Raw genomic sequence first — 57,671 nt, forward strand, 5'->3', positions numbered from 1 at the left:
GTCCCCGCAACCAATTCTATCATAAATCAATAACCGTCCCGGTCTAACCGGGGCGGTTTTTGCGTTTAAGGGCGAGTCTGCATTCAGGATGGCTGAGTTACCGCTCCGACTACCCCCGGCCTTGGCGTGATCCCGCGGCTCTATACGTTTGGTGAGCCTGTCGCGAGTAACAGGTTCGGGTGTGCCGGTCGCTTGAGCTGGGTCCGGTGCGTCAGCCGTCACATCACTCTCATGAGGAATTTCGGAATCGATCTTATCGAAAAGATCTTTGCTCTCAATCGCCCGGATCCCGTTCGCAACCACTTCCTATTTCTTGCTGTGATGGGAAAGGAAAGTGGAACTGGCCCCGTTCTCAACGCTGCGTCCTTGCGCATCAACTTCGGTGTCGCCGCGCGCCCACGGCATGAGATATCCAGTGGCTGAGATTATCCCGGATGTATTCATAAACGGTGACGCCGTCGCTAAACGGGGGGTCGTAGGTCTGGGCGTCCATGGCAGTGCCTTCGATCGAAAGCGCATCGAAGGGGCTCGCCCCCTTTTCTGAGGACCGCCCGTTCCGGTCCTTGAGATTGTGAACGTGGATCGCGAGGATGCCGAGGCCGGTGCGCCATGCCCTTTCTATCTCGTACCTCACCCACTTTCGGTCAGCGGTCTGGGCACCGACCAACACGATCAGACACTCTTTCCCACGCATGTTGTCGTCAACCCAGGCAGTGATGGCCTTGTCGCCACGCCTGAGAACCTTGTCCCATGCCTCCCGATCCAGTATCGGCTGCGTTTCGATTCGACCCATGTTCCGGATTTGCTGAACCCGCCACATGTCATGCGCGGCGTCGAAGCTGATGTAGCACTTCCGCCCGGGACGGGGCCCAGGCACCAGTTGTGCTGGCCTAAGCATCTTTACGATTTGTCTCGCAGCGGAATCGAAGTCGAGGCTAACGGTGACATACTGCATGTGACGCAGAAGGTCTGGTATTGCCGAGGTGGGCGTGCCATCCAGCAAGACCGGCACGATGAATCTAGAGTGCCCGTCGGTCGCGGCTTGCCGTTGGAAAGCGCGAATCTCGAATTCCTGCCAACGACGCTCGCGCGTGCCGTCCCCGACTAATACTAGCATGTGGTCCGACGCCTCAATCGCGGATCGCAGCGCCGTCTCAGACGGCTCTCCGGCTTGAAGCTCATAACGGTCCATGAAGACCGAAAGCCCCCGCTTCGAAAGCGCCTCCCGCATTTCTTCGGCCGCGAACGTGTTAACATGGTCGTAGCTCAGGAACACGTCTGACCTAGAACGCCTACTGCCGGCAGCGATGCGCCTCGCGGCGGCCACGTAATCATCGCGGCTCTCCAGCATAAGGCTCGTCTGGCCCAGCCTGTGAGCGAGCAACGCGGCAAGGGTCTCAAGGCTGTAGTTGATGCCGAGGGGGTCCGCGGTCTCGTCCTCGACGACGGACAGCCGTTCCCCGAAGGTCCAATAGGGCACATAAGGGATGGTGGTGGCTTGGATAAGCCGAGCGGTCGAGTCCGTGGGCCCGGCCCAACCCCGATAGAACTCAGCAAGCTCGGTGGCAAACCGGTCCCGCCACGCCATCGAAATCCGATGCTCGAACTGGGTTTCGAAGCGCGCAGGTATCGGAAGGAGCAGGAGCCGCGAACGGTCCAGGGCGAGACCGTTGCGGGCTTTGGCCGCACGCCGTGCGACGTCGATCGAGCCCTCGAGGCTCTGCTGATTTGCGGTGAACAAAAATGCGAGCACGTCGGGGAGTTGCGCAGCGATAATGCCAGAAAAGTCTGTGACGCCCGTGCGGGCGTCGATCAGGACGTAGTCGAACTCATCCCGCAACTCGCCGAACATTCGCTCCAACGCGCTTCCGAGACCCGAGCGGTAGAGGCTCTTCCAATTCAGACGGCGCAGGCGCTGGGAATATGTCCGATCGGCTTGGCCCGCTTTCATCAGCGAGATTCCCGCAAGCGAAGGGGAGCTTAAGCGGTGGATGTGGTCACGCCAAGCAAGCGGTGCCCCGGGTTCTCTTCTATAGCGGGCAACGAGCTCAACCAGCCCGGGCCCCTCGCCAAGCCAGTCGCGCGTCTGGTCGTCCTGTGCCACAGAGCCGAAGAAGTGCGACAGGCCTGGTGCCTCAAGGTCGAAGTCAATACAGAGAACCCGGAAGCCCCATCGGGACAGCAGCACGCCGACATTAGCGAGGGCAAAAGATCTGCCGACGCCGCCCTTATATGAGTAGAACGTTACGACGCTACCAGCCAACGTCAAAGCTCCAGTAACGCAACGGGGGGTGGTGCCTCAACCGGGGGGTCCACGATTGGCCAATCCGCCTGCCAAGGCGGGACCGTCTGGAGATGCGTCTCGATATCCGCCGCAATGGCCATCATCGCGTCGTGAAAAGCGAGGTAGGCGGCCGAGTCTCTAAAGCCGGGATAGGGGTAGGTGAACGCTGTCAGGTCGCGCCTGAACTGGGTCTGCTTTGCCTTCTGCGCGAAGTGATTCCCATCGGAGTAGACCACGGGGTAGACAAGTCCGCGCGGTGGCCGCCCGCCGGCTAGAAAGGCCTCGCGCGCAAGCATGCTTTCCCACTCGGACATGCACCAGTGTGAACGGAAAAACGGCGGGGTCCAGATGGCAACCAGAAGACGGCTGCGGAGCAAGGCCTGCTTTAGCACGTCGGACCAGATAACGCCGGTCTCAATTCCGTTGTCGATGAACACCCGTGGTTGCTGAGGGAGCACTGAGTCTAAGCATTCCCGCAGTACAGGAGCGAAGTGATTGCTAACCCATGTTCCAACCTGACCGTGGCGGGGATAGCTGATGAAGACGTCCCACTCGTAAGCCAAGTCAGCGCGCTCCCTATATAGCACCTTCGGGCAACTCAACTTATCAGCCGACTGAAGCCATGAGCAAGCAGACAACTCGCCAAAGAGGCTTTTGGACATCCGCGCGTGTAAGCCATCCAAGGGCAACGGACTTCGCTCCAGGGACTTGCCAATTGACTTGTGACCCGGTCCGCCAGCCATGGCTCCCAGCCTGTCGGGATTTGCCTATCAGGCCTTGAAGGCCGGCCTTTGATCAGCCGGAGCGCGCGCCGGAGCCATCGCAACGTGCAATAACGACCATCGGTTAAAATGTTCCGGACGAAATGATTTCGGTTGTGGTAACGGCAGATTTCGGGTGAACTTACTCCTTTGATTTGCGAGGTGAATTCATGGCAAGGAAATGCTTCTACAGTTTCTACTACGACGAAGACAATTGGCGGGTTAGCACCGTCAAGAACATCGGCGCAATCGAGGGACAGGCGCTGGTGTCTGCCAATGAGTTTGAGGAAATCAAGCGCAAGGGCGACAAGGCCGTGGCGGATTGGATAGCCGGGAACATGGTCGGTCGGAGCACCGTCATTGTCCTCATCGGCGCCAACACAGCGTCGCGGAAGTGGGTAAGGCACGAAATTAAGTATGCGTTCGATAATGGCAAGGCGCTGGTGGGCATCCACGTTCATCGTCTGCTGGATAGAAATGGCAATGCAAGTGCAAAAGGCGCCAATCCATTCAGCACATTTACCGTTGGTGCCGACGAAAAGCCCTTGACCAATTGGGCCAAAACCTACGATCCTGGCGGGATAGACAGTAAGGGTGTGTACGATACGATCAAAAACAACATTGAATCCTGGGTAGAAGAAGCTATTCGTCTGAGGGCTTAGGTAGCAGGCTGCGACGGAAAAGGCTGGCGAATGAGATTTCGTTCGCCAAATGCGGTGGGTAGTCGCCTCAATTTACTCGATCGCTGCAGCTGCTCCGGTTGCTGGAACGGGTAACACCTGGGTGTTTGGGTTATGCCTTCTAGCCGGAAGAAGATCGCTCTGGGACTGTCCAAGCGGAAGGTGTATTGCACGACGCCCACTTCTGCCAGCGCTTGGTTTCCACGTGGCGCACACCATGTGCGAGGTGCGTTTAAGAAGCGGTTTCTCACGTGAAGCTTGGTTCCCAGAGCGAGCACAAGCGAAGAATTGGGATACATGCAGAATGAACGCAGCGTGTCACGCCTGCTCACCACGAGTGGCCGCAAGGACTTCGGACTTGGGAGCCGAACGGCTAAAATGGGTCGGCTGCAGAACGGCAGCTATCTGCGTGACTGCCGCCAACAACCGACAGCCCGGTTTCGGCCCCAAGGCTGCCAGGCAGCAATGGCCCAATCCCGCACTTTTAACAGTCGGCTAGCTTGTCTCGAAGCATACGTTCGCGGCCTGGAATTATAGCCCTTCCGTAACAGGCTGTTGAACTGCTCTCAGCCAAGCCGATTTTTGATCAATCGTCCTATTCGATGCAAATTGCAATAGAGTAGATTGTGTCAGATCCGAAAAAGAGGCGTGGAGATATTTAGCCAAAACATTTTCATGAATTCAAACCTGGTTCCGCATTGAATAACACTGTGCTTCTGACTGTTTGGCTTGATTCACTTTTGGGGTCGCAGATGAGAATTTCGCTTTAAGATCGAGGCAGGGAACTCGCCTGAGGCTTCCGAATCAGGCAAGAATCCTTGCTCAAGCGAGGGGATTACATGGCCATTTACCAAAGCGACATTCGTGCCTCGGCGAGCTACTCGACGGTAAGGAAATCAGCAAGCGAAGGGCGGGCGCAGAACAAACGTACGGCGTTTTTGTGTCACAGCCACCTTGACGCCGAACTCGCCAAGGGATTGCAAGGTTACCTCCACAGAAATGGATGGGAAGTCTACATCGACTGGGAAGACGGGTCGATGCCGGAGCAGCCGGATCGTCGGACAGCGGAAAAGATCCAGGCGAAGATCCGCGACCTCGAGATGTTCTTCTTCCTCGCGACCCAGAATTCTATGGGCAGCCGTTGGTGTCCTTGGGAGATAGGGTATGCGGACGGAGTCAAAAGCCTGAATCGCATCCTTGTCATTCCCACACGCGACGGCCGTGGCGTCACGCACGGCAATGAATATCTGGAGCTCTACCGACATCTCGATGAGGCCTCTACTGGCGGGATTGGGAGCTTCGACGCGGCGGGGAAAGGGATCCACCTCTCTGGCAATCAGACGCTCTGACGAGGAAGCGGCCAGTGGCGCGTAGAACGTTCTTCTCCTTCCATTATTCATCCGACGTCTGGCGCGCGTGGAATGTTCGAAACTCATGGGTGGCGAAGCCTGACCATGTCGACGTCGGATTTTTCGACAGAAGCGTATTCGAGGCTTCCAAACGCGAAAATGACGATACGCTGAAGGCCTTTCTCCGCAAAGGACTGGAGAACACATCGGTGACTTGCGTGCTCACTGGGACGAACACCTGGCGGAGGCGCTGGGTGCGCTACGAGATCGCCCGCAGCATCATTAAGGGCAACGGCCTACTGACGGTCTACATCCATGGTGTTAGAGACAGGAACGGATACACTTCCGCCAGGGGGTACGATCCACTCGCACAGATGGGTGTCTACCGGAGCTATGGCTCGATCTATCTCGCCGAGTGGAACGGCGCAAAGTGGGTGTCCTATTCTGACTACACGAGAGCCATCCCAGAGAGTGACTTGTGGTTCGTTGGTCCCAAAACTGACGCCGTCGTCCAGATATCCAGTCGCTGCATGGCGTATGACTATGCGCAGCAGCACGGACATAAGAACATAGGCGGATGGATTGAAACCGCCGCGGGGCTCGCAGGTCGATGAGTTTTTACGAACTAGCGGTACTTGGATCGCCGACAGAAAAAGAGCGCATCGCGCTTGCGGCGACGATCGGAGAGATGATCGCCGATTTTGGTTTGTCGGTCGGTACCGACGTTGTGATTCATGACGGCCAGTCCGCTCGGGCGCGAGATCCTCGAAACGCCTTTGCGGCCGTTTATTTCGGTGGCGACAAGGAAGTTGATGTCGAAGTCGCAAACGAACTCAAAGACGCAAGCTTGCCAATCATCCCGACGGTTGATCACTTGGGTGATTTTGGCGCCGCGATCCCGCCCTCGCTGCAATTCGCGAACGGATTGAGACGCCGGTCCGACGATCCGGATTTGACAGAGCTTTCGGGAGCTGCCTTGGAATGCGTCGGCCTTCTGCGCGCGCAACGCCGGGTTTTCGTTAGCTACAGACGAACGGAGTCACGGGCGGCAGCGTTGCAGCTTCATGACCTCCTTAACTCTCGGGGATTCGACGTTTTCCTCGACACGCATGACATTCGTCCCGGCGAGCCCTTCCAGGATGTCCTGTGGCATCGGCTGGTCGACTCCGACGTTGTCGTAATGCTTGATACTCCCAGCTACTTCGCGAGCCGATGGACGCGGCAGGAGATTGGCCGTGCCCGGGCGAAAGAGATCCAAGTCATTCGCGTAATCTGGCCGGAGCATACGCCGAGTCGTCTAATGGATATGGCTGAGACCGTATATCTCGATCCTGAAGAACTCCTCGGTCCTGACGGCCCGATCGCCGATACAACGGCAGATTCGATCGTACTCCGCGTCGAGCGGCTCCGGAGCATGAGTATCGCCGCGCGGTACATGTCGATCACAGGAAAGCTCAGGGCGGACGTCGAGAAAATCGGCGCCGCGGTCGAGGCCGTGGGCGCCCACCGGGCAATTGCCGTGCGGCTGCTGAACGAGCGCCTTATCTGGGCTTATCCGATCGTCGGTATCCCATCAGCCGAGACATTGAACGACGTCGCCACAAAAGCAAAGAAGGCCGAGCAGGGCGAGGTGCCCATACTTGTTTACGATCACATTGGAATTCGCGATAGTTGGATCGCCCATCTCGCGTGGCTCGACGAGCAAATAAAGGCAGTGAAGACTATCCGAGTGTCAGAGGCAGGATGGGCCCTGGCAGGTATGGACGACTAATGGCTGAAGCGATCTTCTTATCGGCGGGGGTTCCCGATCCGCGGCGTGGTCCGGAATTCGCGGCGACAGCAGACACCGTTGCCATAACCGCCGCGGTGTCCGCGCTCGCATACGTGGCGCTGGGGCGCAGACGCCTTATCTGGGGTGGCCATCCGGCCATCACTCCGATGATCGTCGTCATGTCCGAGGGCATGAGCATCGACTACGCGGAATGGGTGACGCTTTATCAGTCCGAGTTCTTCAAAGACGAGTTCCCCGAAGACAACAAGCGTTTCCGGAATGTCGTCTTCACAGAGAGGCTTGATAATGATCGTGAGGCGAGTTTGAGGCTCATGCGGCAACGCATGTTCCAAGAGCACGAGTTCAGGGCGGCGGTCTTCATCGGCGGCATGGGCGGAATCATCGCGGAATACGAAATGTTCAGGCAACTTCAGCCGGATGCGAAAGTCATCCCAGTGACCTCTACCGGAGGAGCGTCCCTCGACGTAGCCGCCAAGCTAGGCGAGGTGCCGTCCGACTTCCAGGATCAACGCGATTACGTCGCGCTGTTCCACGATCACCTCGGCATTTCGGTGAGGGAGGAGCGCTTCAGGGTCCCCGCAGATCAACCAGCCGCCGTCGAGGAGCGATTCTGGCGACCTGCGAACTAGATCGCGACTGGCCGCGGATCGCCAACGGTGAAAAGCGGACAAACCGCTAACGGCCCCTAAGCGGCGAGTCCGCTGATTTGCAACATTTCTCATTCGGCCCGTCTAACCAAGTTGGTATGTTGGGCTCCGCAATCTTTTTGTAAAGGGCGACCTAGCGCAGACGGTTGAAATTCCGCCGTTTTTTGTCTCGCGGAGAAGAACGCAGGGCCTAGCCGATTTTACATCCCGGATTCGGTTCGAGCGCAAGCCAGCCCAAATGATAGTCACTTTGCCAATTTGGAATCCCCAAGTGGATCAAGGAAGCTTTTCCCTAGACCATAGAACCAATCGTCTAAAAGCATGTGAGTGCCGTCGGTAATGCCGGTAATGGCAGACAAGAACATCTTGTCCCCGACGTGTTCACCCAGGGCGCGATAGGCCTCGAACTGGACCTCGGTAAAGAACTGATTTGCGGTCGGGTGATGAGGAAAGGCCGGCTCATCGAACTTATAGCGCCGAATGAACTCGCCTTCGTTGCCTGTAAGCGAGAGCTTGAGATAGAGAAGATATCCGATTTGTTCGTCGCGATCGCCGGCGCCCGAAGGATACCGGATACGGCAGAACCGGAAATGGGATCGGCTAAGCCCATTGTCACCAAGTCGGAGATCTTCGAGGTCGGCGTCAATCAAAATACCATGATCGATATAGGCCAGACGTTGCAAATTGGTCAGCGCATGAAATGTCATTTTACCATCGTTTTCGCCATCGACAGCAACAATGAAACGACACCGTCGGCGCAACAGTTCGTACACTCCAAGATTTTCAATATGGCCGCCGTCCGAGATGTTAACAAATGCGCCTTCTTCGTCTGCAGAAGCCAATAATTCCTTCTGAAGGTTCCAGAGGTTGGGAAAGAGGCGAAGGCGTCTCTTTGAAGAAGGGTTCTTTAGCCATAGATTGAGCCGCAAGTTTAGGAGCGTCAGCCAAAAACTGCCATAACGACTCGTCCTAAGACCCATTTGAGGGGATACCGCGGCACCGGATAGAGCCATCGCCGTCGCTAGATCTAGTTGCGGGTTTTTACCTTCCCATTCCGAAATAGGGGAATGCCCTATCAAATTTGCCCCGGCAGACACCGGGGTGAACGCAAATAAATCCGCATGACGGCCGCGCATTTCGGGCATTTTTGAGCCCGGAACGTTCAAGGCACAGTTGATGATCGGAAACATCGCGCGCTCTGAAGAAAACTCGCTGAGTTTAATGGGCCTCGCTGGCTGAGCGTTTCCGCCAAGAAGGAACGCGTGCGAGAGTTTGGTTCGATAGTAATGGTGCAGTGACGTTGCGTTGATGTTCAGGGTCACGAACAGAGCGAAGCCCACCGCAATCAACGAGGCCAGGACACACAAAGCTGTAAGGCTGCCCAAGCCGTTCAGAATCTGAAAAAGAAATCCTTCGAAAAGAATGACGAAAATCGCTGTCAGCGCTGTCATCAAAAGAGGGCGAATTCGAATAAAACCGATAAATAGGGCGCTGCCAATGGAGAAGGCTGCACCAAAGATTGTCAAGAAAACGAGCGCGTACCCTGTTACAGCGCTTCTGTCTGGTGCCAACATCTCCCGAATGCCCGTTGCCATGCCGCTTGCTGCCTGCAAAACGGCCCAAAGTGGCGGAACGAGCAGAAAGGCGCATACCAATGCGTTGAGCCTGTTCAAGAGATCTAGTCGTTTTCTGACAGCTCGTCGCGCGATTGGCAGGATCAATGCCCAAACAAAGAATGCGGCGATAAACAGCGAAGCCAGTAGCGCCGTGCGATCTGGCGCCAAGAGGTGGCTCAAGAAGATCTGCAGGTTTGCCAGAAGTGAGATCACGAGCATCAACATCAAAATGTTTATGAAGATGCCCTGGGCCTGCGCCATTGCGACGGCGAACCGTTCCCAGGCGCCTGACGATAGGAAGCTGGCGCCATGGCGAATGCGCTGCAGTAGCAAGGATTCCCCTTCCTCTCGCTTGAAGGGAAGGTCAGTCGAACTAAGGGTAAGGTCAGGGCTGTTATCGGGCGACCCAAGCAACTGCGTCAAGAACGATCCGGTGTAGCCGCCACCAGAGACTGTCGACAAATAGTCAAATTGGCTAAGGAGGTTTCTTTTCGACATCGAGACGAGAACGCCCATGCCGAAGGTTGCGCTTCTGATGCCCCCGCCGGAAAGCGCAATCCCGGAGGCCCAGTCTTCGTCTTTGACAGCGTAGAACTGCCGCCGCTGCTTGATTCGAGCCATTTCATCGAACCTCAGAGCTTCAAGCTTTGCAGTCTCCTCTGGCGAACGAGACCTGGTTGCCGAAACAGCCGAGGGTTCCCCCATAGGCTTCCACACAACCTTTGCGGCCATTTCCTGCAAGATGGCAGTTTCAGCAGGCCGAGCGAACGCTTCTGCCGAGTACCATTGAGCGGCACCGATCCTGGTCAGAACGCCGTCCAGCAATATTAGTCGCCTTTGTACCTCCGCTAGCTCGGCGCGAAATAAGTCGGTGCTGTCGAGCGCGCGAAGCTGGCCCGCCTTCGCTTTTAGGTGCCATTTTGCGGTAAAGGGCCGTACGAACGAGTTTAGAACATGCCAAACAACCGTCTCAAACGTATGCGCGTTTGCTGCACCTTTGGTAAGCTCTCGGGCTACTTCGAAGAGGCTGTATACACTCTTAAGGGCGCTCTCCTCGCTACCCTCGTTGTAGCCCAAAGGTTGTGTAGTAACCCTAGAAATGAGCTCTACATGGAGGGAGTGCGCAGCGGCACGTTCGGATGCCTCTATTACACCCCACTCGCGATCGCCGTATTCACTCAGAAAACGCTCATCAAACAGTGAGTCGTCTGATGCCCAGGCGTGCAATGCACTCCGCCAAAGGATTTTCACGTCTTCGTTTTCTGTCATCATTCCTACCGGGAAACAAAAGCGGTTTGTCGTTAATGAGCTGTACACAAAGTCGAGGCGCCGTCGTTCCGTTCTCGGCATTGTGCCGCCTTGCGGAACCGAAAGCCACCTCCATCAAACTAACGAGCCATATCTGCCAAACCATGCCTTATGAAGCTTCCAAATCTGCCCGCTAATTGTTTGTCGAAGCGAGTAGCTCAGCAACCTATTTGATAGGATGGGCGGGTGCGGCCCGTTCAGCAATTCTTCGCTCCGAACACCTCGACGGCCCGCCGATGAGTCAGGAAAAGCTGCGGGGCACGGTAAGGTGTCTACACTACAGAGACGCGGCCGATATTGCATCAAGGAGTTCCTCAGCGGCGAGGCTCACTCCTGGCGAGGGCTGGGACAACTCCCTTCCCATTGCGCGGACGGTCCCCCCGTCCATATTGTTCAAGTAAGGATTTTCGATTGGCAGGTGATCTCGGGGTAGCTCCCTAAGCCTTCGTTTCTCTGCTGCCGCCCGCTGCGCCGACTGCTAAGAAATCAACTGTCACAGGCGGCTGATGGAATACTTTTGCGGACTGGATGTTGCAGTGGACGAGATGGCGGTGTGCGTCGTCGACGAGCACGGTGAGGTGCATCTGACGGTCAAGGTGGAGACCGATCCCGATGCCTTGTTTGTGGTGTTGGGCCGTTCGTCGCGCGGCTGCGGCGTGTCGGCCATTAGGCGGAATCTCTGTCGCCATGGCTGCATCCGGAGCTTCTGAAACGCGTACTTCCAGTGACTTGCCTGGAGACCCAGCACGTGCGCGCCGCGATGTCGGCGCAGCGCAATAAGAGGACGCTGCCGACGCGCTCGGCATCGCCCACATCACGCGCGCGGGCTGGTTCCGTCAGGCTCATATCAAGACGCAGGACTGCTATCGGATGCGGCTTTTGAGGACCCACCGGCGCAACCTGACGCGCAAGTTCCTCGATCTCGAAAACGCCATCCGCCACTCGCTGAAAGCGTTCGGCATCAAGCTTGGCGGCACATCGCGCGGCGGTTTCGACCAGGCGGTACGCACGGCTGTTACAGACGATCCGCTGTCGGCCGAGCTGATGGACGCCATGCTGTCAGCACGCGCCGCGCTGTGGCGAGAGTACTGTCGGCTGCACGACCTGGTCGTGAAGATCGTCGCGAGAGCGAGCTCTGCCGGCGCTCCATGCGATCCCCGGCGTCGGTCCAGTGACGGCGCTCTCGTTTATGACGGCAATCGACGATCCGTCGCGCTTTCGCCGCTCGCGCGACGTCGCGGCCTACTTCGGGCTGACGTCGCGGCGCTGGCAATCGGGCACGTCGATCGACGTTCAGGGAAGCATCTCCAAGGCTGGCGACGCCGATGTGCGGCGCGCGCTGTACGAGGCAGTCGGCTCTGATGACGCGCTTTCGCGGCCGGGACAAGGTCAAGAGTTGGGGCCAGCAACTCGCCAAGGGCTCTTGTCATCGCAAAGCCTGTGTCGCGGTCGCGCGCAAACTGGCGGTGATCATGCACGCCATGTGGAACGACGGCACGTTCTATGTCGGCGATGTGACGGCGACCGAAACCGAGGCCGCGCAACGCTGCCACACCAAGGACCGGGTCTGCTGGGAGCGCATCGATGAGCGGCGGGACGGAACTTGAAACGCAGGCGGCGGCACGCTGACTCGCGCCATCTGACACATTGGAATCCGCCACGGCGGGATGAGAACCGATGCAGACCAACAACGACGGAACGCACGTTATCTTGCCTGCGGCCGCGCCGATCGGAAGACGGCCGGACCGCGCTCGATTGCCTGTGACGCTGCTCCGTCAGTGCGATGGAAAAGTGCGCCGCGACGGCTCGAGCGCTGCAACGCTGCAGCCCAAACATCCCGTCCCAGAGCGCGGAGGACTGCTCGTCGCATCGGAACTCGACGCCAGACCGCGGGATCGTAGCCTAGAGAACAAACTCGTATATTATCGTGGCATTGAGGAGAATCGACGATGCATGCCAACTCTCATCAAGCACAACCGATTAGGACGGCAAGATAAAAGAGCGCACATTGCGCGCTCTGGCGGTCGTTTGTTTTCAACGTGTTATGCGGCAATTTAACAATGTTAGAATACTTGGTGCACATTGCGGCGATGAGGAATCCCGAGTGGTTTGGCGATCTAACGCAATGTGCCGTGCTTCAGGTAAGGTCGGTCAAGGCCTGGAGCCGGGGAGGATTTTTGAAGCGCCGTCGCCTGACTCGACAAGCAAGCAGCTTGCCTGAAGCTGTTCGAAGGTGGGCTTCGGTCGCGAGATCAGAGAGATAGAACTCATTGTCGGAGCCGTTCAGGCCTGACTGCTCGAAGCTGGACATGCTGGGGCCATGACGCGGACGACGGAGTCTTCTTGCGACGATGTCGTTTGAGGCTGACCGTCGGCGGTCAATTGGCCTCAAATGGTCGCCCGGCCGGTCGTCGCATTTCGAAGGCCATGGTGCGAACATCGTCCCGGTAGCCACCAGACCGACTCCGAGGGTCGGGCACAAGTCCACAGCGCGAGATAGTTTTAGGAACCTTGGCAGGCGACGATGTAAAGCCGAGGAAGTGCGGCTCGGCCATATCGTTGCCGGAGTCGGTCTCGGCAAAGCCTGAACCGCGCCAGAGCCGAGCTCAACGATTCACGAGAACGTGGAGGGCTCCGAGGGCATTTAGCGGCCGAGCAGACATCGAAGCTGGCCGATTTCATATCGAGGGCGTCAACGGCGATCCCGACACGTCATCCGATCGCATACTCGTCGTCAGGAACCGCCGCGGCGCGCTGCCATCGTCGAGCGCGTCATGCTGACCACTGGAAAAATCCCCGAGACATCGCCGAACGCGGTGCGGCCTACGACACGACGCCGGCAAAGCCCCGGCAGTGATTTTTCAGTGCGTGCGCTTTCCCCCCCCCGACCTTGATGGGCAGGTTACAAATGATGGCGCGCCTTGGCTGGACCGAGAACTGTCCTCACCAGATCGGACGCCGCACGCATCGTGAAGCTTCGGGCAGGAGATCGCCGCATACCTCGACTGGCGCGGGGCAAAGCCTCAATCGACACGGGCTAAGCCACCGGTTTAGGATCGCGGGGTCCGGGAGTTGCGAGACCTACTTCAGCCCTTTGAACAGACTGCGATCGCCCACGTCGGCCGTAGGATGGCGGCCGAGCGTGGGCTCAGCATCATCCAGCGCCAACCCTAGCGACTTTGTCACTGGCCGCCTTGCCGGTGCCGCCAACCTGGCCTCTGGCCGCTTTGCAACGATCGGCGGCGGACTGGCTTCTAGTTGGTACCTTAGCAGCTACTATTCGCTAGGTGCATCGGATAGTACCTCAAAGGGCTCGCTCGTGGCCGACGCGCATCGACTGGAGCCTCGGCAGATGCCGCGGGTTGGAAGTTTGCGACCTTGTGCGACCGCCGTATCTGGTTGCCGAAAAATCTGCTCACTTCCTCAACCTGCGGCGGTAGTCCGCATCGGCTTAAAAATGGTGGCTGACGTGCGCTATGCTCGGTTGAACTCGTCACCTGACCGCATCACAACAATGTGAAGTGCCGATTCAAGCTCTCTCGGCTGGACGGGAAGTATGAAGGTATGTATCGATATTTCTACTGGGCGTTGTGACAAGTTCACAAAAATATGGGGAGGGTGATGCCGTCTCGGTTGCGTGAAAAGCGAGTCGAAAGACCCGGTTGATATAAGACGGCAAAGTTGATTTTGTTCCAAAGAGGCGCTTATCGAGGAACAGTTGAGACGTGTTCCTAGTCGCGCATAGGATACGGACTGCGTAGACGGATGTCACTGAGTCACGACAGCTTGGATTCACTCTGGCTAATTGACGACGAAGCTTTTGATCTATCTATTCATGAAGACTAAGCGCTGCGAGTGCATTCGCCGTCTCGGGATTGGCAGAAAGAGGATGCCACCAAAGATGAGTCCGTCGTCTACAAAGAGAGTTGCATGCTGACTTTGGATGAGATCCTTAAAAGGGACCCAAAGTCGGTTCCTCTCGAAGAATATGAGAGGGCTTTCAAGTTCCTTAAGGTATCCAGGCTCCCTGACGCTGCAGAGGACAGGAAGCACCGATATCTGACGATATACAGGTTTCGCGTATTCGTGAGATCCTCAATTATTCCTGTCGTGTCTACGGCCATTGCTGTTGCTATCTATTATTTCCTCTGCTATGTCGTGCAACTTAGCAATTTTATTGTTAACTCTAAGTATATTTCCATCTTTTGGCCGCCGGCGCTCTACAGCATCTCTGCATCCAAGGTCACGCCTTTGGTCTCATCGATGCCATTGGGATCAAGTCCAGACGATATCTTGTTTTACGCCAATTCGTGCGGTCTTGCTAGTATAGTGTGGTTATCTTGGCTGCTTTGGCGTATCTACCGAGATGTCACTGACATCGGAAATTACGCACCGAGTGATAATGAAAGTGGTGTTACTAATTTAACTGCAAAGGTTATTGGCCTGTCGACATTCTATCTGATTGTTGCACTGTGTCTATTTTATGTGTCATCGATGGGATTTGCGACTGAAAGGTCTATTTATTTAGCTTCTATCTATGATGGGGTTTTGGCATATACAACAAAGAAGATTTTTTTGATATCTTCAGGCTACTGGTTGCTCGGTTTCTTCTCGATTCTATTGTCGATTACTGTTCGTGGATCACGCCGCAGGCCGGCAAACGGGGGGCTAGATGAGTGAAAATGAGGACGCCAGAAACGAAGTAGCTAGTCACCTGATGGCGGCGGCATTGGCATTTGACGATGCTGTGGCAGGGGCCTCGGCGGCGGTCGCGCCGAATTTGGAAACCGCGGCTGCTGCGTTCGAGACGGCCGCAAGATTCACTGGCCCCATTGGCATCGGCGTTTCGGCAATGCTTGGCGCGATTACGGAAGGGCCGAAAGGCGCACTGAAGGAATTCGCCGCTGCGTATGCAGGCGTTAAGGTGACTGAAGTTACCTACAGTTTGAGTCGGGTAGCTCTTGCTGCTTACTTTGGTGATGCGGTCGAAGTTGGGGTCGCCGCAGCCGCGGCAGCGTCGTTGGCCGGATTTCTGGCGGCCATCGCCGTCGGCAGTATAGCTGGTGTGGCAATAGCGGCTATAGCTAATACTGACCCAACCTACCGTGATGATCCCGCATCCCCGCTTTCGGGCTTTGAGCCAGACGGGATGGGTGGATTCGACCTAAATGATCCCGTCTATCATCTTCCGAATTATACCGGGGCTGGTACGGGCCTCGACTCTCCTGGCGAACACACTCCGGCCGGCCGCGGTGGTAGCGAATTCGGGGGCACGTCACAGCTTGGTGGCGGCGCGCCAAGCGGAGATTCTCGCGGCGAAAACCCTGATGATTCCGGTGTCAACGGCACCGCCGGGGAGCCTGGTCCATCGCGGGGTTCAAGGCGAGGCGGCACGCAATTGGATGGAGCGCAGGCGCCAGTACCCGGTGACGACACTGGCCTTTTCGATCCGAATCACAGTCAGGGCCATCCACCTGGCGGTTTAATCAACGATGGGACCTATTCGGTCCCGAGTCCCCTCGACCCTGTCTATGGTGTGCCTCCGGATCTTCAGGACAAACCAGTCCAGATTGACACGTACACCACGTCATCGATCCATGGGTTTTCGGACAATCGCGGCGGTGGCAGCGACGGTGCAGGCGGCGGCTACGCCCAGGGCGGAAATGGCGGCCTAATCTCAACGCCAGTGGGCGATCATGCAGGCCATCCCAACGGTGTTTCCGGGAACCGAGACAATGGTTGGAATGGGCACCCCGTCCTTCTCGACCTCTCTGGCAGCGGCCTGTCAATCGATCCATTATCGTCATCCACGCAGTTTCTCGATTTGAACGGCGATGGTTATGAACACCGCACGGCTTGGGCGGGCAAAGGCAACGGAGTTCTGGTTCTGGATCTCTATGGCGATGGCAAGATACATCAGAAGAACCAACTTGCCTTCACACAATGGGATCCCTCTGCGGCAAGCGATCTTCAGGCGCTCAAAGACGTTTTTGATACCAACCATGACGGAAAGCTGGATGCCGGTGATGCCGATTGGTCCATGTTCAAGGTCATGGTCAATGGCCAGATGGTGTCGCTGGCCTCGCTTGGCATCACCTCGATTGATCTCACGCCGACTGGGAGTGGCCGGACGTTCAATGATGGTTCGGCAATAACCGGCACGACAACTTATACCAAGTCGGACGGCACGACCGGTCAGGTCGGCGATGCGATCTTGGCAAGCGACAGCAATGGCTACCTGATCAATCAGGCCCAGACTACGAATGCCGACGGCTCGGTGACCAAGGACATTCTGGGCTATAACACCGACGGGTCGAAAGCCTTCGAGAACGTGGTTACGGTCAGCGCCAACGGCCAGAACAAGACCACCAGATACGACGACAACGGCGACGGCGTGTTCGATCGGAACCAGACCGACATTATAGTCCTCAATGCCGACGGCTCTTCGACGGAGACGATCACCGATCTTAACGCTGACGGCTCCAAAGCGGATGCAACTGCGACTACGACCAGCGCTGACACCAAGACGATTACGACTCTCGTTGACCAGAACGGCGATGGTATTTGGGACCAGTCCGAGACATTCGTCACCAATGCAGACGGCTCGACCAGCACGACGACGAAGCAGCTTGCCGCGAATGGGACCACGATTAACCAGATTGCGGTCACCACAAGCGCCGACGGCCAGACCAAGACCGCCAAGACCGATCACACCGGCTCAGGCAGCTTCGATTTCATCACGACAGATGCCACGGTTGTGAATGCCGATGGCAGCCGTGTTGAGACCGTGACGGATACCGGCAACAATGGGACTCTGCTCGACAAGACGGTGACGACCACCAGCGCCGACTCGCATAGCAAGACCGTCCACATCGACCATGCCGGCTCCGGCTCATTCGACACTGACGAGACGACTTCAATTGTCATCAATTCCGACAACTCGGTGACGACTACCGTCTCGACCTACAACGGCGCCGGTACCACTCAGATCTCCAAGACCGTCACTACCACCAGTGCCGACGGCCTGACGAAGACGGTTTCTCGTTACCTTGACGGTGGCACCTCGCCGGTTGACCAGGTCACAGACATCGTGACCGTCGCAGCGGACGGCTCGCGGACAGAGGCGGTTTCGGATTATGCGCTGGGTGGCACACCACTGAGCAAGACCGTCACGGCAACCAGCGGCGACAAGAAAAGCATCACCACCACCATAGATTCCAACGGTGACGGCGCGACCGACCAGGCCAAGACCATTGTCATCAATGCCGACGGTTCGACCACCACGACGTTGTCGAACTTCGCCAGCAACGGCACGCTGATCAATCGCACGCTGACAACAGCTTCCGCCGGCGGTCTGTCGACGACGATCAAGACCGACATCAATGGCGAGGGCACCTACGATCTCGTCGAGACAGACGTCATCGTCGCCAATGCGGATGGCTCTCGCACCGAGACGGTGACGGACACCAGCGCCAACGGCACGTCGATCGGCAAGACCATCACCGCCACCACCGCCAACGGCCTGACGCAGACCAAGCAGGAGGATCTCAATGGCGATGGCATCATCGACCGGACGGTAACGGACGCGATCGTGCTCAACGCCGACGGCAGCCGCACGCAGACGCTCTCGACGACCAGCAACACGGGCGTCCTGCTTTCCAAGACCGTGACGACCGACAGTGCCGACCGCAAGACCTCCACGGTGACAATCGACCGCAATGGCGACGGCCATGCCGACCAGACCCGCGTCAGCGTGCTCAATGTCGACGGCTCGACCACGCAGACGGTAACGGATACCAGCGCCAGCGGCGTGCAGATCGATCAGATGGTGACTGCGACCAGTGCCAATGGGCTATCAACCACGGTTTCGCGCAATATCGACGGAGCGATCGACGACACAGTTTCGAACGTAACGGTGCTGAATGCGGACGGCTCGAAGACGGAGACCATCAGCGACACTAGCCGTAATGGTACCTTGCTCAGCAAGCGCATCGTCACCGCGAGCGGCAACGGCTTGTCGGTGACGATGCTGAACGATGCCAATGGCGACGGTGTGCTGGACAGCGACATTGCCGACGTGACGGTGTTCAACGCCGATGGTTCGAAGACCGAAACGGTATCGACTTACAATGGCGCCGGCACCACCTTGATTAGCAAGACTGTCACCACTAGCAGTGGCGATGGCCTAACGAAGTCGGTGGCTCATTATCTCGATGGCAGCAGCACGCCCGTGGACACCGCCTTGGTCGTGGTGTCCTACGGCACGGCTGGCTCCGTGACCGAAACGGTCTCCGACTACAGCGGCAACAATACGCTGCTGAGCAAGACCGTCACAGTCTCCAGTGGCGATAAGAAGACGGTTACGGTCACTACCGATATCGACGGCAACGGCGTCAACGACGTTTCTACCACAGCCGTCACCAACGCCGATGGTTCGGTGACCACAGTCACTTCTGCCTATAGCGCGACTGGTATCCTGGTTTCGAAGTCAACCAAAACCGTCAGTGCCACCGGCATGTCAACAACGATTGCGACCGACCTCAACGGCGATGGCGTAGTCGATCAATCAAAGACTGATGTCATTGTGCTCAACGCCGATGGCTCCCGGAGCGAGACGATCTCCGATCTCAATGCGAGCGGCGGGCTGAAAGACAAGACTGTCATCACGACGAGCGCCAACGGCTTGTCCATCACGACACAGATGGATGGAACGGGAGCGGGCACCTTCAGCCGCACCACGAACGACGTCGAAACTCTGAATGCCGACGGATCGATAACTGAGGTCTTATCAGATCTTAACCCCAACGGCAGCCTTCACGACAAGACCACGACCACTACGAGCGCCAGCCGGATGACGATCACGACCGCCCGTGATGTCAATGGCGACGGCACCGTAGATCAGACAGTACTTAAGCAGGTCAACACCGATGGTTCGGTCACAACTTACAACATGGACGGGACGGTAAACCAGAATGTTTACGGCCTAATTTGGGGGGGGACGAACGGTCGTTACGAGACGGATAGCGCGAATGGGTTGTCGAAGACCGTGCAATATGACGCCAATGGCGACACCCGTTTCGAAAACCAAACGACCGACGTCACGGTTCTGAATGCGGATGGGTCCAAAGTTGACACGATCACAGACTCAGCCCTGACGGTGACTGGTCGAGTCTGGGAAAACAACGGCTGGTGGAACGCCTATAGTGCAACCACCAAGGACAAGGAAGTTATCTCCACCAGCAAGGATGGCCTGACCGTTACCAAGCAATTTGATTTGACGGGCTCAGGCACCTTCGGCAAGACCAGCACCGATCAAACCGTGCTGAATGCCGATGGCTCCAAGACGGAAACGATTGCCGAAGCCCAGGCCGGTGCTCAAATGGGCAAGTACGCTCAGACCACCAGCGCCGACGGCCTCAGCAGAACCAAGCAATGGTACTTTGGCGGTTCTTCCACCCCGAGCGAAACCTCGACGGACGTCAAAGTCATCAATGCAACTGGGTCGAGCACCGAGACGTTCACCAATACCGGGAGCAACGGAGCCCTGCTCTCGAAGTCGGTAAGCACGACCAGTGCCAATGGTCTCAATGTGTGGATTCAGCGCGACACGACCGGTTCAGGAAGCTTCAACCAGAGCGAAGCCGATGGCTCTTATACCTTGGCCGACGGCTCGATCGTCACGATGGTCGGCCATTATAATGGCAGTTGGGTTTTGAAGGACCAGACCGTCACAACGAGAAGTGCAGACGGGCGCATCACCAGCGTCAGTCGCGACGCCAACGGCGATGGAATTGTTGATCAGACGGAGGCGATCACGAAACTGGTCGACGGCAGCTCTCAAACCAGCATTTGGGACCTGCTGCCTACCGGAGCTGTGGCGGACTGGATGAGCTCGACTACGAGCTTCGACGGTCTGACAACCAATACAAGCTGGGACTTCAACAATGATGGTACGGTCGATCGTTCCCGTTCCGATACTCGCGTATACAATGCGAATGGCTCCTATAGCGAGACCGTTAAGGACTACCAGACGAGCACCAAAATCAGCACGGGCTGGGGATCTTCCAAAACGCCTGTCTTGCTGAAGACCACGTCGGTGACTGTAAGCGCTGACGGCAAAACCAAGATGACCAATGTCACGTTGAACAGCGACACCAGCGTCGATGAGACGTCGACGACGGTCACGGCTATCGATGGCTCGACGGTGACGACCGCGACCAACGACGCCGCCGCCAAGGCCGTCGCGCCGCTTCCGGGCAAGGTGCTCTGGAGTTCGGCGATCTCAACCAGCAACAAAACAGTAGCTTCAAAGGTAATTACGTCCGTCAGCGCCGACGGCCTCTCGAAGATCGTCCAGGCGGACTACGATGGCAACGGGACCTACGAACACACCGAGACGTGGCAGACTCAGATCGACGGCTCGCAGATCGGCACCATCCAGGATGTGAATTCCTCTGGCGCTGTGGTTGCCAAAGGCACCGAGAACATCAGTGCAGACAGATTGACCACAACCCTGAACGAGGACACTGACAACAACGGCACCACGGATCACGTAGACGCGGCAACCACCCATATTGACGGCACCATCACCGAGACCGTCACCAACTTCAACACCAATGGCACCCTCAAGCAGACCATCGTCACCAATGTCAGTGCCGACGGACAATCGACGTCGGTAATCACGACAACCCCGCCAGCCTCTTCCGGCGCACTTGCCACATCGACCACTGCCGTGAATGGCGTAGGCATGACGACGACCGAGTCGAACTCCACTGACACGGCTACGGTCAATGGCAACAACAATATCCTGACCGTGACCTCGGGTCAGGAGATGGCGACGGTGACCGGAACGGGTAATATCGTAAACGTTAATGGCACCGCCGCCGCGAGCGTGACGGGCGGAACAGGGACGGTGGTCAATTTCAACAGTTCTGGCAGTTCGCTGACTGCTACATCTGAGACGATCAATCTGGCCGCAGGAAGCAATGTGACGATCGGCGGTACCAGCGACACGATTATCATGAACCAGAACGAAACCGTAACACTGGCTTCTGTGAGCAGTCCTCCCTGGTCATATACAGGCCACTCGGATACGTTTGTCTTTCAACCAAATTTTGGGCATGAGACCATCTCGGGTTTCATCGGCTCGGGAAACGTCGGTACGTTCGGCTTCGGTGGGACGTCCCCTGATCAGATCGACATTAATCACGCCGTGTTCGCGGATTGGGCGCATCTCTTGGCGGCATCGTCGCAGTCGGGGAGCGACGTCATCATAACCGCGGATGCCAACGACACGATCACCTTGAAGAACACCACCTTGGCCCAGTTGCAAGGGGATCAAAGCCAGTTCCATTTCACCTGAAATCCGAAGACGGTCGATGATAGCGCCCTCGGATACGTCGGTCGCGATGCCCGTATAACACCTTGAGACATGATGATGCCAAGGAACTTCATCTTTGCTCTGGTGGCGATGATCGATTGGCTGCTCTGTGCAAGCGCCATGGCTGATGACGCGGATTTCACCGAAACCCGCCAATTTCTTCATGTGGTGATTGGAGGGAAACTCTATCATCTCGACAGCCTCGTCGTGAAGGCAGTGGGAACGAAAGGGCCACTGCCGGTCGCATTGATCACAGGTGGAACCGGGCACTCGGGGGCTGAGGTGAAAGGCGAACGCGCCGAAAACTATGCTCCGCAGGCCCGCGATCTTGCCCTTCGCGGCTGGCTCACCGTGGTCGTCATCCGCAGGGTATCGGCAAGTCGGACGGCACGTGGCACGCCTATTTTCAGTATGACGGAAGAGCCGGCATGGCCGCCGATCGCGGTGTGGAAATGTCCCGATGCGATAAGGCAGGAAACGCCGATTGCCGCCTCGTCATGGAAAACAATCGCTGGGTGGGGTCGCTGACACAATGAGAGGGCGCCGGCGTGGATAGCCCCGAGATGATCCCCGCGCGGGCACAGCCGCTCGACTCCGGCCTCCGGGCGGTCTGCGGCATAGCCGCCTTCTACCGGATCGCGGCCGATCCACTGCACCTCGCCAACCAGTTGGCGCTGACCGGGCGCCTTGCAAACGAGCGCGATCTCGTCCGCGCGGCCGCGTCGATCGGCCTCAAGGCGCGCATCGTCGGCAGCTTGACCCCAAAGCGCATCGAGACCCTTCCGGTACCGGCGATCGTGCGTGTCGCCGACGGCTCCTTTCAGGTCTTCGGTGGCAAAAATCCGAGCGGCCGGTTCCGCCTCGTCGATCCCATCACGCGCATCGATAAGGAACTCACGATCGATACTCTGCTGCCGGAAATCGGCGGCGAGATCGTCCTGATCGGCAGGCGCCTTGGAGGGCAGGGGTCCGACCCACGCACTTTTGGCCTCGGCTGGTTCCTGCCCTCGATCTGGCGTTACCGCAAACCGCTTGCCCATGTGCTGCTTGCATCGCTTTTCGTGCAGATCTTCGCGTTGGTAACGCCCTTGTTCTTCCAGGTGGTGGTCGACAAAGTACTGACTCACAAGGGTTATTCCACCTTGTTCGTGCTTGTGGCGGGCATGGCTATCATCGGCTTGTTCGACGTAATACTGCAGTATCTGCGCAGCTACGCGCTCTCGCACACCACCAACCGCATCGATGTCGAGCTGGGGCAAAAGCTGTTCCAGCACCTGCTGCGTCTGCCGCTGGGTTATTTCGAGACGCGGTCGGCCGGCCAGACAGTGGCGCGGGTGCGCGAGCTTGAGACTATCCGCAACTTTCTGACGGGACAGGGGCTTTTTTCGGCAATCGACCTCGTATTCACGATCGTCTTCATCGCGGTGCTTTATGCGTACTCGTGGAAGCTCACCATGATCGTCGTCGGATCAATCCCGCTTTACGTCCTGATTGCGGTCTTGGTGCGGCCCTCGCTACGGGCGATGATCAAGGAGAAGTTCAACCGGGGCGCGGTGAGCCAGCAGTTTCTGGTCGAGGCCATCGTCGGCATCCAGACGGTCAAGGCCGGCGCCGTCGAGCCGGTGATGCAAGCGCAATGGGCCGAACGCCTCGCCGCCTATGTTCGCACGTCATTCGATGCCACGATGCTGAGCGCCGGCGGCCAGAATGCCATACAGTATGTTTCCAAGCTCTCGACGGCGTTGCTGCTTCTCTTCGGAGCAAAGGCCGTTATCGACGGCGAGCTTTCTGTTGGGGCGCTCGTGGCCTTCAACATGATCGCCAACCAGACGGTACAGCCAATCCTGCGGTTGTCACAACTCTGGCAGGACTTCCAGCAGGTGCAGATCTCTGTCGACCGGCTCGGCGACATCCTCAACACGCCCATGGAGCGGATGCCGCAAACAAGCCTGGTCCTGCCGCCTCCGAAAGGCGCGATCGAGCTGCGCAACATCAGCTTCCGCTATCGGCCGGGCTCACCTGAGGTGCTCAAGTCCATATCGCTCGCGATTCAACCGGGCGAAGTCATTGGCATTGTCGGCGCGTCAGGATCGGGCAAATCCACCCTGACTAAATTGATCCAGCGTCTCTACACCCCTGAAGAAGGGCAGGTGCTACTCGATGGAGCGGACTTGTCCCAGGTCGACCCAGCGTGGTTGCGCAGTCAGATCGGAGTGGTGCTGCAGGAGAACCTGCTGTTTAACCGCACCATTCACGACAACATTGCCTTCGCTAACCCGGCATTGCCACGCGCCAATGTCATCGCGATCGCCAGATTGGCCGGAGCCGATGAGTTCATCGCCAGGCTGCCGGCAGGTTATGATACGGTCATTGAGGAGCGCGGGGCCAATCTCTCGGGCGGCCAGCGCCAGCGCATCGCAATCGCCAGGGCGCTTGCTACCAACCCACCGATCCTGATCTTCGACGAGGCAACCTCAGCGCTCGACTACGAAAGCGAGCGCGTGATCCAGGCTAATATGCGCCAGATCGTGCAAGGGCGTACCGTGATTATCATTGCCCATCGGCTGGCGGCGGTGCGGCCATGTCATCGCATCATCGGCATGGCCGACGGCCGTGTTGTCGAGATCGGCAGCCACGCTGAACTTATAGCTCAACCGAATGGCGTCTATGCCAGGCTCTGGGCGCTGCAGAACGATCAGGTGTTCGCCTGATGAACGCCATTCCTCAGCCGCCGCCTGCCGCTGGCCAACCAGTACCTCAACGGCCGTTCCGCCGGCTGAGACCAAGACGCTCGGATCAAGAATTCTTAGCGCCGGCGCTGGAAATTCTGGAAACGCCACCATCGCCGGTGCGCTTGGCCTTTATCGTGATCGTCTGCGCGTTCGTCGCAGTCGCGCTCATCTGGGCTTATTTCGGGCGCATCGACATCATCGCCTCGGCGCAGGGGAAATTCGAGCCGACAGGAAAGGTCAAGATCATCCAGCCGCTGGAGACCGGCCGGGTGAAGGCTCTTCCGCCTCCAGATGGCACCCATGTTCGCCAGGGTGACGTCCTGCTTGAACTCGATGCCGCCGAGGAACTCGCCGATGAGGCTGGCTTCAGACGCGCTCTCGCGTCCTACCTCGCCGAGGCTACGCGCCGACGCGCTGCCATCGGCGCGGCGCGCCAAAGGAGCTTCTCGCCGGCGCCTTCTATCGCTTGGGAAGACGATGTTCCCGATCTGCTGCGCATTCGCGAGCAGAATATACTGAACAGCGATCTCGGCCAACTCACATCAAACCTGGATTCACTCGGCGCTCAACGCCAACAGAAGCTGACAGAGGAACAGCAATTTGCGCAAACAATCGAGACGCAAAAATCATTGATCTCGACTTTGCAGGATCGCGTGACCATGCGCTCCACCGCCGCGGCCGCCGACGCCGATACGAAGTCAAATGTCATCGACGCCACGGAAACGCTTAAATACCAGGTCACACAGCTGGCCATCCAGAAAGGCCAAATGGCCGATGCCGAGGCGGGTGCCGAAGTGGTGGAACGCGAGATCGCCAAGACGATCGAGGAATTCATCACCGACAACACCCAGAAGCTGGGAGATGCCGAAAGGCAGATCGATGACCTCACTCAGAAGCTTGCCAAAGCCACCGCCGAGCGCGAGCGCAAGACGATAGTTAGCCCGATCTCCGGAACGGTGGAAGAATCCGTAATTACCAACATCGGCCAGGTCGTCACGGTGGGCCAGGAGGTCATGCGAATTGTTCCCGACGATTCCAAGTTGGAATTGCGGGTTTATGTCCTCAACACCGACATCGGCTTCGTGAAAGTAGGACAGCAGGCGGTAGTCAAGGTCCAGTCTTTTCCGTTTACTCGCTACGGCACCATCAACGCGACGGTGACCAATGTGGCGACTGACGCCATTCCCGAACCGGATGCAGCCCAGCTAGAAGGCAATCCGGCAGCTCAGATATCCAATGCAACTTTTGCCGGCGCTGAGCGAACCCAGAACCTGGTGTTTCCCGTCACTCTGACGCCGGACAAGACTGTTGTGAGCGCCGACGGCCACGACGTGCAACTGACGCCGGGCATGGCTGCAACTGTGGAAATAAGAACCGATAGCCGGCGAATTCTGGAATACGTGTTCTCGCCAATGGTTGAAGTAACGTCAGAGGCGTTCAAGGAGAGATGATGCAGCGACGACTCACACCGAAGGTTGATGACGTGTTCTTTCTAAGCAGTTAGACGTCTCTGTCATCGAGGTGCCTGTTATAAGGCGGCTGCGGCTCAGGAATAAGAGTGATCACCGTGGGGTTTGCCGACGGCGCTTGAAGCCGCTCAGATACTGCTGAGCGTGTTCAACGTTTTCCTGCATCAGGTCTGTCTCTCGCCCGAATACGCGCGAAATTTTTTCCAACCGGCTGACGCTTGTCCATACGTCGGGCAATCGAGGTTTACACACCCTAAGTTATCAATTTCTCTATTCGTCAAGCTCAGACTTCGATCTCTGAGGACCATCTGAGGGTCGTTTCAGCAATTCTGCGATATCCACATCCAGCACTTCAGCCAGCCGGTCAACGACATCGATGCTTGCGTTGTATACGTTACGTTCCAACGCGCTGATATAAGTGCGATCGATCCCAGCCTGGTGCGCAAGCTCTTCCTGTGACAGGCCTCTAGCCCGCCGCAAGGCTCTTAGGTTTTGCGCAAACGCTTCTCGTATTTCCATAAATCCGAGAACAGCGCCTTGCAGAGTATTTCACCACGGAGTATTCTCTACAAATCACATTCGAAAAATCAGGTTCCGTGATTGGTATTGACCCACTCAGCGGGAAACTTGCCCCCGGAAGGAGACTGTGCTGTGGCAGCGAAAAAGCCGACTCTTCTCGCCACAAGCCGCAACGGCACGGAATTGCAATCTGCAGCCATAGGCGATCCTGCGCTTCTGCTAATGAGTGATTGGCAAATGGCTCGATACATCTCCCTGCTATTATGCCGCGTGCAGCAGCGGTTGGAGAGTCAAATGATGGTCAATCCCGGAATTCAGGGATTGACCGCAGATTCACCGACGCGAGTTCAAGACCGACGATCGCGCACTCTTGGTGGCCCATGGGCGTATGCGGTTGCGCGTGAGGCCGAGGTCTTTGCGATGACCGAAGCTCTTAAGCTTCAAGATTCTCTCCCCGAAGTCGCGGCTACGTCGCTCGTCGGCGTCATTGCCAAGTTAGAAATGATCGTCGGCGCCGACCGGGATATTGGTGACCCTACGGACTTCCCGTGGCCGCACATAGCTTCGGTGCTAAGTGACTTAAGGGCGATCGCGGGAACTTTGCCGGTTGGTCGCCCGAGCCGGGAAAGGACGCGGAGCGATGTTGCCAAGCATTGGGAGTCCGCAGTCAAGCTGATCGCTGCGCTCGAAGCGGAAGGCGCGGCGGAGTACTGTGGCGATGTAGCGGTCCTGTGACTCGCCCGCTGAAATGTATCTTCAGGTGTGCAACTCGCAGGCGATATCGACTATCAACAGTCCGGGATTATGAGAGGCGGCAGACAAATTGCGTCGGTTCGCGTCCCACGGATGGTTCTGCCGGACGTCAGCATCAGCACGTTCCCACGCCTGCAGCCCGACCTTTACGATTGATGCGAGACCGCACGGCGCAAGTCATTGCACGCTGTGGCCTTACGACATGAACTTCGTGCTTTCCCTCGCAGTCCCGAGGCCTCTGATGGCAGGTCAATCCACCATTGGGAGCGACTCATGGCAGAGAAAACCAGGACCGGCCCACAGGCTTTGCTTCCGGCGAACGACAACGGCGACCTCGCCAGCCACGAGGGTCGCCCTGAAAGCATCGCGGCGGCCAGCCTGGATCGGGTGGTGCTGGATATCGCCCGGCTGATCGGCCGACGGCTGGCGCGGGAAGCATTCGAGGGCGGGCTTGCGGCCAACGATAATCGGCCGAGCCACCAAGAAGAAGAGGGCAGGGGGCCGGATGGTGAACCCCTTGGAAACAGGAGAGAGGATCTGCCGCCATGACCCGTGTCGCGCTCTATGCCCGCTATTCTTCCGATAGCCAGCGGGATGCCTCCATCGAGGACCAGTTGAGGCTGTGCCGTGAGCAGGCGGCGCGTGAGGGCTGGACCGTGGCGGGAACTTTTGAGGACGCGGCGATCTCCGGTGCCAGCACCGTGCTGCGGCCGGGCATCCAGCATTTGATACGCGATGCGCAGCGCGGCCGCTTCGACGTGGTGCTGGCCGAGGCGCTCGATCGCATCAGCCGCGACCAGGCAGATGTCGCCACGCTCTTCAAGCACCTCAAATTCGCCGGCGTCACCATCGTCACCTTGGCCGAGGGTGAGATCAGCGAGCTGCATGTCGGCCTCAAGGGCACGATGAATGCCCTGTTCCTCAAGGACCTTGCGCTCAAGACGCATCGCGGCCTGCGCGGGAGGGTGGAGAAGGGTAAGGCCGGAGGCGGGTTGTGCTACGGCTATCGGGTGTTGAAGAAGCTCGACAGCGAAGGCGAGCCCGTCCGTGGCGATCGCGAGATCGTGCCCGAGGAAGCGATCATCGTGCGCCGCATCTTCCGCGAGTTCGCCGCCGGCAAGAGCCCGAAGGCGATCGCCGTCGACCTTAACAACGAGGGCATTCCTGGTCCGCTCGGCCGACACTGGGGCGATACCAGCGTGCGCGGGCATGTCATCCGGGGGACCGGCGTCATCAACAATGAGCTCTATACCGGTGTGCTGGTTTGGAACCGGATGCATTTCGTCAAGGATCCCGCCACCGGCAAGCGCGTGTCTCGGGCCAATCCGCCAGCCAAATGGATCCGAACCGAGGTGCCGCATCTCAGGATCGTTGAGGACGAATTGTGGCAGGCCGTGAAAGAGAGACAGAAATCCATTGCCAGTCAGTTCGAGGCGGTGGCCATCGCCACGCGCAAGGCTAGGGCGAGGAAGCTTCACACCATGAAGCGGCCGGTCTCACTGCTTTCCGGCCTGCTCACCTGCGGCTGCTGCGGTGGGCGATACGGCCTGTTCACACGCGAGCGCTATGCCTGCCTCAATCACCAGCGCCGGGGCATCTGCGACAATGGCCGCACCATCACGCGCGAGAAGATCGAGCAGCGCGTTCTCGCAGGCCTGAAGGAAAGGTTGGTCTCGGCCGATGCCGTCGCCGAGGCGATCAGAGCCTATGTCCAGGAAACCAACCGCCTTAACCAGGAGCGTCGCGCGCAAGGCGAACAGGACCGCAAGGCGCTCGACAAGGTCGAGCGCGCCATCGCCGGCATCATGGCCGCGATCGAGGACGGCCTTTACCAGCCTTCGATGAAAGCGAGAATGGAAGACCTGGAGAGGCAGAAGGCGGAGATCACCGCGCGTCTGGCTCTGGCGCCCACTGACATGCCCGACCTGCATCCCAACATCGCCACTCTCTACCGCAAGCGGGTCGAGCAGCTCACGCAAGCACTTGCCGACCATGAGGACGGACGTCCCGCCGCCGAGGCGCTGCGCTCCTTGATCGGAGAGATCGTGCTCACGCCTGGCGACAAGCGCGGCGAGGTGCATGCCGAGCTACGCGGCGAGCTGTTCGGCATCCTTGAATTCGCCAAACCCGACCAAAATCAAAGGTCCGAGGATGTTATGACAACAGGGGTTGCGGGTCCCCGCAACCAAACAAAAAACGGCCCGCTCCTCGCGGGCCGTTTTTGTATTCGGCTGGGGTGGCATGGGGGCCGGCTGTTCATCCTTGCTCGCCGGATCGGGCAGGATCGCCTTGCGCCAATTCCTCCAAATAAGCACGCAGCGACCGCGGCTCCCGGCCCAAGATCGCACGTAGCGTCAGTGGGTTGCCGAGCAGGCCGTGGCGATCGTAGTGATCGAACATCGCCCGCAAGCCGGGAGGAACATCGCCGAGCACATCGGGATCGCGGCGCTCCCTAACTTCATGGCCCAGCACATCGCTCATCAGCGCAGCGACATCGAGGCGGTTAAGTTGCCCAGGTGCGCAGAGCTCGAACGTTCCAAAAAGCAGCCGCTCTTCGGTCAGGGCTATCGCGGCGACCTCGGCGACATCGCGATAGTCGACCAGCGAAAAGCGTGTCCCGGACGACCAGGGCTCCGCAAGCACGCCCTCTTTCACGACTTTGGGCCAGAATGCCGCGTAGTTCTGGAAGTAGCGCGCCGGATGGAGGAACGTATATTCCAGGCCGGAGTTGAGAACCGCCTCCTCGACCGGCGCTTTGGCGACATGATTGACGAGGTCCGAAAGCACCGGATGGATCACGGCCGAGAACACGAACCGGCGCACACCGGCGTCGATAGCGGCCTCCACGACTTTCTTTCCCACATCAGCCTCGGCGGGAATGAAGGCTGGGGCGATATAGAAGACGGCGCCCACATCCTTGAGCGCCCCATCCAAAGCTGCACGATCGCGCAGATCGCCGATGGCAACCTCGGTTGCGCCGTGACGGCGTACCAGTTCAGCCTGCTCAGGCTTGCGGACGAAGGCACGGACGCGCGCACCCCGAGCGGCAAGGGCGGGAATGACGCTGCCCGCAAAATTTCCCGCTGCACCGAAGGCGAGAATCATCATGATCATGTTCCTGTGCGTTTCGTGACGATCACGGATCTGTCCAGGCACCAGTGGCCCTCGACCCAATCTGGTTCCCGCGACCGGGATGTCACCTCCCCGCCGGCATATTTTTCGGGTAAGGCTTCAACAGGCCGCATAAGGCGCGCCGCGTTCGAATGGTTTCGTGTTTCGCCGTCGGCGGGTAGGCTCGCTTCGGGCTTTTTTGCTGACGGGCATCTCCGAAATCCTGGCAAGTATTCGCCCTAGGCGATCTCGAATGAACGCAACCAAACTGACGGAGAGGAAAATGCGGCAAGCGCTGATCGTATGGGGCGGCTGGGACGGGCATGAGCCCGAAGCCGGCGCGCGCGCCGTCAAGGCGATGCTCGAGGAAGAAGGCTTTGCCGTGCGCGTCGAAAACACGACGGCAGCTTTTGCCGATCCGGCGATCGCCGATCTCAGCCTGATCGTGCCGATCTATACCATGTCCAAGCTCACCAAGGCCGAAGAGGCGAACCTGACCGAGGCGGTCGAAAACGGCGTCGGCCTCGGCGGCTATCATGGCGGCATGGGCGACGCTTTTCGCGAATCAACGAACTACCAGTTCATGTGCGGCGGCCAATGGGTCGCGCATCCCGGCAACATCATCGATTATCAAGTGAACGTGGTGCGGCGCGACGACCCGATCATGCAAGGCATCGAGGATTTCGCCTACCGCTCCGAACAGTATTACATGCATGTCGATCCATCCAACGAGGTGCTGGCGACCACCACTTTTTCCGGCGACCACGCGCCGTGGATCGACGGCGTCGTCATGCCGGTGGTGTGGAAGCGCCGGCACGGCAAGGGGCGCGTGTTTTATTCCTCGCTCGGTCACGTGGCCTCGGAGTTCGAGGTCCCGCAGATGCGCACCATCCTGCGCCGAGGGCTGGCGTGGGCGGCGCGCTGAGCGACCGGCTCAAGGTCGGCTAAACACTTTCGAGATAGGTCTCGATCTCGAAGTCGCTGACGTTGAGCGCGAAAGTGTTCAGCTCCTGGCGCTTGCAGGCGACGAAGGCGTCGCGCAGCACGTCCGGGAAGATTTCGGCGACACGCTGGCCCGCCTCGAAGGCGGCGATCGCCGAGGCCCAATCCGGCGGCAGCTTGGCGAGCGTCAGCCCCTGGCCTTCGCCGCCGGTCGGCTCACCGGGCGAGAGCTGGCGCTCGATACCGATCAAGGCCGCGCCGAGAATCGCCGCCAGCACCAGATAGGGATTGGCGTCGGCGCCGGAGACGCGGTGCTCGATGCGGCGTGCGGCCGACGGGCCACCCGGAATGCGAATCGCCACCATGCGGTTTTCATAACCCCAGGCAACGGCCGTCGGCGCATAGGATCGCGGCCGCAGCCGGCGGTAGGAATTGAAATGCGGCGCGAACACCAGCGTGCTCTGGGCCATCGCGGCAAGCAGGCCGCCAACCGCATGGCGCATGGCATCGGAACCCTGATCCGAGCCGTCGTCGAAGATGTTGCGGCCTTGCCTGTCGAGGACGCTGAAATGGACATGGAAACCGTTGCCGGCGCGCTCGCCATAGGGCTTGGCCATGAAGCAGGCGGCAAAGCCATGCTTGCGCGCGATGCCCTTGACGGTGCGCTTGAAGAGCACAGCGTCGTCCGCGGCGCGCAGGGCGTCGGGCACATGGTTGAGATTGATCTCGAACTGGCCGACGCCGTTCTCGGCGATCGCGGTGTCGACCGGAATGTCCTGCATACGGCAGGCTTCGTAGATATCGTGGATGAAGGCTTCGAAATCGTCGACCTCGTCGATCGAAAGCGCCGCGTCGGAATCGAGGCGTCGCCCGGTTACCGGCGAGACCGGTCCGACAGGCCGCTGCGACGTCGGGTCGACAAGGTAGAATTCGAGCTCGGTCGCGGTGACGGGCGTCAGTCCTAGCGCGGCATAGCGGTCGAGGATGCGGGCCAGCGCGCGGCGCGGATCGCCAAGGTAGGGCGCGCCGCTGTCGTCCGCCAACCAGACCGGCAACAGCGCCGTCGGGTGTGCCGTCCAGTTGACCGGCAATATGCCGCGCCCCGTCCAATGGCAAAGGCCGTCGGCGTCGCCGGTCGAGAACACCTGGGCGTTGCCTTCGATGTCCTCGCCCCATATGTCGAGCCCGATGGCCGAGTAGGGCATGCGCAGCTTGCCTTCGAGCGCCTTGCGCGCCTGCTCGACCGGAATGCGCTTGCCGCGCATGATTCCGTTCAGGTCGCACACCGCCGCCCGCAGGCTCTGGATGTCCTTCCTGCTGTCCAGCCACTTCAAAACGTCTGCAATCGCATCGCTCAATTTCCAGCCCCTGTTTTTCTGGGCTGTAGCCCTGTCGGCTACGATATCCAATTTTCGGCTTGTGAGTTCGTGAAGGCCAACGCGGCTGATGCCGAGCGATTTTCCTTCATTTTTTCAAATCATTAGCCGGGATATCGGGAGGCATTTCAGGTCCACATTATGCGATCTGCGATCGCAACATAGCGGCCCGATCGGCGAAAGCCAAGCCGGATTCGGAGGCCCGCTTGCCTGTCAGTGGCGCAGTTCTGGAAATTTCACCTGGCCGAGGATGTGGGTCGCGCCCTCGGTGATATCGCGCACGATCGCGGCCCGCGCCCTTTCGCCGTCATGAGCCTCGATCGCCGCCACGACCTCCTCGTGGTAGTCGATGCCGAGAATGCCGGCCAGGTCATCCTCGAAACCGATGTGCAGATTTCGTAGGAATGGGCCGACCTGCATCCATACCGTCTCGATCAGAAAGATCATCTGCTCGTTGCCGCAATGGCGGTAGATCGAGAATTTGAAGTCATAGTTCTTGCGCAGATAGCTTTCGATCCCGCCGCCGCGGGCGGCTTCGGTAAGTTCGGCGCAGTGGCGCCGGATCGCGCGCAGATTGTTGCCGTTGATGAGTTTTGTCGCGAGCTCGGTGGCCGTGCCTTCCAGGACCGTGCGCACGGCGGTCAGCTGCTGGAAGCGGTCGGCGGAAATCAGCGGCACCTCGACGCTGCCGTTCGGCATCGGGCTCAGCGCTCTCAGCGCCTGCAGCCGCATGAAGGCGCTGCGCACCGGCATGTCGCTGGTGCCGAGCTCCTTGGCAAGCTTGCGCGAGGTCAGCTTCTGGCCGGGCTGGAGCTGCCCCGACATCAACGCCCGCACGAGCTCCATATAGACTTTCTCATGCAGCGGAACGGTATCGACAGCGGTCAGTCCGAATTGCGATTTGTCGGCCATTGGCGATGCGCTGCTTCACTCGTCCTGAAATCTGTCTCGTCACCTGATCCGCCGCCGGGATAGCTGGCCGATCATTTCGGCCGCACGATAGACGCTCAACGCGAACCGCCGCAAGGGCGGCGGTCGGCGTTGCTATCCGATCCGTGCGTCGATGATCTCGACGAAGCGCGCGAAGAGACCCGCCTGCGACTTGATCTTGAGCTTGCGGTAGATGTTGCGGCGGTGGACCTTGACGGTCCCCGGAACGATGCGTAGCGCCCTGGCGATCGATTCCGTGGAATGGCCCTGAAGCACCAGGTCGACGACCTGCTTTTCGCGCGAGGTCAAGGACAGGCTCTTCCAGATATGCGCCCGGTCGAGCTCGTTTGTCGGCGCGACGGTTTCGCCGGAGGGCCGGGCCACAACCTCTTCGGCAGGCAAAGCGGGCCAGCGCTGCCTGCAGAAGCCGATCACCGCCGGCGCCATGTCGCGCAGCAGCCTGGCATCGGCCGTTCCGAACGAGCCGGTGGCACGCAGCCGCATCAGCGACAGCACCAGCGCGTCCTTGCCGGCCAGCGGCACGAAGAAGCCGACCTCCTCGGCAAGTTTGGTCTGGCTGTAATAGGAGCGGTAGTATTCGCTGGCATAGAAGCGGTCCGGCGCGAGCTCGCGCATGCGCCAGAAACCCTCCTTGCGCTCGACCGCGGCGTGGTGGAATGGGTCGAGCAGGTAGGGCCCCTCCTGGTAGAGCGCGACAAAGATGTGGCTCTCCGCCGGAGAGAACGTTTCGAACAGGAGCGGCGGCCTCGCGGCACCCCGATAGCCGAAGATCACGCAGTGATCGAAACGGACATGTCCGCTGAGCCAGCCGACGATCGCCCTGCCGAAATGATCGCCGGTCCCGCGCGACGCGGCGATCACGGCGGCCAAGGCGTTGTAGTCGTCACTGCGGGAGGTAGCCAATCCATACCCCTCTAAACGATAAAATCGGCTAAATATACCACCTGCGAGGTATATACCAGGTGCATTGCCTCTGCTAGCGTCAAGGCATTGCCTCACGCTGTCGCTGGAGCCTTGGCTTGACTGGAGTGCCCGATATCGAATTTCGCGCGGTCACCAAGCGCTACGGCGCCATCACCGCGGTCAGCGGCATCGACCTTGCCATCCCGCCTTCGGCTTTCGTCGCGCTGCTCGGGCCTTCCGGTTGCGGCAAGACGACCTGCCTGCGCATGATCGGCGGCTTCGAGCAGCCGAGCGAGGGCCAGGTGCTGATCCGCGGCCGCGACATGGCCGGAACGCCGCCCTACCGGCGCCCGGTGAACATGGTGTTCCAGCAATACGCGCTCTTCCCGCATCTCGATGTCGAGGAGAACATCTCCTACGGGCTGCGCCAGGCAAGGCCGCGCCTGTCGTCGCGCGAGATCGCCTTAAGGGCAGGCGAGGCGCTTTCGATGGTGCAGCTCGCCGGCTACGGGCGCCGCAAGATCCACGAGCTTTCCGGCGGCCAGCAGCAGCGCGTGGCGCTCGCCCGCGCGCTGGTCAACAAGCCGGCGGTGCTGTTGCTCGACGAGCCGCTGGCGGCGCTCGACAAGAAGCTGCGCACCGACATGCAGATCGAGCTGCAGAACCTGCAGCGCGAGATCGGCATCACCTTCGTGCTGGTCACCCACGACCAGGAGGAAGCACTGTCGATGAGCGACTTCGTCTGCGTCATGAATGGCGGCCGCGTCGTCCAACTCGGGCAGCCGAGCGAGATCTATGACGAGCCGGCCGACCTGTTCGTGGCCGACTTCGTCGGCAAGACCAATCTTCTCAGCGGCAAGGTGGCCGGACTCTCGGGTGACCTCGTCGATGTCGCGCTCGCCGATGGCACGGTGATTTCGGCGCGCAAGCGGGTGCCGCTCGGCCGCGGCGAAGCCGTCTCCGTCAGCCTGCGGCCGGAATCGCTCAGCCTTTCGGCGCCTGGGGGCGGTGCCTTGAAAGGCATCGTGCGCAATCGGATCTTCCTGGGCTCGACGGCGGAATACGCGATCGAAGTCCAGGGCATCGGATCGCTGCTCGCCAAGGCCGATCACGTGATCGGCCAAGGCAATCTGTTCAAGCCGGGCGAACCCGTCGCCATCGGCTTTGCCGTCGGAGCGCCGCTGGCGTTTCCGCACGCCAACAATAACGGGACCAACCAGAGGGAAGACCAACATGCCGAAATCCTATCGTGACGGACTGCCGATAAGCCCCGATAAGTTCGTCGACCAGTTGATGCGTTTGAAGCGCGGCTCGATCAGCCGGCGCGACTTCCTCGGCCTCACCGGGCTCGGTGTCGCCACCGCCGTGATGGCGCGTGAGCTCGGTATCATGCCGACACCCGCCTTCGCCGCCGAGAACCTCGGCGACCGCATGTCGATCGCCACCTGGCCGAACTACCACGACCCGCAGACCTTTGAGAACTTCAAGGCGGAGACCGGCGTCGCCGTCGAGGTCAATGTCTTCGGCTCGAACGAGGAGATGCTAGCCAAGCTGCAGGCCGGCGGCTCGGGCTGGAGCCTGTTCGTGCCCACCAACTACACCATCTCGACCTACAAGAAGCTCGGCATCATCGAGGCGCTCGACATGGCCAAGCTCGGCAATTTCGACGGCAAGTCGGAAGATGCGCGCTTCACGGCGGAAGGCACGATCGACGGGACGATCTATGCCGTGCCGAAGAACTGGGGCACGACCGGCTTCGCGGTCAACACCAAGAAGCTCGCCAAGCCGATGTCGAGTTGGAAGGAGTTCTGGGACACAGCCATGGCGGAAGCCGACGGCCGTACCATGGTGCATGACTATCAGCTCACCACGATCGGCAATGCGCTGAAATATTACGGCTATTCGTTCAACTCGCTGAAGCAGGACGAACTGGCCAAGGCCGAGGAACTGCTGCTGAAGGTCAAGCCGCATCTGTTCGCGGTGTCGAGCGACTACCAGCCGGGAATGCGCGCCGGCGATGCCTGGATGACCATGTGCTGGACCAATGACGGGGCACAACTCCATCGCGATATTCCCGAGATCGCCTATGTGCTGGGCAAGGAGGGCGGCGAGATCTGGACCGACTTCTACGCCATCCCGAAGGACGCGCCGAACAAGCCGGCCGGCTATGCGCTGCTCAACTACCTGATGAACCCGAAGGTGGCGGTGAAGGAGCATCTGGCCAATGGCGCCCCCTCGACCGACGCGCGCGTCAACGCGCTGCTGCCAAAGGAAGTGCTCGACAACCCGATCCTCTATCCGGCGGCCGACCTGTTGAAACCGCTCGAATTCGGCGCCGCCGCGACGCTGACCGATCCGGGCCGCGCCGAGCTTATGGCGCGCTTCAAGTCGGCTTGAGCGGGACCGGCAACAAACCAGAACCAGACAATGCGACCGGCGGACGAGAGTCCGCCGGCTCCCAACCGGCTTTCCCGATGCGCCGCACTCTCTCTCGCAAAAATCTCGTGACGGCGCTGCTGCTCGCCCCGGCGACGCTGTGGCTGGTCGTGTTCCTGGTGTTGCCCTTCGTCGCCATCGCCATCTTCAGTGTCGGCGAGCGGGCGCCGGAGGGCGGCTACCAGGCCGCGCTGACCTTCGCGCAATACGCCAACCTGCCGGCGCGAGCGACCGCCTTCTGGAACACGATGGTGCTGGCGCCCGCCGGCGCGCTTGCCTGCCTGCTCGTCGCCTATCCGGTCGCCTATTATCTGGCGCTGCGCGCGCCGCAGCGCTGGCGGCTGATCCTGCTTGCGCTGATCGTCATCCCGTTCTGGACCAGCCTTCTGATGCGCACCTATGCCTGGATGTACATCCTTGGCGGGCGCGGCATCCCGGCTTTGCTCGCCTATGTCGGCATAGAGGACCTCAGGCTGATCAACACGCCGGGCGCGGTGCTGCTGGGCATCGTCTACGGCTATCTGCCGCTGATGATCCTGCCGATCTATGTCAGCCTGGAACGGCTTGACCGGCGGCTGCTGGAGGCCTCCGCCGATCTCGGTGCTACGCCGCTGTCGACCTTCCTCGGCGTGACGCTGAGACTGTCGCTGCCCGGCGTCATGACCGGCTTCTCGCTGGTGATGATCCTATTGCTCGGCGAATATCTGATCCCGACATTGCTCGGCGGCGGCAAGGTGTTCTTCATCGGCAACGCGCTGGTCGACCTCTTCCTGCAATCGCGCAACTGGCCGTTCGGATCGGCCATCGCCATCACGCTGGTGCTGGTCTCGGTGGTGGTGCTGATCGTCGCCAATCGCATCTCGACCCGGCTCTCGGGCGCACGCCGGGTGGACCTGATCTGATGCGCGCCTTCGTCGTTGCCGTCTTCGCCTTCCTCTATCTGCCGATCGCGCTGGTCGTGCTGTTCTCCTTCAACGCCGGCCACCACGCCAGCGAGTTCACCGGCTTTTCCGTGCAATGGTACGGCAAGGCGCTGTCCAATCCCTTCCTGGTCGAGGCGCTGAAGAACAGCCTGTTCATCGCCACGACAAGCGCGCTGCTCGCGGCCTTATGCGGCACCGCCGCGGCGCTCGGGCTGCAGCGCGTCGGCGTACGGACCCGGGCTCTGTTCGACGCGCTGCTGGGCGCGGCGATCGTCGTGCCAGGCGTCGTCATCGGCATCTCGACGCTGGTGGCGCTGGTGCAGCTTTTCGCCGTCGTCAATCCGTTCCTCGCTTCGCTTTGGCCGACAGACCAGCCGCCGCGGCTTTCGCTGGGCTACGGCTCGATCATCGCCGCGCACGGCCTTTTCTCGATGGCGCTGGTGACGATGATCGTCGGCACGCGGCTGAGCAGCCTCGACCGCAATCTGGTCGAGGCCTCGAGCGATCTCTACGCCACGCCGCTGACGACGTTCCGCTCGATCGTGCTGCCGCAGATCATGCCGGCGGTGATCGCGGGCTTCCTGCTCGCCTTCACCTTCTCCTTCGACGATTTCATCATCGCCTTCTTCGTCGCCGGCGCTCAGACGACGCTCCCGATCTACGTCTTCGCCTCGATCCGACGTGGCGTGACGCCGGAGATCAATGCCATCGCCACGATCGTGCTCTGCGCGTCGGTCCTGCTCGTGCTGCTAGCGCAATGGCAGCTCGGCCGACGGAAGCCATCGCCTTGAGAGACCAATCCATGATCTTGAAAGACCGTATCGCCGTGGTGACGGGCGCCGGATCGGGCATAGGACGCGCCGGCGCGATGATCATGGCCAGGGAAGGGGCGCATGTGGTCATTGCCGACCGCGATCCGGCGGCCGGCGAAGCCACCGCTTCCGACATCCGCGGGGCTGGCGGCCGGGCCGAGGCGGTCACCACCGATGTCGGCGACGATACGGCCGTCGAAGGCCTCATCGAGGGAACGCTCGGCAGGCATGGCCGGATCGACATCCTGCACAGCCATGCCGGCATCCAGGTCGGCGGCGCGCTCACCGAAGTCGGCACCGACGGGATGGACGCATCGTGGCGCATCAATGTGCGGGCGCAATTCCTGGCGGCCAAAACCGTCATGCCGGCGATGATCGCGCAAGGCGGCGGCGTCATCCTCAACACGGCGTCCAATTCCGGCGTGTTCTACGACCGCGAGATGATCGCCTATGCCACCTCCAAACACGCCGTCGTGGCGATGACCCGGCAGATGTCGCTCGATTATGCCAAGCACAATGTGCGCATCAATGCACTCTGCCCGGGCTGGGTCGACACGCCGTTCAACGAGCCGTTCATCGCGCAGATGGGCGGGCGCGACGCGATCGAAAATTATGTCCGCACCAAGATCCCGATGGGGCGCTGGGCGAGCGCGGAGGAGATCGCGGAGGCCATTCTGTTCCTCGTCTCCGATCGTTCGTCCTTCATGACCGGACAGGCGCTGGTGGTCGATGGCGGCGAGAGCATCGGCTGAGGAGCGCTTGGCAAACCCCCTACCGGTCGTTGGGATTTCCGAATGCCGGATCGCGGCGCCGCGAGTAGGTGTCGATGCGCGGCAGATCGTCGGCGAATTCCAGCCAGGGCAGCCGAAGGCGCCAATAGGCATGCGCATGCGGCTTGAACCGCTCCGGATGATCGAAGAAGCCGATCGTGACATAGAGTTCGTCGCTCAGCCCTTCGTCGCGATACGTGATCGAGGTGCCGCATTTCTCGCAGAAGGTGCGAACGACACCTTTCGTTCTCGAGAAGCTCCGGGGTTGGCCGCGCATGAAGCGGAACTGGTCCGGCCGGTAACCGACCCAGATGGTCAGCGGGCTGCCAATCGCGCGGCGACAGTCATCGTCATGATCGAAGCAGATCCAGAACGGATCGCCCTGCATCTCGGCGGCAACCGCTCCGCAAAAACATGCGCCCGTATCGCTCCTGCTGTCCATCTGATCGCTCCTGGTTGCTTCGGAAATCGTTCTGTCGGCATGCGGCGCATATGGGAACAGCACAAGCAGGTAACCGGTTCCCTCCGCCTGTTTGGGCCAACACCGGGCAGCGGTTTCATGCGCAGGCTTGCGCTGCGGGCAACGATCGGCCAAACCATGCCAGGTTCTCGACAAGGCTTGTCATGCGAGCGGTAGAAAGGCTTTCCCCCACCCGGCCGCTTCCAGTTGCAGCCGCAATGGTGCGCGCTTTGGCGGAGCGCCGCTGATCATGCGCTGCTGCCGCCACGAGAACCTGCAGCGCGCGGAGGAGACCAAGGTCGGCTCGCATGTCGTTCGCGACGGCTGGACCGAAGGGGTGCAGGGCGCGCTGACCCGGCCTTCGGCCGGTCAACAGGCGGGCGCCCGTCCTCGGATAACGCAGCTTAGATAACGCCCCTACCGGAACGGACATGCCCGCCGAAGCGATCTCTCCTTCGTATGGACATGACCAATGCCTGACAATCTGAACACCTCATTTCCCGGCGCGGACACGCAAAGCTGGCTGAAAACGCATGCGATCACCGAAGTCGAGTGCTTCGTGCCGGACGTCAACGGCGTGCTGCGCGGCAAGACCTTGCCGGTCGCCAAATTTCTGAAGTCGCTCGACGACCGCGCGCTCTATCTGCCGAGCAGCGCCTTCCTGGTCGCCATCGACGGCCGCTATTCCGGCTCCATCGACGAAGGCTTCGCCTACCAGGATCCGGACATGCGCATGGTGCCGGACGTTTCGAGCCTGTGTCTTGCGCCCGGCAGCACCGGCAAAGCCTATGTTTTCGCCGACACGTTCCACATGGACGACCGGCCGTGGATGGCTTCGCCGCGCCATGTGCTGAAAGCCGTGCTCGACCTTTATGAGCAGCGCGGCTGGCGTGCGGTGATGGCGCCGGAGCTCGAGTTTTATCTGACGGCGCCCAACCCCAACCCCGATCAGCCTTTGACCGCACCGGTTGGGCGCAACGGCCGGCCGGAAAGCGTGCAGCATCCTTACGACATGCAGGCGATGGAGGAATTCGAAACGGTGACGCGGCAGCTCTATGAGCATGCCGCCATCACCGGCTTGCCGGTGGAGACGCTGATCCACGAATCCGGCACGGCGCAGCTCGAGATCAATCTGCTGCATGGCGATCCGCTGACGCTTGCCGACCAGGTGCTGTTATTCAAGCGCCTGGCGCGGCAGATCGCGCAGGCCAACGGCATGCACGCCACCTTCATGGCCAAGCCGATCGCCGCGCAGGCGGGCAGCGCAATGCATCTGCACATGTCGATCGTCGACAGGAAGGGCGAGCCTTTGTTTGCCGGCGGAGACGGCGAGGACAGCGAGATGTTCGTGCACTTCATCGGCGGCCTGCAGAAATATATCCCTGAAATCATGCCGCTGTTCGCGCCGCATGCGAATTCGTACCGGCGCATCCGGCCCGGCCACAGCGCGCCGGCCAATATCGAATGGTCGCACGACAACCGCTCCTGCGGCCTGCGCGTGCCGCTGGGCGGCCGCGCCGCGCGCCGCATCGAGAACCGGCTGCCGGGAGCGGACGCCAACCCCTATCTCGCCATGGCCGGCTCGCTGATCGCCGGCTATCTCGGCATAGAGGAAAAGCTTGCGCGCTCGGAGGAGGCCTTCGGCAACGCCTATAAGAGCAAGAGCACACTGCCGAAGACGATGGAGGAAGCGCTGGATCGTTTCGCCGCCTGCGAGCCCGTGCGGGCGCTGCTCGGCGAGGATTTCTGCCAGACCTATCTGCGCGTGAAGAGCGTCGAGCTCGACCTGTTCCAGAGCGTCGTGACGTCCTGGGAACGCGACCATCTGCTGCTCAAGGTGTGACAATGGCTTCGCGTTCGACAGGTTTCAATTCCGGTCTCGACATCGGCAAGTCCTATTATGTCGCTACCGCCAATCCGGCGCCCGACCATCCGGCGCTTGCCGGCGATGTCGAGGCCGATCTGGTGGTGGTTGGCGGCGGCTGCACGGGCCTGTCTACGGCGCTGCATGCGGCCGAGCGTGGTCTTGACGTGGTGCTGCTCGAAGGCGGCAAAATCGGCTGGGGCGCCTCGGGCCGCAATGGCGGCCAGATGATCCCCGGCCTGCGCAAGGGCGCAAGAGGCCTGGTCAAAAGCTTTGGGCCGGAACGGGCGAAGGCGCTGTTCGATCTGGCTTTCGAAGCGCGCGGGCTGGTGCTCGATATCATCGAGCGCCACGGCATCGAATGCGACTTGCGCCAGACCGGCCATCTGGTCGGCGCGGTGAGCGCTTCGGATGTGCGCGATTTTGAAGAAGAGGCCGAATGCCTCGCCAAGGTCATGAATTTCACCGATGTCGAGATCCTGTCGGCGGCTGAGGCGCGGCAGATGGTCGACACACCCTATCAGGGCGCAGTGTTCGAGCGGCTCGGCGGCCACATGCATCCGCTCAACTACACGCTGGGACTTGCCCGCGCGGCAGTCAGCGCCGGCGTCGTCATCCATGAGAACTCGGTCGCGGTGCGGCTGGAGCGCGAATCTTCCATCCGGGTATTCACCGACAAGGGCTCGGTCCGCGCCAGGCATGTGGTGTTGGCCGGCGATGCGCTGCTCAAGGGGTTGGAGCCGCGTGTCAACAGCCGCATCATGCCGGTCGGCAATTATATCGTCGCCACCGAACCTTTGGGCGAGCGCAATCTCATCCCGGCCAATGTGGCCGTCTCGGACACGCTGTTCGTCGTCAACTACTACCGTATGTCGGCGGACGGACGCCTGCTGTTCGGCGGCGGCGAGCGCTACACGCCGTCGCCGCCGGCCGACATCGGCGGCTTCGTGCGGCCGCATATGGAAAAGACCTTTCCGCAGCTCAAGGGCTGCCGCATCGATCATGCCTGGGGCGGTCTGGTGTCCATCACCACGTCGCGCCTGCCGCATGTCGGCCACTATGGAGAGGTCTATTTCGCGCATGGCTATTCCGGCAAGGGCGTCATCCTGTCGACGCTGTCCGGCAAGCTCTTGGCGGAAGCGATCACGGGCGATGCCTCGCGGCTCGACCTATTCTCGACTTTGACGCCGCTGCCGTTCCCGGGCGGCACGGCGCTGCGCGGCCCGCTCTATGTGCTCGGCATGCTGTGGTATGCCATGCGCGATCGCTTAAGGCCTTAAGGATCTATCGATATTCAGGTGAAGCCGGCCTGCAGCAGATCCTAGGCTGGCTTCCTGTACCCGGCGTGGCTAATGTCTTGGCGCCGGGGACGAGTCCCCGGCGTTCGCTACTTAATCGAAGGCAGCTCACAGGTCGCAGCAAGGGGCAGAGCTATGAATATCGAGGCGGGCCGGCTGACCAAGAAGGAGCGCCACGAGTTGATCCTGTCGGAGGTTCGGCGCTCGGCCTCGATCCGCATCTCGAAGCTTGCGCGCCGCATCGGCGTCGCCGGGGAGACCATCCGCCGCGACCTGATCGAGCTTGGCGATGCAGGGCTCATCAACCGTACCTATGGCGGCGCCACCATTTCGCTGGTGACGTCGGAACCGGTGATTGCTGAACGCGGCCTCACAATGGTCGAGGAGCGGGCCCGTGTCGGACGAGGTGCGGCCGGACTGATCGAGAAAGGCAGCATCGTGATGATCGACGGCGGATCGACCACCTACGAGGTCGCGCGCAGCCTTTCGCAACACGGCCGGGACCTGACGATCATCACCAACTCCGTCGGCGTCGCCTCGGTGGCCGGCGCCAATCCGGGCTTCCGCGTCATCCTTTGCCCCGGCACCTATGACAGCCGCGAGGCGGCCGTACTTGGCGAGGACACAGTGGAATTCGTGCGCCGCTACAATGCCGACGTCGCCATCATCGGCGCCTCGGCGCTGAATGCCGAAGGGCCGAGCGACATGATCTCGGGCGCTGCGGCGGTGAAGCGCGCGATGATGGCACGGTCGCTGTCGACCATGCTGGTCGTGACCAACGACAAGTTCGGCCGCAGCGGCCTCGAACGCATCTGCGCGCTGAGCGAGATTTCCGACGTCGTCACCGACAGCGAGCCGGTAGCCGAGATGCGCGCGGCGATCGACGAGGCAGGCGGCGAGCTGCACGTGTTTGCCGAGAGCTGAACAGGTTAAGCGTCGCGGTTTGTCAGCGCGATATGGCAGCAGCCGGAGCCATGACCCGGCGTCCAGGTGACATTGGAGAAGCGCACGCCGGTTGCCTCGAACAGACCGCGGTCGAAGGCGCCGGCGATGCGGCAGAGCGTGGCGAGTTTTTCTTCATCGACGCCGGCCTCGACCCAGGCATCCTTCAGCGGGCAGCGCTTGACCTTGAAGGCGATGTGGCTACGCCCGCGCTCGACATCGGTCGGATACATGCGGCCGCCATCCGGGCTGACGGCGAGGAACGCCTCGCCGATTGCCGGCGCGTCGTTGGGGCCGAAATCGGCAAAAGCGGCTGCCGCGACTTCCCGGCCGCGTTTCTCGATCGTGCGGATCATGACCGCTTCGGCCTTCGCGGCACCGAGCTCGGCGGTCAGCTCGTCGAGGAAGAGACGATAGAGGTCGGCGCGGTTGCGGAATGCGGAGTCGAGCTCGCGCGACAGTTTTTCTGCCCTGGCTGCTTCGGGATCGGTCATGCTGTGTCCTGATTTTGTTTTCCCATGCTCTTGTCCGCAAACCGGGTCCCACTTTGCGGGATCATGGTCGGTTCCTGGTCAATCTTGGCGTCGCCTCGACCAGCGCCTTGCCGATCGCCGATTGCGGGTTGGCGATGACGGCGCGGGCATCGCCGCTCTCGGCGATCCGGCCGGCATCGAGGATAACGACGCGATGCGCCACGGCGCGGATGACGCCGAGGTCATGCGAAATGAACAGATAGGCGATCCGTTCCTGCCTTTGCAGGTCGAGCAGCAATTCGAGGATCTGGCCGCGCACCGAAACATCGAGCGCCGACACGGCTTCGTCGAGCACGATCAGCGACGGCCGCGTCGCGATGGCGCGGGCGATCGCCACGCGCTGGCGCTGGCCGCCGGAAATCTCATGGATGGCACGAGCCGCGAGGCCGGCACCGAGGCCGACGCGCTCCAGCAGTGCCGCGATACGGCGCGGGCGCTCTGCACGCGAGGCAATGCCATGGATGCGCAACGGATCGTCCAGCACGCGCGCCACGGTGGCGCGTGGGTTGAAGGCGGCGAGCGGATCCTGGAACACCATCTGGATGCGGGCGCGGCGCGCGCGCAAAGCGGCGCCGGATAGCGCGAGGAAGTCCGCGCCTTCGAAGTCGACGCGGCCGGCATCGGGCTCGATCAGCCGCAAGACCAGCCTCGCGATCGTCGACTTGCCGCTGCCGGACGGGCCGGCGAGCGCCAGCGTTTCTGCACGGCCGATCTCGAACGACACGTCGTCGACCGCCGCGAAAGGCTTACCGCCACGGCGGTAGCGCTTGGCGAGACTGGAGACGGCAAGCACGGTCATGCCGAGGCGCCTTGCCGGTCAAGCAGCGGCTCGGCGTCGAGGCCGAGATGCGCATCGAGCAGGGCGCGCGTATAGGCATGGCGCGGCGCGTTGAGGATTTGATCGGTCTCGCCGAGTTCGACCAATTCGCCGTGGCGCAGCACCGCGATGCGATCGGCAAGCGTCGCGGCGAGCGCGATATCGTGGCTGATGAAAAGCAGCGTCATGCCGTCCTCGGCCACCAGCCGGCGGATCAGCGCGACGATCTCGGCCTGGACGATGGTGTCGAGCGCGCTCGTCGCTTCGTCGGCGATGAGCAGCTTCGGCCCAGCAGCGATTGCCGCAGCGATGGCCACGCGCTGCTTCTGGCCGCCGGACAGCTGGTGCGGGTAGACGTGGAGGACTGCTTCGGGGTCGGGAAGGCGGACGCGGTCGAGGAGGGTTTTGGCTTGGGCGAAGGAGTCAGGCCAGCTGAGGCCGAGATGGGTGTGGACGACTTCGGCGATCTGCTTGCCGATTGGCATGACCGGATCGAGGCTGGAAGAGGGGTCCTGGAAGACGAAGCCGATGTCGCGGCCGAGGAGGGGATTATCGCGAGGACGAGAAAGCTGGCGCTCTACGGCGCCCCCCTCTGTCCTGCCGGACATCTCCCCCTCTAGGGGGGAGATTAGCTCGTGATCTCCGCCTTCGCCAATTTTCGAGGTCGCAAGAGGAGAGCCGGCGACGGAACTGCCCATCTCCCCCCTTGAGGGGGAGATGTCCGGCAGGACAGAGAGGGGGGCCTTGGCGCCAGCGCTTGCCGGCAGGAACCAGTCTACCAGCCCGCCAATCTCGGCACCCCTCGCCAACAACCCCGCAACCGCCAGCGCCAGCGTGCTCTTGCCCGAGCCGCTCTCGCCGATGATCGCCAGGCGCTCTCCGGTTTTCACATCCAGGCTGATGCCTTTCAGCGCCGGCGCCTCGGCCCTGTCGCGCCGATAGCCCACCGAAAGATCGCTAATCGAAAGCAGCGCGGTCACGACAGGCTCCTGCGCAGAGCGGTGCTTTCTACCACGCCTTCGCCGGCGAGGTAGACGCCGAGCACGGTCAGCACCAGCGCGATACCGGGAACGACCGACAGGAAAGGTGCGGTGCGCAGCACCGCGCGGCCTTCGGCGATCATGCCGCCCCAGGTGACGCGGTTGGGATCGCCCAGGCCAAGGAAGGAGAGCGCGGCCTCGGTGAGGATCGCGGCGGCCACGATCACCGAGGATAGCGCCAGCACCGGCGGCAGCGCGTTGGGCAGCACCTCGCGAAAAGCAACCTCCAGCGGATGCATGCCGATGACGCGGGCGCCGGCGACATAGTCGCGCTCGCGGATCGACAGGACTTCCGCGCGCGCAACCCGCGCGGGTCCGGTCCAGGCGCCGAGCGCGATCGCGGCGACGACGACGCTGAGCGAAGGTCCGACGATGCTGACGAAGGCGAGCGCGAGCAGGAAGCTCGGCACGGTCTGGAAGGCATCGGTGATGCGCATCAGCACGTCGTCGATCAGGCCGCCGGCGAAGCCGGCTAAAGTGCCGACGACCGCGCCGATCAGGAGCGCCGCGGCAGCCGCCGCCAGCCCCACCGCCAGCGACGTGCGGGCACCATGGAACAGCTCGGTCAGCACGTCGCGGCCGAGCCGGTCGGTGCCGAGCGGCAGCGACCAGTCCTGGAACGGCGGCAGCAGCGCCGGTCCGGCGATGGCTTGCGGGTCGCCGGGAAACAGCACCGGCGCCGCCAACGCCATCGCGGCCAGCAGGGCGAGGATAAGCGCGCCGGCGATTGCTTCCGGCGTGCGGAAGAAACGATGCAGGCGGTTCATGCGCTTGCCTCGCCGGCGCCGACGCGCGGATCGAGGACAGCGTAGACGAGATCGACGAGAAGGTTGATGACGACGACGAGGACGGCGCTGACCAGGATGATGCCGAGCAGCAGCGGCGTATCGCGTCCGGCGACGGCTTCCTGCGCCAGACGGCCGAGGCCAGGCACGGCGAAAACGCTTTCGATGACGACGCTGCCGCCCAGCATCTGCGCCGATTGCAGGCCAAGCATGGTGACCAGCGGCAGGAGCGCATTGCGGGCAACATGGGCAAGCACGATGCGGCGGCGCGGCAGACCCCTGGCGCGGGCGGCGAGGATAAAGTCTTGCCGCCAGGCCTCGGCCATGCCGGCACGCATCATGCGCAAATAAAGCGCCAGATAGATGAAGCCGAGCGCCGAGACCGGCAGCACGAGATGGATGGCGATGTCGGCGACGCGCGCCACTCCGGTTTTCCCGGAGGCGATGGTCTCGATGCCGCCGATCGGCAGCCAGCGCAGGTCGACGGCGAAGATGACGATGAGCACTAGGCCGAGCCAGAAGCCGGGCACGGCATAAAGCGCCAGCGAGCCGATGGAGAGGAAGCGGTCGCGGACGCTGCCGGGTTTGGCGCCGGCATAGATGCCGAGCGCCGAGCCGAGGCCGAAGGAGAGCGCGGTGGCGCTGCCCATCAGGATCAGCGTGGTCGGCAGGCGCTCGAAGATGATTTCGCGGATCGGCCGCGAGAAGGTGACGGACTGGCCAAGGTCGAGATGCAGCAGCGCCCAGAGATAGTTGGCGAGGCGCGTCAGCTCCGACTGGTCGAGGCCCCAGCGGTGGCGCAGCAGTTCGATCATGCCGGCATCGCCGCCGGTCGAGACGATATAGGCATCGACCGCGTCGCCGGGGGCGGCTTCGAGCAGCAGGAAGCTGCCGACGACGACGATGAGGAGCACGAAGACGCTGCCGACGACGCGGCGGCGCAGGAGGCGGAGGGCGCGGGTCATGGCGAAGCCTGGTTGAGGCCAAACCACGGACGTTGCGCTCTACGGCGCCCCCCTCTGTCCTGCCGGACATCTCCCCCTCTAGGGGGGAGATTAGCCGTCATATCGGCTTTCGCCAATTTTCGACGCCGCAGGAATGAGCGAGGCGCGAGAACTGCCAATCTCCCCCCAAGAGGGGGAGATGTCCGGCAGGACAGAGGGGGGCGCGAAGGAACTCTCATTCTCAAAGCTGAGCACCGCGGCAGGCAATCCGCAAGGAGATCAGCCGGCCAAATAAGTGTCCGCCCAGTTCGATACCGCCCAGCGCGGGTTGTTGGCGATGTTGCCGACCGTCTCGCGGGCGACGGAGATGAAGCTCCACTCGGCGACGTTGATCAGCGGCAAATCGGCCGCCACCTTCTTCTGAAACTCCTTGTAAAGCTCGGTTCGGGCCGCTGTATCCAGCGTCTCCGATGCTTTCGCGATCAGCGCGTCGAGCTCGGCGTTCTTGTAGCCGCCCTGGTTGGAGAAGGGCACGCCGTCGGGAATGCCGCTCTGCACCAGGATGGTGGTCGAGATCGCCGGGTCGCCGCGGAACACCGGCGGGCCGACGGCGAGGTCGAAGGCGTGGTCGGTGTAGACGGCCTTGATGTGCGCGGCGGAGTCGTTGTTGACGATCTCGGCGTCGATGCCGATCGCGGCGAGTGCCTGGCGCAGATAATCGCCGAACTGCTTCGTCTCGTTGAAGTAAGGCGCCGGCAGCAGCTTCAGCGCGAAGCGCTTGCCGTCGTCGGCGCGCTTGTAGCCGGCTTGGTCGAGCAGCGCATTGGCCTTGGCGACGTCGAAGGGATAGGTCGGCACGTCGGCGGTGTAGAATTGCGGATCGTTCTTCGGCACCGGGCCGGTTGCGGTCGCGGCGTAGCCGAGGAAGATCGTCTTGACGACGAAATCCTTGTCGATGGCCTGCGCGATCGCCTGCCGCACCTTGAGGTCGGCCAGCTCCTTGCGGCGGTGGTTGATCTCGACGACGAGCTGGTAGGTCAGCCCCTCATAGCCCTTGGTGATGACCTTCAGGCCTGGCACCTTGGAAATGCGATCGAGGTCGGCGAGCGGGACGGCGGAGAAGGCGGCGAGCTGGATCTCCTCGGCTTCCAGCGCGGCCGCGGCCGACGTGCGGTCCGGCAGCACCCGGTAGACGATCTCGTCGAGATAGGGCTCGTCCTTGCCCCAATAGGCGTCGTTCCGGGTCAGCCGGTAATATTGCCCGGCCTTGTATTCGGCGAACTTGAACGGACCGGTGCCGACCGGCGCGTTGTTGGCCGGGTTCTCCTCGATCTTGCCAGCCTCATAGAGGTGCTTCGGCACGACGCTCGACAGCGCCGGCAGCGCATTGCGGATCAGCTGGAACGGCGTCGGCTTGGCGAATTTGAAGATTGCGGTGAGATCGTCCGGCGTGTCGACGGCCTCCAGGTCCTTGAACATGGTGCGGCCGAGATTTTGCAGCGGCTTCCAGATCTGCAGCGCCGAGAAGGCGACGTCGGCGGAAGTGAAGGGCTTGCCGTCATGCCATTTGACGCCGTCACGCAATTTGAAGGTGACAGACAGGCCGTCGGCCGCACCTTCCCAGGAAAGCGCCAGCCGCGGCTGAAGCCCGTCCTTGCCGTCGAAGGCGGCTTCGGCCAGCGTCTCGACGATCTTGCTGGAGATGAAGAAGACGCCGTTGGAAGCGACGATCGCCGGGTTGAGGTTGCGCGGCTCGGAATCCGCGGCGACGATCAGCCGGCCGCCCTTCTTGGGCGTCTGCGTAAGGCCGATGGTCGGAAGCGCGGTGGAGGCCAGCAGCAGCGCCGAGCCGGCCAATAGGCCGCGGCGTGAAATCGTCAATTCGGACATCGCTCAAACTCCCCTCTTCGCGCCATGGCAGGCGCGGCAATCCGGTGATTATGGCCCTTGGCAAAGGTTTCGCCAGAGACGGATTTGGCGCATCATGGCTTGGCTTTGAAATTTCCGTCCGCTGGACCAGCCAGCGAAAGAGGCTCTCATGCTCTTATCTGGTTGGACCAGATATAGAAGAGTGGGATCGGGATTGGGACTGAAGCCCGTCATTGGCGCGAAAGTGATCAATTCTGGCTGGACCAGAGTGGCCAAAAAGATGCAGATTTGGCCAACAGCCATACATCATGACTTTCGGCGCTCCTGCGGCCGACAAAGATAGGGAGAGGCAGATGAACATCGCTCCGGGCAAAACCGAGGTCAGCAATGTCCCGTTCGATCAGGCGCGGGTGGATCGGCTCATGGAAGACGCCGGCATCGACGTGCTCTTCGCCACCTCCAAGCACAACACGCAATATCTGCTCGGCGGCTACAAGTTCATCTTCTTCGCGGCGATGGATGCCATCGGTCACAGCCGCTATTTGCCGATCGTCCTTTACGAGAAGGGCGGGCCGGAACATGCGGCCTATATCGGCAACAAGATGGAAGGCGGCGAACACCAGGACCATCCGTTCTGGACGCCGACCTTGCACGCCGCCTGCTGGGGCACGCTCGATGCCGCCAATCTGGCGGTGGAGCATCTCAAAGAGATCGGCAAGCAAGCCGCCCGCATCGGCATCGAGCCGGCCTTCCTGCCGTCGGATGCCTACACGCTGATCCGCAAGGCGCTGCCGGATGCAAAGCTGATCGACGCGACCGACATGCTGGAGCGTATGCGCGCCATCAAGACCGAGGCGGAACTCGAACAACTGCGCATCGCTTCCGAGCTGATCACCGATTCCATGCTGGCGACGATTGGCTGGGCGCGGGAGGGCACCAGCAAGACCGACATCATCGAGCGGCTAAGGCGCGAGGAGACCAATCGCGGCGCGCATTTCGAATACTGCCTGCTGACGCTGGGTTCCAGCCACAACCGCGCCGCGTCCAGCCAGGCCTGGAAGAAGGGCGAGGTGTTGTCGATCGATTCCGGCGGCAACTATCACGGCTATATCGGCGACCTCTGCCGCATGGGCGTGCTCGGCGAGCCGGATGCGGAATTGGAGGATCTTCTGGCTGAAGTTGAAGCCGTGCAGCAGGCGGCCTTTTCCAAGGTCAAGGCCGGCATACTGGGCGGCGACATGATCGCGCATGCCGAGAGCGTTCTGAAGGCATCCAAGGTCGCGGCCTATACGGATTTCTTCGCGCACGGCATGGGCTTGATCACGCATGAGGCGCCGTTCCTGATGACCAATCACCCGGTCGCCTATGAGGGTACTTATGCGGCGAAGCCGCTGGAAAAGAACATGGTGCTGTCAGTCGAGACCACCATGCTTCATCGGTCGCGCGGCTTCATCAAGCTGGAGGACACGGTGGCGGTAACGGACACCGGCTATGTGATGTTCGGCGACCGCGGACGTGGGTGGAACAGGGGCGGGATTTCTTAAGGAGAAGGTCGGCGCTGCCCTCATCCGCCCTTCGGGCACCTTCTCCCCGGTTGCGCTACGCTATGCACATATCTTCCGTACTGGCGTGAGTGATCGACCTGAGGCTTGATTGCCAGGTGGTTCCCCCAATCCGTCGCTGCTTCGCAGCGCCACCTTTCCCCCCTCCGGAGGGAAAGGAAAGGAGCCTTGCTGGACGAGCGCTGACGGCAAAAAGCTTGGCGCCTTTCCTCTCCCCCGTCGATCGAGGGAGAGGTGGCTCGGCGAAGCCGAGACGGAGTGGGGGTCGACCAGCGCTGGAACGGGGAAAAGGAAACATCATCATTTGCCAGCCGGCAGCAGCCTGAAGTCCGGTAGCTCTCGCAGCGCGAGTTCCGGCCCAGCCGGCGAATAGACAACAAACAGCTGCATCGGCTGGTCGCCGGTGTTGAGCGTCGAATGGAAGCGGCTTTCCGGCACATAGATGGTGCAGCCGGGGCCGACCTTCGCTACTACCGGATTGCCTTTCTCATCCTCGACCATCTGCTCGCCATTGCCGGAGATGACGAAGATGATCTCTTCGGCGCCCGGATGGTTGTGGCGGGTGTGGCCTTTGCCCGGCGGTAAGTCGACGACACCGCCGGAGAATCGTTCGGCGCCGTTCACTTCCGGCGCGACGGTCAGCGACAGCTTGCCCCAGTCGAAGCCGAAGGCGCTGACATCCTTCGGGTAGACGAACACCTTGCTCCTGTCGGCCATTGCCTCATCCCTTCTTTTTCTTTGCTTCTGTCTTCTGGTCGCGAAGCGCGACCGCCTTGAAATCCGCCGTCTGCTTGGCGATCGCCGCTTCCGCCGGTAGCCGTTCCATCGAGCTTGCGCCGTAAAAGCCATGCAAGCCCTCGCAGCGTTCGAGAATGTAGCGCGCGTCGTCGGGCATCGAGATCGGTCCGCCATGGCAAAGCAGGATGACGTCCTTGCGCACCGAGCGCGCGGCATCGGCAATGGCGTCGATTTCCTTGACGCAGGCGTCGAGCGTTTTCGCCGAAGTGGCGCCGATCGAGCCGCCGGTGGTGACGCCCATATGGGCGACGACGATATCGGCGCCGGCACGTGCCATGGCGCGCGCCTCGTCGGGGTTGAAGACGTAGGGCGTGGTGAGCAGGTCGAGCTTGCGCGCCTCGGCGATCATGTCGACCTCGAGCCCGAAACCCATGCCGGTCTCCTCGAAACTCTGGCGCATGGTGCCGTCGAACAGGCCGACGGTCGGAAAATTCTGCACGCCGGAAAAGCCCATCGTCTTCAGCTCTGCGAGCAGCAGCGGCATGATGACGAAAGGGTCGGTGCCGTTGACGCCGGCCAGCACCGGCGTCTTCTTGACCACCGGCAGCACCTCATAGGCCATTTCCTTGACGATCTCGTTGGCGTTGCCGTAGGCAAGCAGGCCGGCGGCCGAGCCGCGGCCGGCCATGCGATAGCGGCCGGAATTGTAGATGATGATCAGGTCGATGCCGCCGGCTTCCTCGGCCTTGGCCGACAGGCCGGTCCCGGCGCCGCCGCCGATGATCGGCACGCCGTCGGCGATCATCTTGCGGAATTTTTCCAGGATCGTTTTGCGCGGAATGGCAGCCATGCTTGTCTTGTCTCACTTTTTGGCGATGTCGAGGAAGGCCTCCGCCGCGGCCTTGGCGAAGGCGGGGTCGTTGATGTGCAGCGGCAGGCGCGTCACGGTGCGGTTCCTGGTCGGTTCGATCGTGCGCTCGATGGCCTCAAACAGCACGGCGTCGGCTTCCGGATCGAAGAAGGCGCCGCCTTCGATATCGAGCGCCGATACGCCCTTCTCCGGAATCAGGAAACGGACCGGACCGTCGCATCGGGCGAGGCGGCCACCGATCCATTCGCCGATCCGGCGGCATTCTTCGGCGGTGGTGCGCATCAGCGTGACATTGGGATTGTGCTCGTAGAAGAGCCGCCCACGATATTTTTCCGGGATTGTCGGCGGCGCCCAGAAGTTGACCATGTCGAGCGCGCCGACCGAGCCGACATAGGGCAATTTCGTGCGCGCAATCGCGCCGAAGCGATCCTCGGTCGCCGGCAGCACCCCGCCGAACAGGAAATCGCACACCTCGGTCGTGGTGATGTCGAGGACGCCGGCCAGCAGACCGCTGTCGGCGAGCTTCTCCATCGAGCGGCCGCCGGTGCCGGTGGCGTGGAAGACCATACAGTCATAGTCGGGGCGCAATCGGTCGACGATCGCCGTCACACAGGGCGTGGTGACGCCGAACATGGTGAGTCCCAGCGCCGGCTTGCCGGCGGCGGCCGAGGCGGGCTTCGCGGCCATGCCGGCGATCGCCTGGGCGGCATTGTGCAGCACCATGCGGGAGAGTCTGTTCAGTCCTGCCATGTCGGTGACCGACGGCATCATGATGATGTCGGAGATATCGACGTAAGGCGCGGTATCGCCGGAGGCCAATGTCGAGACCATGATCTTCGGCAGGCCGAGCGGCAACGCCCGCATGCCGGCGGTGACGATCGAGGTGCCGCCGCCGCCGCCGATGCCGATCACCCCGGCGATGTCGTCACGTGACTGGATGAAATTGACGAAGGCCGCGCCCATGCCGGCAACGGCGGTGCCGCGATCGTCGATGCCGAGAACAGCGCCGGCTCCCTTGGGATGATGCGCGGCGACCTCGCTGGCAGGGATATCCACCGGGACGGTCGCGCCTCGCGTGCCGATATCGACACGGACGACCGCGCCGCCGGCCTTGGCGACGGCATCGGCCAGGAAGGCGAGTTCCTCGCCTTTGGTGTCGGCGGTGCCGATCACATAAATGCGCTTCATCCGCGGTTCCCCGTCCGGCATGGCCGGCTTTGCCGCCGGCCTTTTTTGCCCCATCCTCAAGCTCCTCGGCAAAGCCTCGTCGCTGGTGGGGACCCTAATTTTTTGCCCCACCCTCAAGCTCCTCGGCTAAAGCCTCATCGCTGGTGGGGACCCGTTATTGACCGGCATTGCGCCATTGCAAATTTTTGAGACGCGCGTATCGTATTGATATGGATGTCTCACGTCAACAAGCCGCCTCCATCGATGACGCCGCACAGGCGCCGGCCGCCGAGAAGGGGCCGCGCGCCCGCACAAAGCGGCTGATGCTGGAAACGGCGACGAGGCTGATGCAATCAGGCATGACCCCTTCGGTCAGCGAGGTCGCGGAGGCGGCAGAGGTGTCGCGCGCCACCGCCTACCGCTATTTCCCGAGCCAGGCGGCGCTGGTGCAGGCCGTGGTCGATGAAGGGCTGGGCCCTATCCTTACCTGGAAGTCGACGTCCGACGATGCCGAGCGGCGCGTGGCAGATCTGTTCGCGACCGCGATGCCGCGCATCGAAGCCTTCGAGGCAACGTTCAAGGCGGCGCTGAAACTGTCCCTCGATCAATGGGCGCAGCGCCAGGCGGGCACGCTGGGATCCGAACCGGCCTTCATTCGCGGTCATCGCGTCGATTTGTTGAAGGATGCGATCGCGCCGCTCAAGGGGCGCTTGAAGCCGCGCCAGCTCGCGCGCCTGGCCCAGGCGCTGTCGCTGATGTTCGGCGTCGAGGTGGTCACGGTGCTGAAGGACATCTGGGGACTGAACAGCGCCGAGATGATGTCGGTCGCGCAGTGGGCGGCAGGCGCGCTGGTGCGCGCCGCAATGGCGGAATCGGAGGCGAAATCTGCAGGAATGGCTGCGGCGCCTGGGGCGACGATCGGATAAATCTGGTTCGACCAGATTGTGGGGACGATTTTGAATGTTAAATGGGGTGAGCTGGCCCTTACAAGGGATCGGCGTATCAAGGAGTAGGAAAAACAAGGGAAAACAGGCAGATGCCATAATGGTGGGCTCGTTCGTCTGCGCCTAGCCTCCCAAGAAAGCGCTTGACGTCAAGCGGGAATTGGTAATACCAGATTTAGGACCGATAAAGCGGATCAAAGTGAAGGTTGCGATCCATTTCCGACAGGGTGGGAGGCCTGGACCGGAGAGGTGCCATCACAGGAGGAACTACCAAGGCCGGCTTCGCCGCCGGCTCGCATGAGACGGTAGAATGCGCACAAGGGAGGAAAACTATGCGCAAGATTATGACCAGCGTGATTGCTGGTATTGGGCTGGCGCTTGCCTGCGGGACATCCGTCCGCGCGCAGGATAAAGAACTCACCATCTTCTGGGCGGAATGGGACCCGGCGAACTATCTGCAGGAACTCGTCAACGACTACACGGCCGAAACCGGCGTGAAGGTCACCGTTCAGACGACGCCGTGGCCCGACTTCCAGACCAAGGCCTTCACCGAGTTCAACGCGCATGGCGATGCCTACGACATGGTCGTCGGCGACTCGCAATGGCTGGGCGCCGGTTCGACGCAAGGCCACTATGTCGACCTGACCGACTTCTTCAACCAGCACAAGCTTGGCGACGTGATGGCGCCCGCGACCATCAAGTATTACGCCGAGTATCCGGGCGGTTCCGGCAAATACTGGGCGATCCCGCTGGAAGGCGACGCGATCGGCTGGTCCTATCGCAAGGACTGGTTCGAGGACCCGAAGGAGAAGGAAGCCTTCAAGGCCAAATACGGCTACGACCTCGCGGTGCCGACGACCTATGCGCAGCTGCGCGACATCGCCGAGTTCTTCCACCGTCCGGACCAGAAGCGGTACGGCGTGGCCATCTACACCGACAATTCCTATGACGCGATGGCGATGGGCGTCGAAAGCGCCATCTTCAGCTATGGCGGCGATCTCGGCGACTACGCGACCTACAAGGTCGACGGCATCACCAACTCCAAGGAAGCCGCCGCCGGCCTCGACATGTACAAGCAACTCTACAAGTTCACGCCTCCGGGCTGGGGCAAGACCTTCTTCGTGGAAGACAACCAGGCGATCACCGGCGGCCTGGCAGCGATGAGCATGAACTTCTTCGCCTTCTTCCCGCCGCTGGTGAACAAGGCCACCAACCCCTATGCCGACGTCACCGGCTTCTTCGCCAATCCGGCCGGCCCGGACGGCAAGCGCTTCGCCGCGCTCGGCGGCCAGGGCATCTCGGTCGTCTCGTATTCGAAGAACAAGGACGAGGCGATGAAGTTCCTCGAGTGGTTCATCAAGGACGAGACCCAGAAGAAGTGGGCCGAGCTCGGCGGCTACACCTGCAGCCAGGCCGTGCTGAAGTCCGAAGCCTTCCAGAACGCGACGCCCTACAACAAGGCGTTCTATGACACGATGTTCATGGTCAAGGACTTCTGGGCAACGCCTGAATACGCCGAAGTGCTCGATCAGCTGAACCAGAACATCTATCCGTTCGTGGTCGGCGGCAAGGGTACCGCCCAGGAGGCGCTCGACAAGACGGCCGCCGACTGGAAGGCGACCTTCACCAAATACAACCGTTACAAGTAAGCATCGCAGTCAGAATGCCGGAGGAGGTTTCCCCCTCCGGCATTCCTGTTTTCAGGAGACAAAGTTGGCTTCGGTAGCCCTTACCAATCTTGATCCAGCGTCCAGGGCCGCCGCTCGCGGCTGGTCCGATCTGACCATCCGCAACCTGTTCATCATCCCGACGCTGGTCTTTCTGATCGTCTTCAATATTTTCCCGCTGATCTATTCGCTCGGCTATTCCTTCACGAACTTCGCCGCGAACCGCAGCGAACCCTGGCAGTTCGTCGGCTTGCAGAACTATCGTGAGCTGCTGAGCGACGATCACATCTGGTCGAACTTCGTCATCACCGCCAAATACGTGATCGTTTCGGTGGCTGGGCAGATGATCGTCGGCTTTGGCCTTGCGCTTCTGCTCAACCGCAGCTTTCCGATGAAGGGCCTGATCACCACGCTGCTGCTGTTGCCGATGATGATGTCCGCGGCGGTCGTCGGCCTGTTCTGGCAATTGCTCTACAGCCCGTCCTGGGGACCGATCAACTATGTCTTCGGCCTTGGCGACTTCGCCTGGCTCTCCAATCCCGACAGCGCGCTCTACGCGGTCGCGATCACCGATATCTGGATGTGGTCGCCTTTCGTCATGCTGCTGTCGCTCGCCGGTCTCTCGGCCGTGCCGCAGCATCTCTACGAGGCGGCCG

The 57,671-nt window shown here is 61.0% G+C and carries 44 protein-coding genes and 2 pseudogenes (1 of these 46 running past the window's edge); 28 read left to right on the forward strand and 18 right to left on the reverse strand.

What is annotated here, in order from left to right:
- Positions 1-373: 373 nt before the first annotated feature.
- Together LB520_RS21630 and LB520_RS21635 are read right to left on the reverse strand one after the other, a co-directional pair.
- Positions 374-2,263 carry a KGGVGR-motif variant AAA ATPase gene (locus LB520_RS21630; protein ID WP_224639098.1) on the reverse strand — a complete coding sequence of 630 codons (1,890 nt, stop codon included), beginning with the start codon at positions 2,261-2,263 and terminating at the stop codon, positions 374-376.
- Between the two features lie 2 nt (positions 2,264-2,265).
- A complete protein-coding gene (locus tag LB520_RS21635; protein WP_318012121.1) occupies positions 2,266-3,027 on the reverse strand; it encodes a TIR domain-containing protein in 762 nt (253 codons plus the stop codon).
- A gap of 188 nt (positions 3,028-3,215) precedes the next feature.
- Between LB520_RS21635 and LB520_RS21640 the strand changes: the two genes are divergently transcribed.
- The 5 genes from LB520_RS21640 to LB520_RS21660 all read left to right on the forward strand — a co-directional run bounded on the left by LB520_RS21640 (position 3,216) and on the right by LB520_RS21660 (position 7,495).
- The gene (locus tag LB520_RS21640; protein WP_224639100.1) at positions 3,216-3,707 is read left to right on the forward strand and encodes a TIR domain-containing protein; all 492 of its coding nucleotides are present in this window, start codon (positions 3,216-3,218) and stop codon (positions 3,705-3,707) included.
- A gap of 857 nt (positions 3,708-4,564) precedes the next feature.
- The gene (locus LB520_RS21645; RefSeq protein WP_224639102.1) at positions 4,565-5,074 is read left to right on the forward strand and encodes a toll/interleukin-1 receptor domain-containing protein; all 510 of its coding nucleotides are present in this window, start codon (positions 4,565-4,567) and stop codon (positions 5,072-5,074) included.
- A gap of 14 nt (positions 5,075-5,088) precedes the next feature.
- The gene (locus tag LB520_RS21650) at positions 5,089-5,688 is read left to right on the forward strand and encodes a TIR domain-containing protein (protein WP_224639104.1); all 600 of its coding nucleotides are present in this window, start codon (positions 5,089-5,091) and stop codon (positions 5,686-5,688) included.
- A complete protein-coding gene (locus LB520_RS21655) occupies positions 5,685-6,845 on the forward strand; it encodes a toll/interleukin-1 receptor domain-containing protein (protein WP_224639106.1) in 1,161 nt (386 codons plus the stop codon). The genes LB520_RS21650 and LB520_RS21655 overlap by 4 nt, the downstream gene beginning before the upstream one ends.
- Positions 6,845-7,495 carry a hypothetical protein gene (locus tag LB520_RS21660; protein WP_224639108.1) on the forward strand — a complete coding sequence of 217 codons (651 nt, stop codon included), beginning with the start codon at positions 6,845-6,847 and terminating at the stop codon, positions 7,493-7,495. Before LB520_RS21655 ends, LB520_RS21660 begins: the two co-directional genes overlap by 1 nt.
- A 263-nt stretch (positions 7,496-7,758) precedes the next feature.
- Here LB520_RS21660 and LB520_RS21665 read toward each other — a convergent pair whose 3' ends face one another.
- On the reverse strand, positions 7,759-10,398 hold the full coding sequence (locus LB520_RS21665) for a hypothetical protein (protein WP_224639111.1): 2,640 nt from the start codon (positions 10,396-10,398) through the stop codon (positions 7,759-7,761).
- 545 nt (positions 10,399-10,943) lie between these two features.
- Here LB520_RS21665 and LB520_RS21670 point away from each other — a divergent pair.
- From LB520_RS21670 to LB520_RS21695, 6 genes and pseudogenes are all read left to right on the forward strand, one after another.
- Positions 10,944-12,044 (forward strand): annotated as a pseudogene (locus tag LB520_RS21670) (IS110 family transposase).
- A gap of 2,323 nt (positions 12,045-14,367) precedes the next feature.
- Positions 14,368-15,117 (forward strand): hypothetical protein, encoded by a 750-nt coding sequence (locus tag LB520_RS21675; protein WP_224639113.1) that lies wholly within the window; start codon positions 14,368-14,370, stop codon positions 15,115-15,117.
- The gene (locus LB520_RS21680) at positions 15,110-21,799 is read left to right on the forward strand and encodes a beta strand repeat-containing protein (RefSeq protein ID WP_224639115.1); all 6,690 of its coding nucleotides are present in this window, start codon (positions 15,110-15,112) and stop codon (positions 21,797-21,799) included. The genes LB520_RS21675 and LB520_RS21680 overlap by 8 nt, the downstream gene beginning before the upstream one ends.
- A gap of 69 nt (positions 21,800-21,868) precedes the next feature.
- The gene (locus LB520_RS21685; RefSeq protein WP_224639117.1) at positions 21,869-22,345 is read left to right on the forward strand and encodes a hypothetical protein; all 477 of its coding nucleotides are present in this window, start codon (positions 21,869-21,871) and stop codon (positions 22,343-22,345) included.
- A gap of 35 nt (positions 22,346-22,380) precedes the next feature.
- Positions 22,381-24,528, forward strand: a complete 2,148-nt coding sequence (locus LB520_RS21690; protein WP_224532477.1) for a type I secretion system permease/ATPase — start codon at positions 22,381-22,383, stop codon at positions 24,526-24,528.
- A complete protein-coding gene (locus tag LB520_RS21695) occupies positions 24,528-26,000 on the forward strand; it encodes an HlyD family type I secretion periplasmic adaptor subunit (RefSeq protein WP_224532476.1) in 1,473 nt (490 codons plus the stop codon). The genes LB520_RS21690 and LB520_RS21695 overlap by 1 nt, the downstream gene beginning before the upstream one ends.
- A 288-nt stretch (positions 26,001-26,288) precedes the next feature.
- Here LB520_RS21695 and LB520_RS21700 read toward each other — a convergent pair whose 3' ends face one another.
- The gene (locus tag LB520_RS21700) at positions 26,289-26,537 is read right to left on the reverse strand and encodes a helix-turn-helix domain-containing protein (RefSeq protein ID WP_224634565.1); all 249 of its coding nucleotides are present in this window, start codon (positions 26,535-26,537) and stop codon (positions 26,289-26,291) included.
- 132 nt (positions 26,538-26,669) lie between these two features.
- On the opposite strand from LB520_RS21700, the gene LB520_RS21705 reads away from it, so the two are divergent.
- From LB520_RS21705 to LB520_RS21715, 3 genes are all read left to right on the forward strand, one after another.
- Positions 26,670-27,272 carry a hypothetical protein gene (locus LB520_RS21705; protein WP_224639120.1) on the forward strand — a complete coding sequence of 201 codons (603 nt, stop codon included), beginning with the start codon at positions 26,670-26,672 and terminating at the stop codon, positions 27,270-27,272.
- 291 nt (positions 27,273-27,563) lie between these two features.
- The gene (locus tag LB520_RS21710; protein ID WP_224639122.1) at positions 27,564-27,839 is read left to right on the forward strand and encodes a hypothetical protein; all 276 of its coding nucleotides are present in this window, start codon (positions 27,564-27,566) and stop codon (positions 27,837-27,839) included.
- Positions 27,836-29,746, forward strand: a complete 1,911-nt coding sequence (locus tag LB520_RS21715; RefSeq protein WP_224639124.1) for a recombinase family protein — start codon at positions 27,836-27,838, stop codon at positions 29,744-29,746. Before LB520_RS21710 ends, LB520_RS21715 begins: the two co-directional genes overlap by 4 nt.
- A gap of 55 nt (positions 29,747-29,801) precedes the next feature.
- Here LB520_RS21715 and LB520_RS21720 read toward each other — a convergent pair.
- A pseudogene (locus LB520_RS21720) lies at positions 29,802-30,404 on the reverse strand (SDR family oxidoreductase); the annotation flags it as partial.
- A gap of 280 nt (positions 30,405-30,684) precedes the next feature.
- On the opposite strand from LB520_RS21720, the gene LB520_RS21725 reads away from it, so the two are divergent.
- Entirely contained in the window at positions 30,685-31,326 is a 642-nt protein-coding gene (locus LB520_RS21725; RefSeq protein WP_224639383.1) for a ThuA domain-containing protein, read from the forward strand.
- A 19-nt stretch (positions 31,327-31,345) separates the two neighbouring features.
- On the opposite strand, the gene LB520_RS21730 is transcribed toward LB520_RS21725, so the two are convergent.
- The 3 genes from LB520_RS21730 to LB520_RS21740 all read right to left on the reverse strand — a co-directional run bounded on the left by LB520_RS21730 (position 31,346) and on the right by LB520_RS21740 (position 34,573).
- Positions 31,346-32,701: a glutamine synthetase family protein gene (locus LB520_RS21730; protein WP_140635494.1), complete on the reverse strand. Its 1,356-nt coding sequence runs from the start codon at positions 32,699-32,701 to the stop codon at positions 31,346-31,348.
- Positions 32,702-32,932: 231 nt separating this feature from the next.
- The gene (locus LB520_RS21735; RefSeq protein WP_224639126.1) at positions 32,933-33,631 is read right to left on the reverse strand and encodes a GntR family transcriptional regulator; all 699 of its coding nucleotides are present in this window, start codon (positions 33,629-33,631) and stop codon (positions 32,933-32,935) included.
- 132 nt (positions 33,632-33,763) lie between these two features.
- A complete protein-coding gene (locus LB520_RS21740; protein ID WP_224639129.1) occupies positions 33,764-34,573 on the reverse strand; it encodes a helix-turn-helix transcriptional regulator in 810 nt (269 codons plus the stop codon).
- A 116-nt stretch (positions 34,574-34,689) separates the two neighbouring features.
- Here LB520_RS21740 and LB520_RS21745 point away from each other — a divergent pair, with 116 nt between their 5' ends.
- From LB520_RS21745 to LB520_RS21765, 5 genes are all read left to right on the forward strand, one after another.
- A complete protein-coding gene (locus LB520_RS21745; RefSeq protein ID WP_224639131.1) occupies positions 34,690-35,826 on the forward strand; it encodes an ABC transporter ATP-binding protein in 1,137 nt (378 codons plus the stop codon).
- Entirely contained in the window at positions 35,807-36,970 is a 1,164-nt protein-coding gene (locus tag LB520_RS21750) for a PotD/PotF family extracellular solute-binding protein (protein ID WP_224639132.1), read from the forward strand. The genes LB520_RS21745 and LB520_RS21750 overlap by 20 nt, the downstream gene beginning before the upstream one ends.
- A gap of 77 nt (positions 36,971-37,047) precedes the next feature.
- Positions 37,048-37,911: an ABC transporter permease gene (locus LB520_RS21755; RefSeq protein ID WP_140845074.1), complete on the forward strand. Its 864-nt coding sequence runs from the start codon at positions 37,048-37,050 to the stop codon at positions 37,909-37,911.
- A complete protein-coding gene (locus LB520_RS21760) occupies positions 37,911-38,723 on the forward strand; it encodes an ABC transporter permease (protein ID WP_224639134.1) in 813 nt (270 codons plus the stop codon). The genes LB520_RS21755 and LB520_RS21760 overlap by 1 nt, the downstream gene beginning before the upstream one ends.
- An 11-nt stretch (positions 38,724-38,734) precedes the next feature.
- Positions 38,735-39,496 carry an SDR family NAD(P)-dependent oxidoreductase gene (locus LB520_RS21765; protein WP_224639136.1) on the forward strand — a complete coding sequence of 254 codons (762 nt, stop codon included), beginning with the start codon at positions 38,735-38,737 and terminating at the stop codon, positions 39,494-39,496.
- A gap of 19 nt (positions 39,497-39,515) precedes the next feature.
- Here the strand turns inward: LB520_RS21765 and LB520_RS21770 are convergent, their stop codons facing one another.
- Positions 39,516-39,956, reverse strand: coding sequence for a GFA family protein (locus LB520_RS21770; protein ID WP_224639138.1), 441 nt, complete (start codon positions 39,954-39,956; stop codon positions 39,516-39,518).
- A gap of 268 nt (positions 39,957-40,224) precedes the next feature.
- On the opposite strand from LB520_RS21770, the gene LB520_RS21775 reads away from it, so the two are divergent.
- The 4 genes from LB520_RS21775 to LB520_RS21790 all read left to right on the forward strand — a co-directional run bounded on the left by LB520_RS21775 (position 40,225) and on the right by LB520_RS21790 (position 44,060).
- Positions 40,225-40,386, forward strand: a complete 162-nt coding sequence (locus tag LB520_RS21775) for a hypothetical protein (protein WP_176477134.1) — start codon at positions 40,225-40,227, stop codon at positions 40,384-40,386.
- 60 nt (positions 40,387-40,446) lie between these two features.
- Positions 40,447-41,817, forward strand: a complete 1,371-nt coding sequence (locus tag LB520_RS21780; RefSeq protein WP_224639140.1) for a glutamine synthetase family protein — start codon at positions 40,447-40,449, stop codon at positions 41,815-41,817.
- A gap of 2 nt (positions 41,818-41,819) precedes the next feature.
- Entirely contained in the window at positions 41,820-43,118 is a 1,299-nt protein-coding gene (locus LB520_RS21785; protein ID WP_224639142.1) for an NAD(P)/FAD-dependent oxidoreductase, read from the forward strand.
- A 153-nt stretch (positions 43,119-43,271) separates the two neighbouring features.
- A complete protein-coding gene (locus LB520_RS21790; RefSeq protein ID WP_224639144.1) occupies positions 43,272-44,060 on the forward strand; it encodes a DeoR/GlpR family DNA-binding transcription regulator in 789 nt (262 codons plus the stop codon).
- A gap of 5 nt (positions 44,061-44,065) precedes the next feature.
- Here the strand turns inward: LB520_RS21790 and LB520_RS21795 are convergent, their stop codons facing one another.
- From LB520_RS21795 to LB520_RS21820, 6 genes are all read right to left on the reverse strand, one after another.
- The gene (locus tag LB520_RS21795) at positions 44,066-44,572 is read right to left on the reverse strand and encodes an L-2-amino-thiazoline-4-carboxylic acid hydrolase (protein WP_224639146.1); all 507 of its coding nucleotides are present in this window, start codon (positions 44,570-44,572) and stop codon (positions 44,066-44,068) included.
- Between the two features lie 61 nt (positions 44,573-44,633).
- On the reverse strand, positions 44,634-45,410 hold the full coding sequence (locus tag LB520_RS21800) for an ABC transporter ATP-binding protein (RefSeq protein ID WP_224639149.1): 777 nt from the start codon (positions 45,408-45,410) through the stop codon (positions 44,634-44,636).
- Positions 45,407-46,408, reverse strand: a complete 1,002-nt coding sequence (locus LB520_RS21805) for an ABC transporter ATP-binding protein (protein WP_318012122.1) — start codon at positions 46,406-46,408, stop codon at positions 45,407-45,409. Before LB520_RS21805 ends, LB520_RS21800 begins: the two co-directional genes overlap by 4 nt.
- Positions 46,405-47,235, reverse strand: a complete 831-nt coding sequence (locus LB520_RS21810) for an ABC transporter permease (protein WP_224639152.1) — start codon at positions 47,233-47,235, stop codon at positions 46,405-46,407. The genes LB520_RS21805 and LB520_RS21810 overlap by 4 nt, the downstream gene beginning before the upstream one ends.
- Complete coding sequence (locus tag LB520_RS21815) at positions 47,232-48,218, reverse strand: ABC transporter permease (RefSeq protein ID WP_224639155.1); 987 nt, start codon at positions 48,216-48,218, stop codon at positions 47,232-47,234. The genes LB520_RS21810 and LB520_RS21815 overlap by 4 nt, the downstream gene beginning before the upstream one ends.
- A gap of 258 nt (positions 48,219-48,476) precedes the next feature.
- A complete protein-coding gene (locus tag LB520_RS21820) occupies positions 48,477-50,087 on the reverse strand; it encodes an ABC transporter substrate-binding protein (protein WP_224639156.1) in 1,611 nt (536 codons plus the stop codon).
- A 332-nt stretch (positions 50,088-50,419) separates the two neighbouring features.
- Between LB520_RS21820 and LB520_RS21825 the strand changes: the two genes are divergently transcribed.
- Positions 50,420-51,610 (forward strand): M24 family metallopeptidase, encoded by a 1,191-nt coding sequence (locus tag LB520_RS21825; protein ID WP_224639158.1) that lies wholly within the window; start codon positions 50,420-50,422, stop codon positions 51,608-51,610.
- Between the two features lie 318 nt (positions 51,611-51,928).
- On the opposite strand, the gene LB520_RS21830 is transcribed toward LB520_RS21825, so the two are convergent.
- The 3 genes from LB520_RS21830 to LB520_RS21840 are packed head-to-tail and all read right to left on the reverse strand — an operon-like array spanning position 51,929 to position 54,425.
- Positions 51,929-52,345 carry a cupin domain-containing protein gene (locus LB520_RS21830; protein WP_224639160.1) on the reverse strand — a complete coding sequence of 139 codons (417 nt, stop codon included), beginning with the start codon at positions 52,343-52,345 and terminating at the stop codon, positions 51,929-51,931.
- A gap of 4 nt (positions 52,346-52,349) precedes the next feature.
- Positions 52,350-53,216, reverse strand: coding sequence for a phosphoenolpyruvate hydrolase family protein (locus LB520_RS21835; protein ID WP_224639161.1), 867 nt, complete (start codon positions 53,214-53,216; stop codon positions 52,350-52,352).
- A gap of 12 nt (positions 53,217-53,228) precedes the next feature.
- Complete coding sequence (locus LB520_RS21840; protein WP_224639163.1) at positions 53,229-54,425, reverse strand: Tm-1-like ATP-binding domain-containing protein; 1,197 nt, start codon at positions 54,423-54,425, stop codon at positions 53,229-53,231.
- 209 nt (positions 54,426-54,634) lie between these two features.
- Between LB520_RS21840 and LB520_RS21845 the strand changes: the two genes are divergently transcribed.
- The 3 genes from LB520_RS21845 to LB520_RS21855 all read left to right on the forward strand — a co-directional run.
- A complete protein-coding gene (locus LB520_RS21845) occupies positions 54,635-55,330 on the forward strand; it encodes a TetR/AcrR family transcriptional regulator (RefSeq protein ID WP_224639165.1) in 696 nt (231 codons plus the stop codon).
- A gap of 350 nt (positions 55,331-55,680) precedes the next feature.
- Entirely contained in the window at positions 55,681-56,997 is a 1,317-nt protein-coding gene (locus tag LB520_RS21850) for an ABC transporter substrate-binding protein (protein WP_095769194.1), read from the forward strand.
- Between the two features lie 64 nt (positions 56,998-57,061).
- A protein-coding gene (locus LB520_RS21855; RefSeq protein WP_095769195.1) for a carbohydrate ABC transporter permease crosses the window boundary here: on the forward strand, positions 57,062-57,671 show its 5' portion. Its footprint extends 296 nt past the window's final position; only the first 610 of its 906 coding nucleotides appear in the window; its start codon is at positions 57,062-57,064; its stop codon lies beyond the right edge, outside the window.

Source organism: Mesorhizobium sp. CA12, assembly GCF_020165255.1.
Lineage (GTDB): Bacteria > Pseudomonadota > Alphaproteobacteria > Rhizobiales > Rhizobiaceae > Mesorhizobium.

Excerpts from the sequence above, each read along its gene's own strand:
- LB520_RS21830 (WP_224639160.1), bottom strand. The coding sequence starts at position 52,345 with ATGGCCGACAGGAGCAAGGTGTTCGTCTACCCGAAGGATGTCAGCGCC.
- LB520_RS21655 (WP_224639106.1), top strand. The coding sequence starts at position 5,685 with ATGAGTTTTTACGAACTAGCGGTACTTGGATCGCCGACAGAAAAAGAG.
- LB520_RS21810 (WP_224639152.1), bottom strand. The coding sequence starts at position 47,235 with ATGAACCGCCTGCATCGTTTCTTCCGCACGCCGGAAGCAATCGCCGGC.
- LB520_RS21760 (WP_224639134.1), top strand. The coding sequence starts at position 37,911 with ATGCGCGCCTTCGTCGTTGCCGTCTTCGCCTTCCTCTATCTGCCGATC.
- LB520_RS21735 (WP_224639126.1), bottom strand. The coding sequence starts at position 33,631 with ATGGCCGACAAATCGCAATTCGGACTGACCGCTGTCGATACCGTTCCG.
- LB520_RS21695 (WP_224532476.1), top strand. The coding sequence starts at position 24,528 with ATGAACGCCATTCCTCAGCCGCCGCCTGCCGCTGGCCAACCAGTACCT.
- LB520_RS21785 (WP_224639142.1), top strand. The coding sequence starts at position 41,820 with ATGGCTTCGCGTTCGACAGGTTTCAATTCCGGTCTCGACATCGGCAAG.
- LB520_RS21640 (WP_224639100.1), top strand. The coding sequence starts at position 3,216 with ATGGCAAGGAAATGCTTCTACAGTTTCTACTACGACGAAGACAATTGG.
- LB520_RS21635 (WP_318012121.1), bottom strand. The coding sequence starts at position 3,027 with ATGGCTGGCGGACCGGGTCACAAGTCAATTGGCAAGTCCCTGGAGCGA.
- LB520_RS21690 (WP_224532477.1), top strand. The coding sequence starts at position 22,381 with ATGATCCCCGCGCGGGCACAGCCGCTCGACTCCGGCCTCCGGGCGGTC.
- LB520_RS21780 (WP_224639140.1), top strand. The coding sequence starts at position 40,447 with ATGCCTGACAATCTGAACACCTCATTTCCCGGCGCGGACACGCAAAGC.
- LB520_RS21790 (WP_224639144.1), top strand. The coding sequence starts at position 43,272 with ATGAATATCGAGGCGGGCCGGCTGACCAAGAAGGAGCGCCACGAGTTG.
- LB520_RS21665 (WP_224639111.1), bottom strand. The coding sequence starts at position 10,398 with ATGACAGAAAACGAAGACGTGAAAATCCTTTGGCGGAGTGCATTGCAC.
- LB520_RS21755 (WP_140845074.1), top strand. The coding sequence starts at position 37,048 with ATGCGCCGCACTCTCTCTCGCAAAAATCTCGTGACGGCGCTGCTGCTC.
- LB520_RS21765 (WP_224639136.1), top strand. The coding sequence starts at position 38,735 with ATGATCTTGAAAGACCGTATCGCCGTGGTGACGGGCGCCGGATCGGGC.
- LB520_RS21850 (WP_095769194.1), top strand. The coding sequence starts at position 55,681 with ATGCGCAAGATTATGACCAGCGTGATTGCTGGTATTGGGCTGGCGCTT.
- LB520_RS21685 (WP_224639117.1), top strand. The coding sequence starts at position 21,869 with ATGATGATGCCAAGGAACTTCATCTTTGCTCTGGTGGCGATGATCGAT.
- LB520_RS21675 (WP_224639113.1), top strand. The coding sequence starts at position 14,368 with ATGCTGACTTTGGATGAGATCCTTAAAAGGGACCCAAAGTCGGTTCCT.
- LB520_RS21775 (WP_176477134.1), top strand. The coding sequence starts at position 40,225 with ATGCGCTGCTGCCGCCACGAGAACCTGCAGCGCGCGGAGGAGACCAAG.
- LB520_RS21840 (WP_224639163.1), bottom strand. The coding sequence starts at position 54,425 with ATGAAGCGCATTTATGTGATCGGCACCGCCGACACCAAAGGCGAGGAA.
- LB520_RS21645 (WP_224639102.1), top strand. The coding sequence starts at position 4,565 with ATGGCCATTTACCAAAGCGACATTCGTGCCTCGGCGAGCTACTCGACG.
- LB520_RS21835 (WP_224639161.1), bottom strand. The coding sequence starts at position 53,216 with ATGGCTGCCATTCCGCGCAAAACGATCCTGGAAAAATTCCGCAAGATG.
- LB520_RS21680 (WP_224639115.1), top strand. The coding sequence starts at position 15,110 with ATGAGTGAAAATGAGGACGCCAGAAACGAAGTAGCTAGTCACCTGATG.
- LB520_RS21800 (WP_224639149.1), bottom strand. The coding sequence starts at position 45,410 with ATGACCGTGCTTGCCGTCTCCAGTCTCGCCAAGCGCTACCGCCGTGGC.
- LB520_RS21770 (WP_224639138.1), bottom strand. The coding sequence starts at position 39,956 with ATGGACAGCAGGAGCGATACGGGCGCATGTTTTTGCGGAGCGGTTGCC.
- LB520_RS21700 (WP_224634565.1), bottom strand. The coding sequence starts at position 26,537 with ATGGAAATACGAGAAGCGTTTGCGCAAAACCTAAGAGCCTTGCGGCGG.
- LB520_RS21725 (WP_224639383.1), top strand. The coding sequence starts at position 30,685 with ATGCGGCAAGCGCTGATCGTATGGGGCGGCTGGGACGGGCATGAGCCC.
- LB520_RS21795 (WP_224639146.1), bottom strand. The coding sequence starts at position 44,572 with ATGACCGATCCCGAAGCAGCCAGGGCAGAAAAACTGTCGCGCGAGCTC.
- LB520_RS21750 (WP_224639132.1), top strand. The coding sequence starts at position 35,807 with ATGCCGAAATCCTATCGTGACGGACTGCCGATAAGCCCCGATAAGTTC.
- LB520_RS21815 (WP_224639155.1), bottom strand. The coding sequence starts at position 48,218 with ATGACCCGCGCCCTCCGCCTCCTGCGCCGCCGCGTCGTCGGCAGCGTC.
- LB520_RS21820 (WP_224639156.1), bottom strand. The coding sequence starts at position 50,087 with ATGTCCGAATTGACGATTTCACGCCGCGGCCTATTGGCCGGCTCGGCG.
- LB520_RS21825 (WP_224639158.1), top strand. The coding sequence starts at position 50,420 with ATGAACATCGCTCCGGGCAAAACCGAGGTCAGCAATGTCCCGTTCGAT.
- LB520_RS21715 (WP_224639124.1), top strand. The coding sequence starts at position 27,836 with ATGACCCGTGTCGCGCTCTATGCCCGCTATTCTTCCGATAGCCAGCGG.
- LB520_RS21845 (WP_224639165.1), top strand. The coding sequence starts at position 54,635 with ATGGATGTCTCACGTCAACAAGCCGCCTCCATCGATGACGCCGCACAG.
- LB520_RS21710 (WP_224639122.1), top strand. The coding sequence starts at position 27,564 with ATGGCAGAGAAAACCAGGACCGGCCCACAGGCTTTGCTTCCGGCGAAC.
- LB520_RS21660 (WP_224639108.1), top strand. The coding sequence starts at position 6,845 with ATGGCTGAAGCGATCTTCTTATCGGCGGGGGTTCCCGATCCGCGGCGT.